41 protein-coding genes (2 of these 41 cut by a window edge) are annotated in these 57671 nt (G+C 38.9%); 21 read left to right on the top strand and 20 right to left on the bottom strand.

The features are described 5' to 3' along the window. Positions 1-2282, bottom strand: partial view of an FAD-binding and (Fe-S)-binding domain-containing protein gene (locus tag I6E69_RS09630; protein WP_197121146.1) — the 5' portion only. Its footprint begins 766 nt before the window's first position; the window shows 2282 of its 3048 coding nt (coding positions 1-2282); its start codon is at positions 2280-2282; its stop codon lies beyond the left edge, outside the window. Positions 2283-2427: 145 nt separating this feature from the next. On the opposite strand from I6E69_RS09630, the gene I6E69_RS09625 reads away from it, so the two are divergent. Continuing rightward, the gene (locus I6E69_RS09625) at positions 2428-2637 is read left to right on the top strand and encodes a PGPGW domain-containing protein (RefSeq protein WP_165723774.1); all 210 of its coding nucleotides are present in this window, start codon (positions 2428-2430) and stop codon (positions 2635-2637) included. 72 nt (positions 2638-2709) lie between these two features. Here the strand turns inward: I6E69_RS09625 and ppsA are convergent, their stop codons facing one another. Further along, positions 2710-5085 (bottom strand): phosphoenolpyruvate synthase, encoded by a 2376-nt coding sequence (gene ppsA, locus I6E69_RS09620; RefSeq protein WP_197121145.1) that lies wholly within the window; start codon positions 5083-5085, stop codon positions 2710-2712. A 157-nt stretch (positions 5086-5242) separates the two neighbouring features. Here ppsA and I6E69_RS09615 point away from each other — a divergent pair, with 157 nt between their 5' ends. Beyond that, the gene (locus I6E69_RS09615; RefSeq protein WP_007583184.1) at positions 5243-6052 is read left to right on the top strand and encodes a pyruvate, water dikinase regulatory protein; all 810 of its coding nucleotides are present in this window, start codon (positions 5243-5245) and stop codon (positions 6050-6052) included. Positions 6053-6115: 63 nt separating this feature from the next. Here the strand turns inward: I6E69_RS09615 and I6E69_RS09610 are convergent, their stop codons facing one another. Beyond that, the gene (locus tag I6E69_RS09610) at positions 6116-7465 is read right to left on the bottom strand and encodes a class II 3-deoxy-7-phosphoheptulonate synthase (RefSeq protein WP_182681927.1); all 1350 of its coding nucleotides are present in this window, start codon (positions 7463-7465) and stop codon (positions 6116-6118) included. 940 nt (positions 7466-8405) lie between these two features. Here I6E69_RS09610 and I6E69_RS09605 point away from each other — a divergent pair. Further along, the gene (locus I6E69_RS09605; protein WP_182672985.1) at positions 8406-9281 is read left to right on the top strand and encodes a DNA replication terminus site-binding protein; all 876 of its coding nucleotides are present in this window, start codon (positions 8406-8408) and stop codon (positions 9279-9281) included. A 70-nt stretch (positions 9282-9351) separates the two neighbouring features. Here the strand turns inward: I6E69_RS09605 and I6E69_RS09600 are convergent, their stop codons facing one another. Next, entirely contained in the window at positions 9352-10566 is a 1215-nt protein-coding gene (locus I6E69_RS09600; protein ID WP_024596523.1) for a hypothetical protein, read from the bottom strand. Between the two features lie 773 nt (positions 10567-11339). Here I6E69_RS09600 and I6E69_RS09595 point away from each other — a divergent pair. The 6 genes from I6E69_RS09595 to I6E69_RS09570 all read left to right on the top strand — a co-directional run bounded on the left by I6E69_RS09595 (position 11340) and on the right by I6E69_RS09570 (position 21746). After that, entirely contained in the window at positions 11340-12578 is a 1239-nt protein-coding gene (locus I6E69_RS09595) for an AAA family ATPase (protein WP_039488911.1), read from the top strand. A gap of 15 nt (positions 12579-12593) precedes the next feature. Continuing rightward, entirely contained in the window at positions 12594-13556 is a 963-nt protein-coding gene (locus I6E69_RS09590; protein ID WP_197121144.1) for a transcriptional regulator, read from the top strand. Between the two features lie 406 nt (positions 13557-13962). Then, complete coding sequence (locus I6E69_RS09585) at positions 13963-17109, top strand: DEAD/DEAH box helicase (RefSeq protein ID WP_197121143.1); 3147 nt, start codon at positions 13963-13965, stop codon at positions 17107-17109. Between the two features lie 879 nt (positions 17110-17988). Beyond that, complete coding sequence (rmuC, locus tag I6E69_RS09580) at positions 17989-19455, top strand: DNA recombination protein RmuC (RefSeq protein ID WP_197121142.1); 1467 nt, start codon at positions 17989-17991, stop codon at positions 19453-19455. Between the two features lie 316 nt (positions 19456-19771). After that, positions 19772-19963, top strand: coding sequence for a DUF3185 family protein (locus I6E69_RS09575; RefSeq protein ID WP_024596528.1), 192 nt, complete (start codon positions 19772-19774; stop codon positions 19961-19963). 616 nt (positions 19964-20579) lie between these two features. Beyond that, positions 20580-21746, top strand: a complete 1167-nt coding sequence (locus tag I6E69_RS09570) for an aldo/keto reductase (RefSeq protein WP_002959264.1) — start codon at positions 20580-20582, stop codon at positions 21744-21746. 573 nt (positions 21747-22319) lie between these two features. Here the strand turns inward: I6E69_RS09570 and I6E69_RS09565 are convergent. The 3 genes from I6E69_RS09565 to I6E69_RS09555 form a co-directional block, all read right to left on the bottom strand. Continuing rightward, a complete protein-coding gene (locus I6E69_RS09565) occupies positions 22320-23192 on the bottom strand; it encodes a hypothetical protein (RefSeq protein ID WP_039488903.1) in 873 nt (290 codons plus the stop codon). 118 nt (positions 23193-23310) lie between these two features. Beyond that, a complete protein-coding gene (locus tag I6E69_RS09560; RefSeq protein WP_039488901.1) occupies positions 23311-24189 on the bottom strand; it encodes a helix-turn-helix transcriptional regulator in 879 nt (292 codons plus the stop codon). Between the two features lie 53 nt (positions 24190-24242). Then, on the bottom strand, positions 24243-24671 hold the full coding sequence (locus tag I6E69_RS09555; RefSeq protein WP_033020790.1) for a PACE efflux transporter: 429 nt from the start codon (positions 24669-24671) through the stop codon (positions 24243-24245). A 90-nt stretch (positions 24672-24761) separates the two neighbouring features. Between I6E69_RS09555 and I6E69_RS09550 the strand changes: the two genes are divergently transcribed. Both I6E69_RS09550 and I6E69_RS09545 read left to right on the top strand, forming a co-directional pair. Then, positions 24762-25637: a LysR family transcriptional regulator gene (locus tag I6E69_RS09550; protein ID WP_193226982.1), complete on the top strand. Its 876-nt coding sequence runs from the start codon at positions 24762-24764 to the stop codon at positions 25635-25637. Positions 25638-25758: 121 nt separating this feature from the next. Beyond that, on the top strand, positions 25759-26766 hold the full coding sequence (locus I6E69_RS09545) for a zinc-binding alcohol dehydrogenase family protein (RefSeq protein ID WP_002959255.1): 1008 nt from the start codon (positions 25759-25761) through the stop codon (positions 26764-26766). A 65-nt stretch (positions 26767-26831) separates the two neighbouring features. Here I6E69_RS09545 and I6E69_RS09540 read toward each other — a convergent pair whose 3' ends face one another. Continuing rightward, positions 26832-27779 (bottom strand): LysR family transcriptional regulator, encoded by a 948-nt coding sequence (locus I6E69_RS09540; RefSeq protein ID WP_002959254.1) that lies wholly within the window; start codon positions 27777-27779, stop codon positions 26832-26834. Between the two features lies 1 nt (position 27780). Then, the gene (locus I6E69_RS09535) at positions 27781-28686 is read right to left on the bottom strand and encodes a LysR family transcriptional regulator (protein WP_197121141.1); all 906 of its coding nucleotides are present in this window, start codon (positions 28684-28686) and stop codon (positions 27781-27783) included. A 106-nt stretch (positions 28687-28792) separates the two neighbouring features. Here I6E69_RS09535 and I6E69_RS09530 point away from each other — a divergent pair, with 106 nt between their 5' ends. Then, entirely contained in the window at positions 28793-29569 is a 777-nt protein-coding gene (locus I6E69_RS09530) for a class III extradiol ring-cleavage dioxygenase (RefSeq protein ID WP_197121140.1), read from the top strand. Between the two features lie 80 nt (positions 29570-29649). Beyond that, on the top strand, positions 29650-30327 hold the full coding sequence (locus tag I6E69_RS09525) for a haloacid dehalogenase type II (protein ID WP_024591580.1): 678 nt from the start codon (positions 29650-29652) through the stop codon (positions 30325-30327). A gap of 61 nt (positions 30328-30388) precedes the next feature. Here the strand turns inward: I6E69_RS09525 and I6E69_RS09520 are convergent, their stop codons facing one another. Next, the gene (locus I6E69_RS09520) at positions 30389-31264 is read right to left on the bottom strand and encodes a LysR family transcriptional regulator (RefSeq protein ID WP_197121139.1); all 876 of its coding nucleotides are present in this window, start codon (positions 31262-31264) and stop codon (positions 30389-30391) included. Positions 31265-31378: 114 nt separating this feature from the next. Here I6E69_RS09520 and I6E69_RS09515 point away from each other — a divergent pair, with 114 nt between their 5' ends. Next, positions 31379-31879, top strand: coding sequence for a lactoylglutathione lyase family protein (locus tag I6E69_RS09515; RefSeq protein WP_007583656.1), 501 nt, complete (start codon positions 31379-31381; stop codon positions 31877-31879). Between the two features lie 226 nt (positions 31880-32105). Here I6E69_RS09515 and I6E69_RS09510 read toward each other — a convergent pair whose 3' ends face one another. Next, positions 32106-32486 carry a hypothetical protein gene (locus tag I6E69_RS09510; protein ID WP_197121138.1) on the bottom strand — a complete coding sequence of 127 codons (381 nt, stop codon included), beginning with the start codon at positions 32484-32486 and terminating at the stop codon, positions 32106-32108. A 724-nt stretch (positions 32487-33210) separates the two neighbouring features. Here I6E69_RS09510 and I6E69_RS09505 point away from each other — a divergent pair. Then, entirely contained in the window at positions 33211-34143 is a 933-nt protein-coding gene (locus I6E69_RS09505; RefSeq protein WP_197121137.1) for a ChaN family lipoprotein, read from the top strand. A gap of 66 nt (positions 34144-34209) precedes the next feature. On the opposite strand, the gene I6E69_RS09500 is transcribed toward I6E69_RS09505, so the two are convergent. The 4 genes from I6E69_RS09500 to I6E69_RS09485 are packed head-to-tail and all read right to left on the bottom strand — an operon-like array spanning position 34210 to position 37569. After that, positions 34210-34929: a HugZ family protein gene (locus tag I6E69_RS09500; RefSeq protein WP_149603742.1), complete on the bottom strand. Its 720-nt coding sequence runs from the start codon at positions 34927-34929 to the stop codon at positions 34210-34212. Next, positions 34926-35714 (bottom strand): heme ABC transporter ATP-binding protein, encoded by a 789-nt coding sequence (locus I6E69_RS09495; RefSeq protein ID WP_197121136.1) that lies wholly within the window; start codon positions 35712-35714, stop codon positions 34926-34928. The genes I6E69_RS09500 and I6E69_RS09495 overlap by 4 nt, the downstream gene beginning before the upstream one ends. After that, positions 35711-36763 (bottom strand): iron ABC transporter permease, encoded by a 1053-nt coding sequence (locus tag I6E69_RS09490; RefSeq protein ID WP_197121135.1) that lies wholly within the window; start codon positions 36761-36763, stop codon positions 35711-35713. The genes I6E69_RS09495 and I6E69_RS09490 overlap by 4 nt, the downstream gene beginning before the upstream one ends. Next, the gene (locus I6E69_RS09485; protein ID WP_197121134.1) at positions 36760-37569 is read right to left on the bottom strand and encodes a hemin ABC transporter substrate-binding protein; all 810 of its coding nucleotides are present in this window, start codon (positions 37567-37569) and stop codon (positions 36760-36762) included. Before I6E69_RS09485 ends, I6E69_RS09490 begins: the two co-directional genes overlap by 4 nt. Positions 37570-37708: 139 nt before the next feature. Between I6E69_RS09485 and I6E69_RS09480 the strand changes: the two genes are divergently transcribed. Continuing rightward, positions 37709-39790 (top strand): TonB-dependent hemoglobin/transferrin/lactoferrin family receptor, encoded by a 2082-nt coding sequence (locus I6E69_RS09480; RefSeq protein ID WP_197121133.1) that lies wholly within the window; start codon positions 37709-37711, stop codon positions 39788-39790. A 584-nt stretch (positions 39791-40374) separates the two neighbouring features. Here I6E69_RS09480 and I6E69_RS09470 read toward each other — a convergent pair. After that, positions 40375-44397 carry a rhombosortase-dependent M36 family metallopeptidase gene (locus I6E69_RS09470; protein WP_197121132.1) on the bottom strand — a complete coding sequence of 1341 codons (4023 nt, stop codon included), beginning with the start codon at positions 44395-44397 and terminating at the stop codon, positions 40375-40377. Positions 44398-44546: 149 nt separating this feature from the next. Between I6E69_RS09470 and I6E69_RS09465 the strand changes: the two genes are divergently transcribed. Continuing rightward, entirely contained in the window at positions 44547-45071 is a 525-nt protein-coding gene (locus I6E69_RS09465; protein ID WP_197121131.1) for a hypothetical protein, read from the top strand. Here I6E69_RS09465 and I6E69_RS09460 read toward each other — a convergent pair. Further along, on the bottom strand, positions 45068-46585 hold the full coding sequence (locus I6E69_RS09460) for a sensor domain-containing diguanylate cyclase (RefSeq protein WP_197121179.1): 1518 nt from the start codon (positions 46583-46585) through the stop codon (positions 45068-45070). The genes I6E69_RS09465 and I6E69_RS09460 overlap by 4 nt on opposite strands. Positions 46586-46955: 370 nt before the next feature. Here I6E69_RS09460 and I6E69_RS09455 point away from each other — a divergent pair, with 370 nt between their 5' ends. From I6E69_RS09455 to I6E69_RS09445, 3 genes are all read left to right on the top strand, one after another. Continuing rightward, complete coding sequence (locus tag I6E69_RS09455) at positions 46956-48767, top strand: glycoside hydrolase family 3 protein (RefSeq protein WP_197121130.1); 1812 nt, start codon at positions 46956-46958, stop codon at positions 48765-48767. A gap of 1 nt (position 48768) precedes the next feature. After that, positions 48769-49503, top strand: a complete 735-nt coding sequence (locus tag I6E69_RS09450) for a 5-oxoprolinase subunit PxpA (RefSeq protein ID WP_197121129.1) — start codon at positions 48769-48771, stop codon at positions 49501-49503. A gap of 155 nt (positions 49504-49658) precedes the next feature. Continuing rightward, on the top strand, positions 49659-51677 hold the full coding sequence (locus I6E69_RS09445; protein ID WP_197121128.1) for a S9 family peptidase: 2019 nt from the start codon (positions 49659-49661) through the stop codon (positions 51675-51677). A 725-nt stretch (positions 51678-52402) separates the two neighbouring features. On the opposite strand, the gene I6E69_RS09440 is transcribed toward I6E69_RS09445, so the two are convergent. Beyond that, entirely contained in the window at positions 52403-54004 is a 1602-nt protein-coding gene (locus I6E69_RS09440) for an isocitrate lyase (protein ID WP_002959200.1), read from the bottom strand. Positions 54005-54242: 238 nt separating this feature from the next. On the opposite strand from I6E69_RS09440, the gene I6E69_RS09435 reads away from it, so the two are divergent. Continuing rightward, on the top strand, positions 54243-56432 hold the full coding sequence (locus I6E69_RS09435) for a malate synthase G (protein WP_197121127.1): 2190 nt from the start codon (positions 54243-54245) through the stop codon (positions 56430-56432). A 210-nt stretch (positions 56433-56642) separates the two neighbouring features. On the opposite strand, the gene I6E69_RS09430 is transcribed toward I6E69_RS09435, so the two are convergent. Then, entirely contained in the window at positions 56643-57368 is a 726-nt protein-coding gene (locus tag I6E69_RS09430; RefSeq protein WP_002959197.1) for a YebC/PmpR family DNA-binding transcriptional regulator, read from the bottom strand. Between the two features lie 145 nt (positions 57369-57513). Next, positions 57514-57671, bottom strand: partial view of an HAD family hydrolase gene (locus I6E69_RS09425; protein ID WP_002959195.1) — the end only. 460 nt of this gene lie beyond the right edge of the window; 158 of the gene's 618 nt are visible here — the last part of the coding sequence; the start codon falls outside the window, past its right edge; it ends in the stop codon at positions 57514-57516.

Raw genomic sequence — 57671 nt, 5'->3', positions numbered from 1 at the left:
CGCTTTGAAAGTGCAGGAATACTTAACTGTGGTGTATCAACATAGCCAACTGTTTTTTTAATAACATTACTTACTAATGATGTTTTAACAATTGGGTTTATAACTTTTGCAAACTTTGCCATTAATGGCGCGCTGTTTTCTATGTTACCAACAAGGTAATCTTTTAGCGGACGCGCATAATAACTATGATAATAATTTAAAAAGCGCGACCGAAAAGTAGGAACATCTACTTTAATTGGGCAAGCAGTTGTACATGCTTTACATGCTAAACATTCATCCATTGACGCTTTTACTTCGTGAGAAAAGTCGTAAATACCTTTTCGTTTTTCGCGGCTATGAACAAAACGTTCCCACCAGGTAATGACTTCACCTTTATTAAGCTGCTTTTCTACTTCGAGTAAATCTACATTTTTTGACTCTTGTAATCGAAGCCATTCGCGCATTAAACTTGCGCGTCCTTTTGGTGAATTACGACGATCGCCAGTTACTTTATACGATGGACACATAGGTGAATTTTCATCGTAATTAAAGCATATGCCATTACCATTACAGGTCATTGCATTGTTAAAACTGGTTTTAACTTCTATTGATATTTGCTTATCGAAGTGTGATCTCTTTTGTCCATCAACACTAACTAGTGAGTCTTCACTATCGATAGGAGTACATATTTTACCGGGGTTGATGCGGTTGTTAGGATCGAAAGCTGTTTTTATTTTACGAAGTTGCGTATATAAATGCTCACCAAAAAATTCAGGGCTGTATTCACTTCGGTAACCTTTACCGTGTTCGCCCCACATTAAACCGCCGTACTTAGCGGTTAGTTTTACTACCTGATCTGAAATAGTTCTAAGTAGTTTTTCTTGTTCTGGGTCGCACATATCAAGTGCTGGGCGTACGTGTAAAACGCCTGCATCAACATGGCCAAACATACCATACTGTAAATTATGACTGTCGAGTAATGCTCTAAATTCGACAATATAATCAGCTAAATTTTCAGGGGGTACTGCAGTGTCTTCTGCAAAGGCGAGTGGTTTTTGACTGCCTTTTACATTACCTAATAAACCCACTGATTTTTTACGCATTGCGTAAATTTTTAGTATATCGCTTTTATCACTGGTTAACTGATAACCAATAACGCCATTAGTTTGATTTGCTACGCATTCGTCTAGAAGTTTACAAAGCGTGTCTACTTTGTCTTTTATATCATCGTTTGATACTGCATTAAACTCGACCATGTTAAGGCCTTGCATATCTTTATTTGGTACGTCGGTTATTAAGTCCGATACTAAATTCCAAATGATGTCTTCACGCGCTAAGTTTAAAACTTTGCTATCAACGGTTTCTACCGATGTTGCGCGTGCATCAACTAAAAACGGTGAATGACGAAGTGCTGAGTCAAAACTATCGTATTTGATATTTATAAGGGTTTTAAATTCGGCAATAGGCGTTAGGTTTAATTTAGCTTCAGTTACTATACCTAATGAGCCTTCTGAACCCGTTATTAAGCGGCTCATATCAAAAGTAAGTAAGTCATCACTTAGCACATGCTCTAGGTCGTAGCCGGTTAAAAACCTATTTAACCGTGGAAACTTAGCTAAAATAGCTGCGCGTTCATTAACTGAAATATCTAAAACTGTTTTATATAAACTACCAATTAGAGAGTCTTGCTCGGCTATAATTTTTGCTTTGTCGATGTCTATTGGTGAGGTGCACATAGGCGTACCATCGACTAAATAAGTTGTAAGCCCTAAAACATGATCGCTTGTTTTTCCGTAAACTAACGAACCTTGCCCAGAGGCGTCAGTACTTATCATGCCACCAATAGTTGCCCTGTTACTAGTAGATAAATCGGGTGAGAAGAAAAAACCATAAGGTTTTAAAAAGTCATTAAGTTGATCTTTTATTACGCCAGTTTGAACGCGTACCCAGCCTTCTTCTACATTTATTTCGAGGATTTCGCGCATATAGCGAGACAAATCTACAACAATACCAGGTGTTAACGATTGACCGTTAGTACCTGTTCCGCCACCACGAGGGCCAAAAGTTAATGATAAAAATGGGTCGCGAGATGCAGTTTGCAGTGCGAGTTGAATATCTTTTTCATTTTTTGGAAAAATAACACCTTGGGGTATTTCCTGATACACACTGTTATCGGTTGAAGCAGTAATACGCGTTGCATAACTGGCATCGGTATCTCCACTAAAACCTTGGCTTGCAATGGTATTTAGGTAATTTGCGACAAGTTCTGTCGCGGCATCTTGCTGTGTAATTGTTGCTATCATGACGGCGATATTTTAGGGCATTTGACTAATTATATCATGGTGATGGCGAATAGAAATTGAAGATTTTACAGTTTGTAACACTCTTTTAGTCGATTTTAATGCAGCTTAAATTATACTCAAGTTAACGAGTAATGAGGTGTGTTATATGAAAAAATTACTATTACAGATCAGTGGCGTGCTATTTATTTTGCTAGGATTATTTTTTGCGATCGTCCCTGGCCCATCGATTATATTTTTTATGGCGGGTTTATTGTGTTTTTCGTTTTACTACCCTAAAGCGCGACATTACTTATCACTTTGTCAAAAGGCATTAACTAAATCATGTGCTTATTTAGATAAAAAATTAGCCCGTTAATTTAACTTTTAATTGGTTATAAAAAAAATGCCAGCAATACATTGCTGGCATTTTTTATAGCTTACCTATTTATTACTTTGCTAATTTTTTAGCTAGGTATAACCATGTTTCTATTACTGTGTCTGGATTGAGTGAAACAGAGTCAATGCCCTGCTCTACTAACCATGCTGCAAAGTCTTCGTGATCTGAAGGACCTTGACCACAAATACCTACGTACTTGCCTTTTTCTTTAGCTGTTTTAATTGCCATAGAAAGTAGTTTTTTAATTGCTGGGTTACGCTCATCAAATAAATGTGCGATTAAACCAGAATCACGGTCAAGACCAAGCGTTAACTGTGTTAAATCGTTAGAGCCGATAGAAAAACCATCAAACATTTCTAAAAATTCATCAGCAAGTAATGCATTTGAAGGCAGCTCACACATCATGATTACTTTAAGACCATTTTCACCACGTTTAAGGCCATGCTCTTCTAGTAGTTCAATTACGCGTTTACCTTCTTCAAGGGTACGTACGAATGGGATCATGATTTCTATGTTTGCCATATCCATGTCGTTTCTTACGCGTTTTATAGCTTCACATTCTAATGCAAAACAATCGCGGAAATCTTCAGAGATATAACGTGCGGCGCCACGAAAACCAATCATTGGGTTTTCTTCTTCTGGCTCGTATTGCTGGCCACCAACTAGGTTTGCGTATTCGTTTGATTTAAAATCAGACATACGCACAATTACACGCTCCGGTGCAAAAGCACAACCAAGCATTGAAATACCTTCAACCAGTTTTGTTATGTAAAACTCTACTGGTGATTCGTAACCGGCAATCATGTCAGTAATTTCTGCTTTTAATGCATCTGTTTGCGCATCAAAATTTAATAACGCTTTAGGGTGAACGCCAATCATACGGTTGATAATAAATTCAACTCGCGCAAGGCCAACACCTGCATGCGGTAGGCGTGCAAAGTCAAAGGCGCGATCGGGGTTACCCACGTTCATCATTACTTTCATTGGTAGTTCTGGCATTTTATCAACGCGTGACGTTAGTATTTCAAAATCTAAAATACCTTCGTAAATAAAGCCGGTATCGCCTTCGGCGCACGATACTGTTACTTCTTGGCCCGCTTTAATTAAATCAGTTGCATTACCACAACCAACAACTGCCGGAATACCAAGTTCGCGTGCAATGATTGCAGCGTGACACGTACGGCCACCACGATTTGTAACAATCGCTGCTGCACGTTTCATGATTGGTTCCCAATCAGGGTCGGTCATATCGGTAACTAAAATATCGCCTACTTGTACCTGATCCATTTCTTTGATTGAATCAAGAACACGTACAACACCGCTACCAATTTTGTGACCAATTGCACGGCCTTCAACAAGTACATTACTTGTGCCATTTAATTGAAAACGTTCCATTACGTTTGAGTCTTCGTTTGAGCGGACAGTTTCTGGACGTGCTTGAACTATATATAGTTTGCCGTCGTTTCCGTCTTTTGCCCATTCGATGTCCATAGGACGACCGTAATGTTTTTCAATGATTACAGCTTGTTTGGCAAGATCTTGCACTTCTTCATCTGTAATCGAAAATTTATTAGAAAGCTCAGGGTCAACATCAACGATGTCTACTTGCTTACCATGTGCTTTATCTTCTGAGTAAATCATTTGTATGGCTTTAGAGCCAATATTACGACGTACTACTGAAGGTTTGTTTTTAAGGAGTGTTGGTTTATGAACATAAAATTCATCAGGGTTAACCGCGCCCTGTACAACCATTTCACCTAAGCCATAGCTTGATGTAATAAATACAACGTCTTCAAAACCAGACTCTGTATCAATACTAAACATTACGCCAGATGCTGACTTATCTGAACGTACCATGCGCTGTATACCTGCTGATAACGCTACACCACGGTGATCGTAACCTTGGTGAACACGATATGAGATTGCGCGGTCGTTAAATAATGAAGCAAATACGTGTTTAATAGCGACCATGACTGAATCGATACCGACAACGTTAAGGAAAGTTTCTTGTTGGCCTGCGAATGATGCATCTGGCATATCTTCAGCGGTAGCAGATGAACGTACTGCAAATGAAACATCTGCTGCAGTATCTCCATGGAGTTGGCTATATGCGTCGCGAATGGCTTGATCTAGGTTTGGTTGGAATGGTGTGTCGATTATCCATTGGCGGATATCGGCACCGACTTTAGCGAGTGTATTTACATCATCAACATCAAGTGTATCTAGGATGTCATGAATTTTGGCGGTGAGTCCTGATTGATCTAGAAACTCATTAAAAGCATCTGCGGTAGTTGCAAAACCACCCGGTACTTGTACACCAGCGTTTGCGAGGTTTGAAATCATTTCGCCAAGTGACGCGTTTTTACCGCCAACTCGAGGAACATCTTGCATACCAAGCTCTTGATACCAGAGAACGTATTCTTGCACGGATCTTTCTCCAAAAAAAACAAATTGTAGGTCTAACTGTGAGAGTTAAGAAAGAAAACCTTTTATAAAGGTCGTCATCATTCTACACTGGCAACAGTCCTCACGTAAACCGTGGGAAACCCATTTTAGGGATTTAAACGCAATAAAAAGGTTAATTATGAGAACTGCTTTTTATATATCAGATGGAACAGCAATTACTTCAGAGGTATTTGGGCATGCGACTTTGTCGTTGTTTCCTATCGATTTTAATCATAAAACAATTCCATTTGTAGAAACTGAAGAAAAAGCGCACGAAATTAAAGCTTTAATTAATGCAACCGCTGCAAAAACAGGTGAAAAGCCTTTCGTGTTTTTTACCTTTGTGAATCACAATTTAAGTGAAATTATAAAATCGGCTGATGCAGTCACGTATGATTTTTTAACTACGTATAGCGAAAAAATAGAAAAAGAACTCAATGTAGCCCCTGTTCCAAAAATGCATCGTACGCATTCTATCCACGAAAAAAGTTATGATTTTAGAATTGATGCGGTTAACTATGCTCTTATGAATGATGATGGCGGAAATATTAAAAACTTTTCCGAAGCAGACATCATTTTAATTGGCGTTAGCAGAAGTGGTAAAACACCGACAAGCTTATACTTAGCACTTCAGTACGGCATTAAAGCAGCTAACTATCCTATTACAGAAGAAGATTTAGATAATGAAGGTTTGCCTAAGTGTTTAGTCCCTTATAAACATAAGTTATTTGGACTGACGATTGACCCTGAGAGGCTTGCGGCTATAAGGCATCGACGTATGGCTAACTCTAAGTATGCTTCAATTAAACAGTGCCGTATTGAGGTGCGCGAAGTGGAAATGTTGTATAAGCGGCACAAAATAGCTTACTTTAATTCTACGCATCATTCTGTTGAAGAAATTTCTGCAAAAATACTGATAGAAACAGACTTGGAGCGACGTAAGTACTAACTTATTCATCAAATTTGAAATAAAAAAACCGCAATTAAGCGGTTTTTTTAGTATCAACAAATATTATTTACGTGCGTCTTTTAGTAAATCAGCGACTAAAAAGCCTAACTCTAATACTTGGTCGGCGTTAAGGCGTGGATCACACTGCGTTTTGTAACGCTGCGCTAGGTCATCGTCAGATAAACCGTAAGCACCGCCTGTACACTCTGTAACGTGCTGACCTGTCATTTCTAGGTGAACACCACCTGCGTATGAACCTTCAGCTTTGTGTACAGCGAAGAATTGACTGATCTCGCGCATGATATTATCGAAGTTACGCGTTTTGTAACCCGATGTCGCTTTTTCAGTATTACCGTGCATTGGATCTGAGCTCCAAATTACTTTACGGCCTTCTTGTTGAACTCTTCTTACTAGTGCTGGGAGTTTTTCTGGCAGTACGTCTGCACCCATACGCGTAATTAGCGTTAAACGACCAGGAATGTTATCTGGGTTTAATGCGTCAATTAAACGAATTAAATCGTCTGGGTCCATACCTGGGCCAACCTTAACACCAATTGGGTTTTTAATGCCTTTAAAAAACTCAATATGTGCGTGGTCTAGTTGGCGTGTACGTTCACCAATCCAAACAAAGTGAGCAGAACAATCGTACCAATCACCCGATAAATGGTCGCGACGTGTTAGTGCCTCTTCGTAACCAAGTAGTAAAGCTTCGTGAGAAGTGTATAAATCGGTTTCTTTTAAGCTTGGCGCAATTGTAGAGTTAATTCCGCACACTTCCATAAACTCTAGTGCGTCTTGAATTTTATCTGCAAGTTGTTGGTATTTTTCTTTAAGTGGATTTGCAGCAACAAAGCCCATGTTCCAGCGGTTAACCTGATGAAGATCGGCTAGGCCACCTTGTGCAAATGCACGTAATAAGTTTAACGTAGCGGCACTATGATGGTATGCAGTCATTAAACGTTGTGGGTCTGGAATGCGCGCTTCTTCTGTAAACTCAATATTATTAATGATGTCGCCACGGTAAGATGGTAAAGACACGCCATTAATTGTTTCTAAGTCTGCTGAACGAGGTTTAGCGTATTGACCAGCCATACGCGCTATTTTAACTACAGGGCATTTACCGCCATAAGTTAATACAACAGCCATCTGTAAAATTGTTTTGAATGTATCGCGAATATTAGCGGCATTAAAATCGCTAAACGACTCGGCACAGTCACCACCTTGAAGTAAAAATGCACGACCTTCGCACACGTCTTCAAGTTGTTTAAATAGGCTTCTTGTTTCTTCTGCAAAAACTAGAGGCGGAGCCGTTTTTAATTGGCTTTCTACTGATTTAAGTATTTCTTGATCTGGGTACTGTGGCTGCTGCAGTATTGGCAGCTCTCTCCAGCTATTTGGGTTCCACGATGACATAATTTTTCCTCATTCCTACATTACCTGATAAGAAGAAATTAACGTATGCAGACCCCTATGTTCAAGGACTAAATTCACTATTTTCCAATTATTTAGTTATGAGTTAAGTATAAAAGTAATTTTACTTAACTCAGGTGGTTATATAACAATCACTTTAGTTTTATTTCAAATAAACTAAAGTGATTTAAAACATACAATTAGAGTTAATTAGTTTCAATTTTAACACATTGAGAATAAATAAGGCACAAGGGTATATTATATGTATTTTACCTAAGAACACATCATACTTAAATTGCATTAAATGTAATCTTAACTTTACGCGCTAAATTAATTATTAACTAACAGGGGCTATGTGCAGGTCTAAATATATGATATAGCATTTTGTGTTGCTCATTTATATGCACTTTAAACCTAGTAGAATAACGCTGTTGATTATTCTGATGCCAGAATATACTTACAACTGACACAGGGTTAATCTGCTGATTCACCACTCATCTTCCCACCCTGCCGTCAGCGTTATTTAGCAAAACTTAACTGCCAGGCATGCCTTAAATAGCTCTCATGTAAAAAGCATGTACGACATGCTGAGCTTTTGGATGATATACCCATAGTTAAAACACGTTATAATATTAATCACTAATTAGAGAAACAACCAAAACCAACACTATTATTTAGAACTTAACCGCACCAAGTCCATTTTACATCCCTCATTTATTACACTACATGGGCAATTAAGCCCTAAGCGGGCTAGCTCTTTAATCAATAAAACAGTACTAAATTACAGGAATAAGCATAACCATTTACTTCAGCAAAGAACACATCATACTTATATTGTTTTAAATATTGCCTGGACACCGAGCGTAACTTTATTAAATATTTACTCAATGCAAAGTGCATGCAATAATATAGCATTGGTAAGATGTGTTCTTTGAGGTGTGCCGTGGTTACTAAAGTTCAAATTAGGAGTCAGTTTGATTTAATGAACGAATTAACTTTAAGGTTAATTGAGGAATTAAACGAATGTGAGTTTTCCAGAGCAGAGTACTATCAGTTACCTGATGTAAGTAATTTAGATGAAAATAAGGTTCCTGAGTCCATACCTGTCTCTAAAATAACTGGAGCGCCGGCTCAAAAGGCAATTTTAAACTCCTTTTCTGACATTTATAAAAAATCGGGCTTAAGCAGTCGCGTGTTAAAAAGGCACCCTGGTTTACTTGTTATTAAAAATGCAGATAAACAAGCTTTAAATAATCGTATAGCACAAGTTAACAAAGCTAAAGCTAGTTTCAAAGAGTGTATATTGGCAATTGATAATAACGATGCCCGATTTGAGGCTGTTCATAATGCAATACCAAATTTAATAACACTTGCTGCTTATCGTAAGATTCACAGTGAGAGCGAATCACCATTTTCCGTTAGGTTTACTTGGATGCACAAGCACGCAACTAAAACGTTGACTAAAAAAATGGCCCTCGAAATGCTCGACAAATCGGCCAGTTATCGAAATCCAAGAATGATAGATCAACAAAAATGGCAATCACTTGTAGCACAAGAACAATTACGGGTTGCTAGTTTAGGTGAAAAGGAAAAATTAAGAATTCGTCGCCCTACTCGCGTAAGCCCTCAAGTTAATGTGAGATACACAGCACAAAACCGCTATCATGTGAGCGCCGCATTACCATTTATTCTGATTAATCCAGAACCAGACGTTAAACTAGGTATCTTACCTGATTATAAAAAACCCGAAGCTCATCCTCGAAAACGTGAGTATGATTTTTTAGTTGATAGGCTATATTTAGAACAAGTTGACCGATAGCTATTATGTTAAAAAGGCCACAATATGTGGCCTTTTTAGTAAATATGTACAGTATTTAAAATAACGTTTATTATTTTTCTACTATCTCTTCTATTTTATCTTCATCAATTAACACTGCATTTTCAACGATACGTTTACCGCCTTGAATCTCAATGCGTTTGTTGTGTTTGTTCAATGTAAGTATTTCATCGCAAAACTGATCAGAGGGGTGCATTTCGTATGTGTAATCAATAATGTTACCAGTTTTGTCATCTTTGACGTTTGTAATGCTGTATTCTGATATAGCACCTTTTTCAATCAAATCTTTCATTGTGGTGGTCATATCACGACGAAGCGCTTTTAATTTATTTTCCGTAATATCATCAGTTGAATAAATAGATCCATATTTTTCCATAATAGAAAGTAATCTAAAATGATACGTTTTACCTGGAGCTGCATAACGCCAAAGGTGGTACAAACGAAGCATCATCCAACGCGACAATCCCCGTTTTAATTCTTGTGCACTGTTAAAGTAATATCCTTTGTATTCAAGGTTATCAATCATGTTATGAACAAACGCATTTAAACAGGCCACACACTTTACATTGCCACCTTGACCCTTTTTACCACTAAAGTGAAGTGACGATAAAAAGTTCATATTTGACTCGTAAAACGAATCATCTATATCGGAGTTTTTAGTATCGGTTGCTGAATATTTAAATGAAAGTTTAGAACCTTGCAATGCTTCAAGTGACTCTTTAATTGCAGGATATGGCATTGACTGCCCTACCGCTTTGAGCTCTTGCGCTAATTCGTTCATAGAAAAAACAACTGCGTATTGAATACCGGACTTAAAATTAATTTTAACTATTTTGCCTTTAGAAGCTAAACGAATAAGTGCTCGTTCTACTTTTTCTTCTCTGTCTGATGGCCAAACAAGATACTCAATATCTTCACCATCTTTACGAGTACTGACAACAGCAGGGGTAATTTTTATCTCACCATCGTATAAAATACCATCTACTTTCTCTGATATTTTACGCGTAATGATTGTTTTTTTAGGCGCTTCTTCAAGTGGCAATTTTTTATAGCCCGAGCGTACAAAGCGTCCCCACAAATCATAATGATTAAACGTGTTTGAATATGCACGTAAACCATGAGCTGCATTTTCAATAGAAATTCGCACGTCTTTGTTGTCTGTAAATAGTGCTAAACTTTCGTTATCAATTGCACTTTCCACCCCGTGGATTTGGCCCCTGAGTGTATCGGGCAAATTATCTACCGAGATGTTGACCTTTCGGCTCATTGTTCTTATTTCCATTTTTATTGCGACATCTAATAACAACACATTAAACAACAAAAGTTAAATGTTTAAGTTAGTATAAAAGTGATCTGACTTTAAATAAAACGTTTAGATCACTATTATACTAAGTAATGTATATAACTTGCGATTTCAGATCATATTTTTACTAACTGGGTCATCACAAATCTGTTTTTTACTAACTCAGCTGTTATTTTGTCCATCACAATGGCTTTATTTTAAAATTTAGCACGACAAATTCATAATAAAATTAATATCCCTGTGGATAAAGGCTTATCGAGTTAGCATAGATCTGATCTGTACCAAGTACAGATCAGATCTATACTAATTAAACGAACCTATTGGCGCTAAGGTTAGTGCATAACTTTATAATTTACTTAGTAAAAAATTGATCTCAAGGGCTCTTTTTGTTCATAACCTTATGCGCAACCTGTGCATAACTTGATTTAAAAAAGAAGGCTTAGTAAAAAGGTGATCTGCAGGTAGATAAAGATCTGATCTTAACCAAGTATAACGCTGATCTGCTTTTTTTTATATTGTTTATATTAATCATAATGTTATGTGTTAATTTAAGGCCCTTAACCTTTACTACCTTATATATTTAACCACCTTTAAACTTCTTTATTTATACTAAGCAATATTAAAGGTGTAAAAGTATTTTTAAATGTCTTCTTTTTAAAATGCATGTCGTCTTAAATAGTTGTTTACAGCAATTTGAATGGACATTATACTAACTGCCTAACTTTGAGGAAGAAAGTATGTCTATCAATAATAACGCGTTAAGTACCTACCGGCTTTTAAAAGCAACTGCCGAAGTAGCTGAAAAATCATTAGAAGGTCGTATTCAGCACTATCGTGCTCATCTTAAATCAGAAGAAAAAGAATTAAGAACTTATACGCAAAAAGCAGCTGCCGATTTATTAGGTTGTAATAATCGTACTTTAAAAAGACGTCATGACAACGGTGACTTTGATGATTTAAACATAAAACGCGGCGCCAATGGTCATTATGCTTACACATTAGTAAACATTTTTGCTATGGCTGATATTATGGATATTAAACCAGATCATCGTACTGGTGATGACAAACTGCAAGTTATTGTCATTAATTCACTCAAAGGTGGCTGTGGCAAAACAACTAGCATGGTTAATATTGCAGCAGCGCTGGCAACTACAAATATTAAGCGCTATCGCATTGGTATAATTGATTTAGATCCTCAAGGTTCTTCTTCAAGCTTTTTTCCTTCAAGCGAGCATGACCCAATTACTGTTGGTGATTTAATGCGTGATTGTATAGATTTAGATGAGGGCGAAACATGGCCTGAATTTGTTTCAAACTCATTTTTATCAACGCACATCCCAAATATTCGTGTACTACCATCAGGTATGGACGATTTTTATTTTGAGCACGAAACTGCAACATTACTCAAAGACACCTCAAATTATGAGCAAACTCGTCATTACCATAAGTTACTTGAAAAAGTAATTGAGCCTGTTAAAGACGAGTTTGATATTATATTAATAGATACAGCTCCAACTCTTAACTTTATGTTTTATAATGCATTAATGGCTTCTACTGCGATGCTTATCCCTGTTCATCCAGAAGCTGTAGACTTTGATGCTAATAATAAATATTTAAAACGATTAGGTGAGATTTACCATACCGTTGCGGCACTTGGCCATGAGGGATGGGACTTTATGCAGTTTTTAGTTACCAATTATGTAAAAGGTAATCACTCACAGCGCGATATTGTTAAAGATGTTCGTAGTGCATTTGGTCGCCAAGTTATGAGTTACCCAATCAACCACAGCTCGGCGATTACTGCTAGCTCTTCGTCTTTCAATACTATTTTTGATCAAAAAGCGTCAGACAGCTTAGCAAGCCGTGAATCACTAATGCGCGCTCAAGAAAATATTAAAGATGTGGTCGATGAGCTAGAAATGCTTATTCGTTCAAATTGGCAGTCAACTCAATCAACACTCAATACCCCTAAGTAAGGATGTTAAATAAAAATGGCTAAAAAACGTAAAAATGACACCCGCTTAGATCCATTTGCAACAGCTGTAGGAAGTAGTAGCCTTGACGCATTACTTGAACAAGCAAATGCTGGTGATGTAATTCGCATGCCTGCACCGAGCGATCCTGAGCGCCAAATTACACTTGTTTGCAAAGTGATCGCACACGCTGACATTGAATCTACAACAGGTGTGTACGGTAAAAATCGCCGTGTACAAGCACTTCTTAACGAAAAGTCAGTATCGGATATTCTACCTGCCATTGCAGAGGATGGCCGTAATCAGCACCCTGCGTTACTTTGGGATCAGGGTGATAAAAGCTTAGTTTTAGCGGGTTCTCGCCGTCGTATGGCCTGTATTTTAGGTAACGCCGATTATTTAGTACTTAGTTCAAGTGACTTTACTGAGCAAGACGCTAAAATTTTAGCTGTATCTTCAGATCAATATATCGCTCCAAGTTTATGGGAGCTAGGACAAGCTTACCAGCAAACTAAAAATGAGCTTATTGAACAAGGTAAAAAAGGATCTTACAGAGAGATTGCTGCAATTGAAGGTGTATCACACACCGCCATTGCTGATGCTGTTAAAGCGTATGAACAAATACCTCCTGAAGTTATTGCACTCTACCCTACTGCGAATCACGTGGGTCGCGAAGTGGCTAAAAAGCTCATGAGCGCAAAAGAGAGAGACCAAGAGGCGTTTAATCAGCTTGTTAGTGACCTAGCTAGCGATGAAGAGCTAAACGCCATTACAAGTGACGACAAGCGTGCAATGGCAATCACCAAATGCCTAACTGCTGAGCCTCAAGTTGCTGTTAAGCGTGAAGCTGTACTTGAAAATAAGTTTGTATCAGTACAACGCAATTTAAAAAGTGGTGATGTGTCTATCAAAATTGACAATAAAGTGATGACAGACAAACGCTTAGAACAATTAACTAAGCTATTAAGTGCCTTTAATTAGTTAGTTAAATAATGATCTGTCAGACATGTCTACTTAGTTAAATACTGATCTGACAGATTGTTTTGTTAGTAAAAATCTGATCTTTACTAGCCTAATCCTACCTTAAATAATCATATTTCCTCTTCAAGATCACTTTTTTACTAACTAATCGCCCCCTTTTAGCTATTTGCTCTTGGTTTATTATTATTGTTAGTAAAATTGTGATCTATAACGTGTCGTTTAATCTTTATATTTGTATGTAGTGCCTAATATTTTGCGAAATTTTATACTCATTTTTACCTATAAACCGATTTTTTACTAAGCTATCAGCTCCAACCAGTTTATATCTTGTTAATAGTGCTTTAGCTCAGAGCACATAAGGCATATACTGGCAGAATTATTTTTAAAATTTAATGCTTAGAGTGACATGTCTGCTAACTTATCAAAAAATGATTTAATGGCTATTTTTGAAGAAATTAAAAATGAGCAGGCTACCCAGTTTCCTCTTTCTGAACGCTTTATTAAAAAACTTTTCCGCGAAAATGTCTTAGATAAAGGCAAAGAGTACTACAAGAAAGGTCAAATCACCTGGCTAGAGCATACCCCTAATTTTTCTGTTGTAGACTCTACCGTGCAAGTGGATAACGGATCATCATTTAACCAACGTATTGAGATCAGTAAAGTACCAACTGGTTATTCTGTTGATACACACTGTACGTGTAATGCAAAAACCAAATGCCGACATTTAGCTGCTATTTTGTTTAAGCTTAAAATAGAGCACTCTGGTGAATACGGTGAAGATTACTTCATTAATGATTGGTTTAGTGAATTAAGCGCTCTTAAAAGTGGTGATCAACATACACCGTCGCAAGTATTATTATTTGTATTAGATATTGAAAATAACAAAGTATTTTTAACACCTAAAATAGCTAATTTTGAGACTAAAAAGAATTACACGTTAGGCCGAAACCTCACAGAGCAACAGTTAAATAGTTTCGTAACGCCAAATGATTTACTCGAAAGTGATTTTAGATTATTTAGCTGGATACGTTCACAAAATGCAGTAGGAAGTATTGAGCTAAAAGGCCAATGGGGCTTTAGTGCCCTACAACAATTGATAGCTACTGAACGCTTGTTTTTTCAGCGCTCTCGCGTGCCAATTAAAGCGCAATCTGGCCAAGCATTGAGTTTTAGTTGGGAGCAAGATAAAGATCTATCACAATTAGTTATTAAGCTCGAGCAAACCCAAAACTGGGCTTTATTAAAAACAACACCGCCTACTTACCTCGATTTAGATCATTTAAAAGCGGGTCGTCTTCGTACACCATTGAGTGCAGACGAAATAGCGCATTTACAAACTATGCCTGCTTTGCATGACGCTAATTTTGACAGAATATATAAACAACTTGCAGATAACTTTGGCGCTGGTGTTATACCGCACCCTACAAACTTGCAGCCAACGTTACCTAAGCTATCTAGTAATGCTGTTTTAAAAGTAACAATGGGCGAGCAAGGTTTATCACTTTCGCTGTTATTTAAGTATAAAAATAAAAACTATTTAGCTGGTTCTGCCCCAGCAAGTACTATAAATAGCGCATTTGAAAACACCGTAACTAACGAGCTAATCAATCTAGGGTTTGAATTTTGTAAAGGGGGTTTACAAAGTGAGCTTGTATTTACAAAGCAATCTCCTATCCATTTGCATTGGCTAATATACGAAGTATTCCCTGGCTTTAAGCAGCGTGGTTGGCAAGTCAGTGTAAGTAAAGTAACAAGCCCTAATCCACAGTGTGAAGTGAGTTTACATGTACACCGTGCTGCAGGGCATCAAATGCACTGCAAAGTATTGTTGTGTGACGCAAAAGCAGCGCTGTTGTTTACTAATGCTGATTCGCTTTATCAGTCATTGAATCGCCAAAGTGAACTGTTTTATTACTACCCGCTTGGTCGTCAGTTTGGGGTTATTAATAAGTCTGCTATTAACTTATTAAACGAATTTAAAGAACGTTTTGAATTTGTAAAAACACGTGACGAATTTAATATTCCGCTTTCGTATTTACCTGAACTAGTAAAGCACACAGCTATTAACGTAGAGCTTCACGACGATTCACTTGAGCTATATTTACAAGAGTTAAATAATACCGATAAGGCAATGCCTAAGGTTTCATTACATGGCTTAAATGACTCAGTAACACTTCGTGAGTATCAACAGCAAGGCGTTGATTGGCTTAGCTTTTTAAAACGTCATCAATTAGGTGGTATTTTAGCTGACGACATGGGGTTGGGTAAAACACTCCAAGTTATTGCATTTTTAGCGAGTACATTTAATCGCCCACAAGCAGGCCCTACACTTATAGTGTGCCCAACTAGCTTGGTGAGTAATTGGAAAAACGAAATTACTAAGTTTGCTAAAAGTTTAAAAGTAACCACTATTTTTGGATCAAACCGTAACGATCCTTTACAACACTTAGCACAAGCGCAATGCATTCTTACTACATACCCGCTTTTAAAGCGTGATATTGCATATTATTCGCCATTATATTTTGAAAATATTATCCTCGATGAAGCACAATACATTAAAAACGATACCGCACAGGTCTCACGATTAGTTAAACGCTTAAATGCCGACTTTAAACTTTGTTTAAGTGGTACTCCAATCGAGAATAATTTACTTGAGCTTAAATCGTTACTCGATTTTGCTATGCCATCGTTACTTGGCTCTCAAGCCCACTTTAAGCAGCACTTTCAAACGCCTATTGAGCGTGAAGCTGATATGCAGAGGGCTGAGCAGTTAAAAGCGTTAATTATGCCCTTTATAATGCGCCGCACTAAAGCACAAGTAGCGCAAGAGTTACCTGAAAAAACAGAGCTTACAAAAGAGTTTGAGTTTGAGCCTAAGCAAAAAGAAATGTACCAAGGCATTACACGTTCATTAGAAGAGAAGCTAATAGACTTATTTGCCGAACAAGGCGCACAAAAAAGTAAGCTTGCATTTTTAGAGGCGCTTTTAAAGTTAAGGCAAATTTGTTGCCACCCTAAATTAATAGAACCAGATACTCAAGCAGGCTCTGCTAAGCTTGAATGGTTAACAACACACTTACCGCTTATGCTAAGCCTGGGTCGTAAGATTATTATATTTAGTCAGTTTACATCGGCACTCGATTTAATAGCTCAACGCCTTGAAGAAATAAACATTAACTTTAGTATGCTTACAGGGCAAACGCGTCAACGAGATAAAGTAATCGACGAGTTTACCAGTGGTAAAACATCCGTGTTTTTAATTAGCTTAAAAGCCGGTGGAACAGGCCTTAACTTAACACAAGCAGATACTGTTATTCATTTTGATCCATGGTGGAATCCCGCAGTAGAAAAGCAAGCGACTGATAGAGCCTACCGTATTGGTCAAACTAATCCTGTATTTGTTTATAAGCTCATAATGAGTAACTCAATAGAGCAAAAAGTATTTAAAATGCAGCAAGACAAGCAAGCTCTTGTTGATGCATTATTTACTGATAAATCAATGAGCTTTACAAAGTTTGATGAGCAGCAAATGTTGTCTTTAATTAAAAACTAAAAAAGATCTAAAAAGTTTTGATCTTTTTATGAACTTAATTAAAAAGCGGACGTCTATCATTATGCTTGTTGATTAATTGCAGTTAACACAAGCATCATGTTGATTTCCCATTTAGTTACTAATTTTAGTAATGATTGAGCCAGCCCATTTTGAGTTGGCTTTTTTTATGTCTAAAATTTAGTGCGCAGCACTTATTTTAAAAGTTTTTTATTTTTTTATGAACTTAATTCAAAAAGACGCGTCTACTATTATGCTTGTTGATTAATTGCAGTTAATACAAGTTTTCATGTTGATTCCCTATTTAGTTACTAATTTTAGTAATGATTGAGCCAGCCCATTTTGAGTTGGCTTTTTTTATGTCTAAAACTTAGCGTTCAGCACTTATTTTAAAATTTTTTATTTTTTTTTGAACTTAATTAAAAAAGACGCGTCTACTATTATGCTTGTTGATTAATTGCAGTTAATACAAGTTTTCATGTTGATTCCCCCCTATTTAGTTACTAATTTTAGTAATGATTGAGCCAGTTCATTTTGAACTGGCTTTTTTTATGCCCATAATTTGATTTGTTTAAATCAACCCGAATAAAAATAAATGATCTTCCGCAAATTAATTTGAATTAATTATTTTGTTATCCGGTCTACTCTAATGCCTGTTGTTATATAGCCTCACCTAATAATATTAGTTATTTTGGTGATTATGTATTTAAGTTGCAGCTTGCTCAGGCAGATGTTGATTATCCCTTTGATTACTTAAATTAGTAATATTTGACCAGCTTATTTTAAGCTGGTTTTTTTATGTCTGTAATTTCTTAACTCCCCTACTTCTGTTGTTGGTTATTGGTTATGATGGCATGTCTCTAAATTTTATAAGTTTATTTTATGCTCACTCAAGTACTCACTAATATTGATTGGCTAAGCGCTGGTGCTGGTGTTGCTTTAGGCGCCCTATTTTACGGCGCTGTATCAACACGGCTTCGCAAAAAGCTACATCTACAAATAAGCGAACAGCAGCAACAGCTTTCCCTGTTACAAAACCAATTTGATAATAAAGAGCTGCAATACAGCGCCTTACTAGAAGATCATGAACTGCTAGAACATACTCACCAAGAGCAGCGCGATGAAGCCCAGCATTTTAAAACGCGTTTTAGCGAACAAGAAAAACAAAGCATTCAATACAATCATTTTTGGCGTAAAGCCGAAGGCGAGCTGGCAGCGCTTCGTGAACAATATAATCAGCGCGATGTTGAATATAATAATATGCGCACTACCCTTGAGCAAAAACAGCAAAACTTTAGCGAGCAACTCGCGCAAATTGAGCAAAGTAAAAATACGCTCAAAAAAGAGTTTGAAAACCTAGCCAATAAAATTCTAGAAGAAAAATCACAAAGCTTTAAAACCTTAAATCAAGAAAGCATTGAGCAATTATTAAAACCAGTTCAAGGCGAGCTAAAAGGCTTTAGAGAAAAAATGGAATCAATGCACGTTGAAGACATAAAACAACGGACTGCGCTTAAAACCGAGCTACTGCATTTGCAAGCTAAAAGCCAAGCTATAACAGATCAAGCCGACAAGCTCAGTAACGCCCTACAAGGGCAAAAGAAAACCCAAGGTAATTGGGGCGAGCTTATGCTCGAAAACGTATTAGATAGTGCTGGCTTACGTGCAGGCGTTGATTATAAGCGCGAAGTGTCGTTTAACACTGAAGATGGCCGCTTGCGCCCTGATGTAGTTGTGTACTTACCACAAGGTCGCCACTTAGTTATTGATGCTAAAACTTCATTAAATGCCTATACACGCTATGTGAACGCTGAAAATGAGCTAGATGCTAATCAAGCAATTAAAGAGCATGTAAACGCCGTTACAGCGCGTATTAACGAACTTGCGAGTAAATCGTACGACCGTTTGCCTGGTATTAACTCGCCAGAAGTAGTGGTTATGTTTGTACCAATAGAATCAGCTTTCGTAGAAGCACTCAAATATCAAAGCGATATTTACCAACAAGCAATCGAAAAAAATATACTGGTAGCTACACCCACCACCCTGCTTACTAGTTTAAATATTGTTAAACAGCTTTGGCGTTTTGAAGAGCAAACCAAATATTCAAAAGAGCTGGCAAGTCGAGCGGAGCGTTTTTATAACAAGCTCAATGGTTTTTTATTGAGTATGGAAGGCGTAGGTAAGCAGCTTGATAAAGCGAAAGAAAGTTATGATAAAGCATTTTCGCAGCTATACCGTGGTAAAGGTAATTTAATTAAACAAGCATCAGAGTTTAAAGAGCTAGGTGTGTCGGTACAAAAAGAGCTACCTAGTGAGAGCGTAGAACGTGCTCAATTAGAATTAGATTAGGGTCTGTTGATCTTTCAAGGTTAAATTTGCAGCAGTCTGTTTGGTATTTAGGCAAGGCAGAGCCTATGTAGTGTGGTTATTCCCCATAAATGGGCGATAACGTAGCATTAATGCCAAACAGGCGCAGCCCAAAGGGTTCTTTCTAGGGGCTATTTACTCTTTGTTGCTCGGTTTTTACTTAGCCCACTAGGTTACAAACCTCGCGCCGCGATTAAATAGCCCCTAGTTTGAACAAATTTTAATCCGCAAAGATCAACAGACCCTAACCCTGATTTATTTTTATTTAGTTTATGTAAGTTAAACCTTAAGGATATTTATGAATAACAAGATTGTAGGAATTGTTTTAATCGTTATAGGTATCGCTTTAATTATGTGGGGATACGACGTGTATGATGCGGCGGCTTCGCAGCTTAGCCGTGCATTTAGTGGCGACACACCAATAGAAGCATGGGCGGGTATTATTGGCGGTGCTATCTGTGTGTTAATTGGTATTAAAAAGCTCAAGTAACCTGAACTTGAATAATAGATCTATTTAAGCAGCTATTTTCAGCGCTAACTACGTTGAATTTAGTTGCAATTTGCTGCACTGCACAGTGTTACTTGGCAAGATAAAACTCTTACAGGGCTTGCCAGTAATTGCATTGTGAAAGAGACAAATAGGCCGTGTATTGCAAGACAAACCTTCAATAATAAACGCTTCAGTAATATTTACCCCAATTATTTCAACTACGCTCGGTTAAATTAGCTAAGTGTTGCCGCAATCGCTTTGCTAGTGAGATTATTTGTGCATCTTTAATTTATTACGATTTTGTCTACTAATTTGTACACATCTAATAAATGTAACCATTTTATGTTGTATAAATGAGTATTAAAGCGTGCACCAATTTGGAAGTATGCTTTTTTATCAAGCTATTAAAGTGCACTGTTTTGTGCATTTAAAAGGACTATACGAGTAAAGAAAATAATCAGTTTTAAATGTTAATTCAAACGTCTGTTCAGTGTTTGTTAATTTAACTATCTTATTGATAGTATTGGTGTTTATTGTCTTCTTCCTGCTTGAATTTGGTTGTTATTTATACTAGCTTATAACGTAGATATTTAACCTACTCAAGGAGAATAGTCACATGGTATCTCGCAGAAATTTTATTAAAGCAGGGGCTGCTTTAAGTTTAGGCTCTATTTTTAGTGCTTCAGCTTTGGCTGAGCAATTAAAGGTAAAAATGTCTAACGGCAGTGTTATGCAAACTAAAGGATCAATAGATAAAAGCGCTGCTCTACCCACAAACGATGTTACTAACGCTAAGCATTACCGGCCGGAATCAAGAATGGGCTTGGGTGGCCTTGCCGCCGGGAATGGCTTTAATACTATATCAAGCGATACAGAAATTTTAACAATGCTAAATGCAGCATGGGATTCTGGTATTCGTCATTTTGATACGTCACCTTTTTACGGTTTGAGTTTAAGCGAAAGGCGCTTCGGTGATTTACTTCGAAACAAAAAGCGTGAAGATTATGTTTTATCCTCAAAAGTAGGCCGCCTTCTTACCCCTTCAGCAGAGCCTTTAGAAAATAGTTGGCATTGGGCTGATCACTCACCGTTTCATTATAAGTATGATTATTCAGCATCAGGCACGCGCCGTTCAATAGAAGATACTTTGCATCGTATTGGAGTAGCTTCACTCGATATTGTCTATATTCACGATTTATCACCACAAAATAGTGACATGGGGGATGACTGGCTTAAGTATTTTGATCAAGCGGCTAAAGGTGCTATTCCAGAGCTGACTAAAATGCGTGATGAAGGAATAATTAAAGGCTGGGGTTTTGGAGTAAATACACCTCATGCTGTTTATAAAGCGCTTGATATGTCAGACCCAGATATTTGCTTACTAGCGCTGCAGTATTCAATTTTAGATCACAAGCAGGCACTTGATAAAACCTTTCCTATGCTAGATAAACGAGGTATTTCAGCAGTCATTGGTGCGCCGCTTAATGGTGGTTTTTTAGCCGGTCGTAACCGCTTTAATTATTCTCCTAAAATTCCAGGGCCTATGCAGCAAAAGTTTAATGCAATAAGCGACATTGCATCTAAACATGGGATTGATATTAAAACAGCTGCACTGCAGTTTGCAGAAGCGCCTTCAACTGTATCCTCAATTATTCCTGGGGCACGCACGGAGGAGCAAATTAAAGCTAATGTAGCCTCAATGAAAGTTACCATACCAAGCGAATTTTGGAGTGAGTTGAAATCTAAACAGCTTATTGCCCAAAACGCCCCCATACCTGCATAACAAAATAGGTGTGCCATTTGCTTGGCACACCTCGTTATAGCTAGTGAGGTTGATTTTTAAGCAGCGCTTAGTAGTAAGTGCATTGATTGTTGGGCATTTGTATAAGCGCAGCTTGTTGGCGTTTAAAAACGTAGTTTTTAAAATTAGTGATTAGGCAGTCAAAAGCTCGGTTTCTCGCGTGAGCAAGCTCTACATGCTGTGTCTCGATAAATTATAGACACAGCATGTAGAGCTAATAGGTAGGAAAAATCTACCGATTACACTACCTCAAGCAGTAAAATATTTTATATAACAGCTCGTAACCTTATAAACCAAATGAACATCTCAGTGAGTATGTTAAAAGAGGATTGTTTAGTTGTGGTTGGCCAAAAGCATTATTACGTGCCTATTACATATTACGCATATCGGTATCATGCTGCGTTTCACCCTGGCGGCCAGAGCGTCTGGAATAAATTAAAAGAGCTAAATGTATAACGCAAAAAGTTACTGTAAACCCCCATTACAGTTAGCCGGTAAATTGTAAAAGAGTAAATTAGCCCTACTTAATAAATTAAGTAGGGCTAATTGGTTTAATTAAAAACCAAATTTACCGTTGCTGTTCTGCCATTGTGCTTTTGCAGGAATAGTTTCAATAGTGTCCCAGTGTTCTACAATTTTGCCATTTTCTACACGGAATAAATCATAAAACGATACATGCTTATTCATAAATGTACCTTCGTTTACTGCTAAAACAAAGTTACCTTGGCCTAAAATAATATGGTTTTTGCTTACTATCATTGGCATGTTTAACTTAGCGAGTTCACCAAGCGCTTTACCTAAGCCGCTTAAATCGTCTGCAATTGCAGAGTTGTGCTGAATATACGCGCCTTTTTCACTGCTAATAAAGTCATTGATTTTAGCCATGTTGCCGTTAATTAAAATGGTATTTACAAAGCCTTTAACTAGCGCTTTATTCGCTTTTGTTTTACTCAAATCGGTAATCGCTGTTGCGCCATCTAACTGCGTACGGCCACTTGGATTTACAGGTGTAATGGCTTGTAAGTTATCCCAGTGTTCTATAATTTTACCGTTTTCAAACTTAAAAATATCAAAGCCAACTTTCGGACCAAAAAAGTTATATTCAGTATGTGTAACTGTGTAGTTACCATCAGAAAAAGCGCGTTTCACTTGCGCTTTTGCGCTGCCTTTAGGTAATTGCTGGAGTACTTCACCAAAACCTGCAAGGCCATCTTTAACGGCTAAATTATGCTGTGTGTATTGAGTTGGGTTTATATGGCTAATGGCTTTGGCATCGCCTGTTTCTATGCTTGAAATAACTGCAACCGCTTTATCGGTATTACTAAGTGTAGTTTGTTCAGATGTGGTTTTTTGTACACTTGCACATGCAGTTAAGCTAATAACTGCAGTCGCTAACACACTGCGAGTAAGTAGTGATAATGGTTTCATTGTAATGCCCTTAATTATTGGTATGCAGGCATTTTATGTAATATTTATAATGTGCAGTAGAGTGTAAGTTGGCGCTAAAATGGTAAAAATCGAACCCCGCCAATCTAAGCTAAGTCGGCTATAAAATAGTGGCACTATGGCGTACTTGAAACTGACTCGGTGTAGCTCCAGTTTGTTTTTTAAAATATTTTACAAAGTTGCTAGCATCTTCAAAACCAAAATCGTAAGCGAGTTTTTGTGTTGTTACATTGCTTATTATTAAGCGGCGTTTTATTTCTATTAAGGTAAACGCGTCAATCATTTGCTTTGCTGTAAGGCCGGTACTTAATTTACAAATACTATTAAGGGTTTTGTAGGTTGTATGCAGCTTGTTTGCATACCAGTTAGCATCGCGAATAGTTAGAAAATGGCTCTGTAGCAACTTATAAAAAGTACCCAGTTTAATGCTTTGCTCTGGGTTGATATTATCATGACGCAGTTCTGGGCGTAGCCTATGCAATCCTAAAGCCAGCGCGCTAAATAAATACATAACAATGAGTGGGTCTGATTGCGGGTGTGCAATTTCTATTTCCATTTCGTTTATGGCATTTATTACCCGGGCTTGGCTATGTTTATTTAGCTTAAGTAATGGCGTATGTTGTTGGTTTAAATGGGTTGGTGTGTAATTTGGTAAGCGCATATTGGTATGCACGCGGTCTAAAAATGTTTGCGTAAACAATACAACATACCCTGTTGGTTGCTTACTAAAGTCGAATGCGTGCACTTGGTCGGGTTGCAAAAAAATAAGTGTGTTTGGCTCAAATGAATATTGTGTAAAATCAACCATGTGCTTTCCATTGCCCTGTTCTATATAAATAATCATATAAAACGAGACTCGATGCGGCATTTGCGGGTCGTGAGAAATTATATCTCGCTCGTACAAATTACTAAGAGGCAATATTTCAAGCTCAGCTTGCGCTGACTTATCATGGTTAAAACCAATGTTAGGAATATCCATTCGGGCTTATTTTTATGTGTTTTATAAAGTGTATGTGAGTTAGCTTTAGCTTATCAAGCACATTGCGATTTATTAACCCACTTTTTGTATGGCTGATGCTTATCGTACAGTACATTAAAGATATACGTGTAAATGAGTATAAATACTAAAAAGCCTGCTTCTAATGCAGCAGCAGCCAGCCATGTAATATTTAAATACCAAGCGAGCACTGGCAGCGTTATTACCACCATACCCAGCTCAAAGCCACATGCATGAGTAACACGAGTTAGTAAGCTGCGATCTTTTCGGTTATGTCCTGCTATTTTATCAAACACTATGTTGTAAATGTAGTTCCACAACATGGCAAAAATTGATAAACCAATGCCTACTATTGCCATTTTTCCTGTTGCAAACCCACCAAAATAAACTGATGCAGGTACAACAAAAAATAATGCAATCATCTCAAATATTAGGGCCTGAAAAATACGTTCTGCTGTGTTCATATACAAATAACTTCTTAAGTTGATGACGATGGCTGTATTTTCATTCATTATAAAGATATGTGTTAGTTACTTAGTATCGGGAAAAGCGATATGTTTAGTATTGAACAACTTCAGGCATTTGTGGCTACCGTTGAAGCTGGATCGTTTTCAGCTGCTGCACGCGGTTTAAGTAAAGCGCAGTCGGTAATAAGCCAGCATATTATTAATTTAGAAATAGACTGTAATGCGACATTATTTGAGCGCACAGGGCGCTATCCACAATTAACCGAAGCCGGTAAACAGTTACTACCCCAGGCTAAGGCCGTGCTTAATCAACACCAGCGATTAACAAACTCTGCATTAACACTAAACGAAAAAACACCAACCGAAATCACTATCGCACTTGACGAAGGGATCCCGTTTAAAACTATCGCGAGTATTATTAGCAAGCTGCAAAGTAAGTATCCTTACGTATCGCTTGAGTTTTTAAGTGCATCCAGCCATGACATAATTGACATGCTAAACAGCGAAAAGCTTATAACGGGTATTATTTTTAGTGAATTAAATATACCGAGTTACTTAGACTATGAATGTATTGGAACGGTAAAATTTGATTTATATGTTGCTAAGTCGCACCCTTTAGCGGGGATCAGATGTGAGAATATGGATGGTCTTCGGCTACATAGACAACTTCTTCTTCGTTCGCGCAATACACAAACAAGCAGCTTTCAGCTAAAAATTAGCCCAGAGATTTGGTATGCCGATAATTACTTTGTATTACTCGAGCTAGCAATACAAGGTAACGGGTGGTGCTTATTACCAAACCATGTAGCTCTAGATGCAGTACAAAGTGGTGAGCTGGTTAAACTTCCTCTTGAGTTTGAAGAAATGGGTTGGTTGGCTAATGTTGATGTATTACAGCATCAGCGGCATAGTAATCAAAAAGTGTTTAAAGCGCTTCGAAGTGTATTACGAGGGCTGTTATAAAATTTCTATTGTGGAATATTATTTCCATAATGATTGGGTTTTTTACCTCTTTTTTAACTGTGTCAATAAAGCCAAAATAGCGTCATTAACACAGCGTATTAAACGACGAGAGGCAAAACACATGAAAGCAATTGGATATCAACAAAACTTACCTGTTTCAAACGAGCTATCACTTCAAGACATTGAACTTGAAATGCCAACAGCACACGGCCACGATATTTTAGTGGAAGTAAAAGCAGTATCTGTTAATCCGGCTGATTTTAAAATTCGTGAATCAATGCCAGCGCCAGAAGGCGAATACAAAGTACTTGGCTTTGATGCTACAGGCGTTGTTAAATCTGTTGGCGAAAATGTGTCTTTATTTAAACCTGGCGACAAAGTTTGGTATGCCGGCGATGTAACGCGTTCAGGTAGTAATACACAGTTTCAATTAGTTGATGAGCGTATTGTAGGTAAAATGCCAACGACGTTATCTAACTTTGAAGCCGCAGCGCTTCCTCTTACTAGCCTTACCGCATGGGAGTTGTTGTTTGATAGATTAAACGTAGCTGAAAATGATGATTCTAAAAGTATTTTAGTGATTGGTGCTGCCGGCGGTGTAGGCTCAATTATGGTGCAATTGTTAAAGCAGCGCACTAAGCTTAAAATTATTGCTACAGCGTCTCGCGCCGAAACCACGTCGTGGTTAGAGGATTTAGGTGCCGATACTATTATTAATCACCGTAATTTATTAAGTGAAGAGTTTGCAGCTAAAAATTTAGGTGAAGTAGATTATGTCGTTAGTTTAAATAACACTGCTCAACACTTGCCTGAAATAGTTAAAGTGATTAAGCCACAAGGTAAGTTTGCACTGATTGACGACCCTGAAACACTTGATATTGTGCCATTCAAAACCAAATGTGTGTCGGTACATTGGGAGCTTATGTTTACTCGTTCATTATTTAAAACAGACGATATGCAAGAGCAACACGTTATTTTAAATAACGTAGCGACGATGATTGACGAAGGCCTGATTAAAACAACATTTGGTGAGCATTTAGGCACTATTAACGCCGTTAATTTACGTAAAGCGCATCAGCATCTTGAAACGCAAACGGCTAAAGGTAAAGTTGTTTTAGAGGGCTTTTAAATAACCACTTTATAAGTATATTTTGAGTACACAAAAAAGCCCCTAACGGGGCTTTTTTATATCTGCTATTTGTATAACTGTTTGTAATTAGGCATATGTTCAACCCAAAATGGCGGTGTACCAATATACTCTTGCACGGTTTTAATAAACTCACTTACCAATGGGGTTTGTTTACGATGAGGGTAAAGCGCGTAAATACCTGTGCCCATAGTTGATAGTTTATAATTAGTTAAAAGCGGCACAAGGCCCATTTTATCAATAGGTTCTTCTAGATTAAATAAATCGAGCATTACATACCCAAGCCCTGCTTTTACTGCATCGACCATAGCGCGTACATCACTCACTTTGTAATTGCCTTTCATTTTATGTATTTTTTGCTCATCACCATGAGGCTCAGTGCTTAACTTAATTTGGTCGAGACTTACATCGCCATTGCCATAAATAATAGCGGGTAAAGCTAATAAATCTTCTGGCGTGCTTGGCATTCCGTGCTTTTTTATAAAATCATGTGATGCAACAAGCGCAAAGTGCATATTAGCAATTTTTCTAGCCATTAAATTAGAGTCGTTTAGTTTGCCTATTCTAAAGGCTAAATCGTAATGATCGGCAATAATATCGTTACGCTTATCGTCAAGCATCAAGGTTATTTTTACCTCAGGATACTTTTGCATAAATATATTAATAGCGGGCTGAATATACTGCTGACCAAAAAACATACCGGAGGTAATGCGCAAAATACCTTTTGGCTTTGCCTGATACGAGTCGGCTATGCTATGGATATCAGAAAGTGTATCGATAAGAATATGCGCTTGCGTTAAAATTTCCTCTCCTGCTGAGGTGAGCGAAAACGAGCGCGTAGAACGATTTAACAATTGCACACCTAAACTGGTTTCGAGTTTTTTAATTTGTTTAGACAGCGACGAATTATCCATATCATGCAGTGCTGCGGCTTTGGCAAATGAGCCTTTTTGCACTACATCTACAAATAACGTTAATTGATTAGTTATCGACATATCACTCTCCTAAATCCCAGTAAGGTGTATCGCCATAATAGCCACTTGCAAAATCAACAAACGCACGTACTTTACTGGGTAAAAACTGTCTGTTTGCATACACCATGTAAAGCCCCATTGGCTCGGGTTCATGGTCTTTTAAAATGCGCACTACTTTACCTTGAGCCAGTGCTTCCCCTGCTATAAATGTTGGCTGCATAGCAATACCACCACCCGCAATGGCTGTATTTAGTAGCAAATCACCATTGTTAGCCACAAAGTTACTTTCAAGCTTTAGCTCGCTTTTTAACTCATTAACCCCAAATAATCGCTTTGTGGGTTCGCTGTGGGAATAACGTAAATAATTATGTGACTGTAAATCTAGCAGTGTTTGTGGCGTGCCATGGCGTTCTAAATAGTCGGGTGATGCAAAAACCGCTAGGTGTATAGGTGCAATTTTTTTAGCTATCAACGTTGAGTTTTTTAATACGCCAATGCGCAGAGCAATATCAATACCCTGCTCTACTATATCTACATATTGGTCGGTGAGCCGTAAATCTAACTTTAAATTTGGATACTGCTTTTGAAAATCAACCAACAAACCTGCTAAATGCTTAGTACCAAACGACATAGGCGCACTAATACTAAGCACACCCGAGACATTCTCGCTTAAGTTATTTAGTGAGTTTTCCATGTCTTCAATATCAATAATCACTTGCTGACAACGCTGATAATATTGATTTCCAGCTTCTGTAACACTTACTTTTCGCGTTGTACGGTGTAATAAACGCGTGCGTAGATTATCTTCCAGCGCAGAAATATATTTGCTGACTAACTGCGGCGAAATATCGAGTTTATCGGCCGCTTTTGAAAACGATCCTTCTTGCACAACGGCTAAAAAGGTCTTCATGGTGGTGAGTTTATCCATTTTTAACAATACTTTGTTGATAATGTATAAATAAATACCATATTTATCGTCAAAATAAAAACTAATATAGTGCTTAATAACACATCTATTTGTTTAAGGTTTTAGCATGACTCAGCCCGCTTTATTTATATCTCACGGTTCGCCAATGATGGCTGTTCAGCAATCGGCTACGTCAGATTTTCTTGCATCATTAGGTCAAACGCTTAGTAAACCACGTGCTATTGTGGTTTTTTCTGCCCACTTTGATGAAGCGCACGATATAGTTATTACATCAGGAGATGCGCCGCATACTATTCACGACTTTTATAACTTCCCCAAGCCCCTGTATGAAATTCAATACCCAGCACCAGGAGACCCTAAGCTTGCTAATACTATTAGTGAGTACTTTTACAAAGCGGGTATTAAAACGGTGCAAAGTGCAGATCAAGGATGGGATCATGGTGTGTGGATCCCGCTGCGCTTAATGTACCCCGCAGCTAATATTCCCATTGTTCAGGTGTCTATTAATACCCGTTTAGGCGCAAAGGCAATGTACAGATACGGGCAGTTACTTGCACCGCTTCGCGATCAAAACATATTAATTATTGGCTCGGGTGGCATTAGCCATAACCTACCCGAAATATTTAAAAAACCACCTACGCCTAATCGCATTCTAATGGTTAATGAGTTTACTCAATGGGTTGAACAAACGCTTTTAGCGCAAAATACACCCGCGCTGTTAGATTATTTAAACCAAGCGCCCCACGTATTATTTAACCACCCTACCCAAGAGCACTTTTTACCATTATTTGCGGCTCTGGGAGCAGGTACAAATGAAGCCGAAAAAATACATGAAGACATCGAAATGGATATTTTAGCGCTTGATGCATACAAGTTTTATTAGTTTGAGCGTTCGTTCAAATTGAGTTAAGCTGCAGGCACGTAGGCTTTAGCCAACTTAACTTAATTTTTTGCGGAGCAAACATGGCAACTACACTTGCATTTGACGTATACGGTACGCTAATAAACACTCACGGCGTACTGTCCTTACTCGACGACATGATTGGCGATAACGCCCAAGCATTTTCAAATACATGGCGCGAAAAGCAATTAGAGTATTCATTTAGACGTGGATTAATGCAAAATTATATTCCTTTCTCGCTATGTACAAAACACGCACTCGATTACGCCTGCTTAGCGCACAAAACCGAGCTAAGTGAAGATCAAAAGGGGCAACTGCTAGAGCTATATAAAACGCTTCCTGCGTTCGATGATGTAAAAGCAGGCCTTGAGCAATTAAAAGCGAAGGATTACCGTTTGTTTGCATTTTCAAACGGCGCAGCCGACGCAGTTCATACCTTATTAGAAACCGCTGGCATTAGTGAGCTTTTTGAAGGGGTAGTAAGTGCTGACGACGTTAAAACCTTTAAACCAAACCCAGGGGTTTATAGCCACTTTTTACGCGAAACCAATTCAACAGGCGCAAACACGTGGCTTGTATCAAGTAACCCGTTTGATGTAACCGGTGCCATATCGCACGGTATGCGAGCGGCGTGGATTCAACGATCTAAAGATTCAATTTTCGATCCGTGGGAAATACAGCCAAATACTATTGCAACCGATTTACTCGATTTAAAAGCAAAATTAGAAAGCGTTAACTAATTTTCTATCCCCTCTTTTGCTTATGGTATTAAGTGCCGTGGGTGTAAAGGGGGTTTACGTTTTAACTATTTACTCCCGCCTTTATTAGCTCAATCACTGTATTCATACGTTTTGCCAACGGCCTATTTCGGTGATGGCACACATAAATAGATTCACTAACCGGACATTCTAAATGATGCGTTTTAATAAGCGCGGGCTTATTGAATGCGCCAACAGCATGAGCAGGTAATACCGTAAAGCCCAACCCTAAACTTACTGGTTCTAGTATTAAACTAATTTGGTTAGAAAATCCCGTACGTCTTATTTGGTCAATATGCTCAAACTCACTGTAGTTTTCGCTTAGTAGTAGCTGCGCATGATGGCTTGCATCGGGATGAGCAATAAACCCTAGCTCACACAGGGTTTGCCAATTAGGCATGTTTATACCTGCAGGCGTTACAAGTAGTAGTGGCTCTTGGCTTATTTTATGGCTGGTTAGTTCGCTAAATGTTGGAGCTTGAGTTAAAAACCCGATGTCGGCACTATGGTTTGCTACTGCTTGTTCAACACTTACATTGGGCGCAAAGCGGTAATCAATAATTAGTTCTTTATGCTCAGATTGCAGTGCTAATAATTGATTATAAAACTTTAAACCACAACTGCCCGGAGATTGAATCTTTACCGCTCCGCTGTACGGCGAATCATCTTTTAATTGTTGTTCTAAAAACTGCCAATCTTTAAGAAGTAGGCTGCCCTGCTTATATAAGTTTTGGCCCTGAGGAGTAAGAGAAAACTGCTTACCATGGCGCTCAAGCAAAGCGCAGTTAACTTGTTGCTCTAGCTTTTTAATGTGCTGACTTACACCAGATTGGGTCATATAAAGGCGCTCAGCTGTTTTGGTAAAATGATTTACCTCAACCAAAGTACAAAACGTATTTAACCATGTTGGATTTATCATTACAAAACGTACTCAAAATGATGATTAATGATAATTTTACTTAATGTTGGTCGGTTCGTAAACTAACTCCATCGACTAGTCACAAGATAAGTCACAAGTTAAAGAGGAAGCATTATGAGTCATACATATCCACGTAGTTTTTCGCACATTGGTATTTCGGTTCCCGACGTTGAAAAAGCAGTCGAGTTTTACACTAAGGTTATGGGTTGGTACACAATAATGGAACCCACTTTAATTACCGAAGACAAAAGCCCAATTGGCGAAATGTGTACAGAAGTATTTGGCGAAAAGTGGGAAAAATTCAAAATAGCGCACCTATCTACAGGGGATCGTATTGGTGTCGAAATTTTCGAATTTAAAAACCAAGAAAACCCAAAAGACAATTTTGAATATTGGAAAACAGGCATCTTCCATTTTTGTGTTCAAGACCCTGATGTAGAAGGTTTAGCTGAGCGTATTGTAGAAGCTGGCGGTAAAAAACGTATGCAAGCCCCTCGTTATTACTACCCGGGTGAAAAGCCGTACCGCATGATCTACATGGAAGACCCGTTTGGTAACATCCTTGAAATTTACAGCCACAGCTACGAGCTTATTTACAGCGCAGGCGCTTACTAAATAGCACTTAGCTAAAAACAAAGACCGCAGTATTTATTACTGCGGCCTTTTTGTTTCAGTTATAGAGTTTTTAAATACACTTCACCGTCTTCTTATTCTCTATAACTTGTTTTTGCTTAGCTTGTGCAGCATGTTTTGCCCTGAGTTGAAAATATTATCAACCTCCAGAAAAACACTACCAATCGAACTGTGTCCTAGTGAATTTATGAACGACATAATGTATTTGTCAGGAACTTTTGCTCTTATCCACAAACAGGCTACATGTCAGTACCGCTGAGATTAAAAAACAAAATATTACGCTTAATGTAAATAATATAAAGTTTTCATTTTTTGATATAGCTGCTCCTTTAAGGAATATTTCACCGCTATTAAGTGCATCTACTCCTACATAGATCATCAACGGAATTACAAAAAATGCATTGCTGAGCTTAATAAGTAAGTCCTTTGATGAAAGACTTACTAATTGAGAAGCATTATGCTCTTCCTCGTCTCTATTTAATAGTTCGGCTTTTAATAGCTCAAAGCGTTCAGGGTACAAAGCCCTATCAATAGACGTGATAGCTTCTTGCAATTCAGTAATAGAATATTCTGAATAATTTGGTTCCATCTATTAAACCTTCTCCACTGCCTAACGCTTACATAAGCGGAAAAATATAGTTGACCAAAATGGTTTTAGGAACAAAAAACAGCCAGCTATAATTTTTTCATTTGATATTTACGTTAGGTTTTTTAGTTAACTGTATATAAAACAAGTATATATAGCTAATGGGCCAAAGTAAGAATATGGAAGCTACTAGTTTAAAGTGTCCATTTTTATATGAATGTGCTTGTGCTGAAAACCAACTTAATAAAGCTCCAATTACACACAAAATCTTAAGAATGTTACCAAACCAGTGTTCATTAAGGAAACTCATAAAACTGGTGTTTTGACTTGCAAATATAAATAACAAAAGAGCTGAGGTACCAAATAAGAGACAGCTTCTTGATTCTGAAAATTTTAGTAAGAATAGGCTAAAACCATCTTCCATGTTTTCACTAAAAAGTGGATGCTTCATAGAACTCCATTTAACATCTAACAATTTTACAGGCCGCGAATCGAGCATACTTCTACCGATGTCACGCTCATTTTCTACTTTACACAGTTTTAACAAATTACCTAAGATATTGCTATCAAAAGCTATTTAATATTTACAAGCAAAGTTAAGGCATATAAATGCGCGTTTCGCTCATTTCCTTGATTATGTAAGTAAGCAGCAGTTTGGCTGGCTTAATAGGTATTATAAGTATATGATATTGATAATTATTTGCATTAAAGGGTTTTGAAGGTGTGTATGAAAAAGTCTATGTTAACTCTGGCGTTAGTTACGGGTTTGAGTGGTTGTAGCACAACAGCCACGGTGCCTGATAAAAGCTCATCATTATATTACTCAGCGCTTTATAATGCACAAGCAAAGCCTGTTAGCTCTGTATTATTAGAGCCCAAGCTATTAAATGCCGATGTGGTTTTAGTAGGTGAATGGCATACGCACCCGGGTGTGCATTTATTTCAGGCTGAGTTATTTGAGCAATTAAGCAAAAGTAATAAACACACTGCCCTTTCGCTTGAACAATTTAGCCGCGCCGATCAGCTTACTTTAAACCAGTATGTTAAAGGTGAAATTGGTGAGCAATACTTAATTGACAACACCCAAGCGTGGCCAAATTACAAAAGTGATTACCGTGCGCTGGTAGAGCTGGCAAAAATGAACAATAGCGATGTAATCGCTGCAAATGCGCCTAAAAATATTGTTACCTGTATTGGCAGGCAAGGCATAAGTTACCTAAATAAACTTGATGATGAACAACGCCGCTACATTGCAGCCACTATTGATACCTCCCCCAGTGATTACAAGCAACGCTTTATGGCATCAATGCACCATGGTTCGGTGAGTCAAAACGAAAACTATTATGCTGCGCAAGTTACCTGGGATGAAACCATGGCAGAGTCTATTGTTAACTATTTAAATAATCATAAAGATGCGCAGGTAATGCATATAGCGGGCGATTTTCATGTGAAAAATGGCGAAGGTATAGCGCGCGTTATTAAGCGTTTAGCGCCAGAGCTAAATGTTGTGTGGATATCGCCGGTAACAAGTGTGCAAGCTAATCAAAATGGATATCAGTTGCAGGTTAACCCTTTGCCAACCCGTTATGTACAAAAAGAACATCAGCAAGCCGCTTTTAAAGCTTTAGTTAAACGAGGCGAGCAAACAGCTTGCTTATAAAATAACGACATAGTTAGTGAATCTCTTAACCAGGGCTCAGATTAACTATGTCGTCATGTATTTAGTTTAGTTATTTCGGGCTTGGTTGGTTAGCTCAACCAGCGCTTTACGTACCTCTAACGGGCTGTTGCACTGGGTTTTAAAGTTAATAAAGTAGTTACGCTTTTGGCTTTGTATATAAAAGCCAGTGGGTAATAAGCCGCTCATTATTGGGGTGTTATCAGCAACGCTGTAGTGCTGCATTAATATGAGCGACATAGCATCTTGGTGATCTTCATTCATATGGTTAATCATGCTTTGCTGTTGGCTTTCGTCCCAGTTTTTTGCCTCATCCTGCCATTCGTTTTGTTCAAGCCAAAATATTTTGCCAAAGCCGCCAATGTAACGCACACGCACTACGTCTAATTGCCATAACTGAAAGTCGTGCGCATTGCGATAGCTAGCGGCTTCGGGGTATAGGGCAATATAATTATCAAGTAAAGTGTGTGCTTGCTCACTTGGCACAATAGAGCCATCGCCTACGAGCGTTACGCGGCCGTGCTCGTTTTGATCGCCACTGTCGGCGGCGTCAAATACGGTAAGGCTCATACGAGAGTCGTGCTTTAGATTTTTAGTGTGCTGGGCTATATCGCTAATAAAAAAGTAAACACGGCCTTGTTCGTCGCACATATAGGGGGTTACTGAGCCAAACGGGTAGCCGCGTAAATTATTAGAAATGGTCGACATAACACCGGCATTGGTTTTGTAAACCAAGGTGCGTGCATCGTTTAATGCTTGCTCTCTCATAAAAACTCCTGACGTTGAGAAAAAACCATGGGTGCATCGTTATAAGGATGAGGATTTACGTGCAGTTTCATGGCGTACATTTGTTGTAAATTTTGTTCAGTTAATACGGTGTTTATAGGCCCACTTTGCAGCACTTTTTTGTTGTGCAGTAAAATAGCGTCGGTTGCATAAAGGCTTGCCAAATTTAGATCGTGTATTGCAATAATAGCGCTGTTACCTTGCTCTACAAACGCTTTAACACAGCTGAGCAAAGCATGCTGATGGCGCATATCAAGTGCGGATGTAGGCTCGTCGAGCAGCATGAGTTTAGGCTCAGCCGATTGTGTAAAGGCGTTTAGCTGCGCTAAAGTACGCGCCATATGAGCACGCTGTTGCTCGCCGCCCGAAAGCGCACTGACGCGGCGAGTTAAGTAATTACTTAAATCCATAATAGCGGCGTATTTATGTACTTTTTCGCTTTGCATTTTTAATGACTCTACATACGGGTAGCGGCCCATGGCAATAAGCTCAAATACTGTAAAATCAAACCCGACGTGGTTAGCTTGCATCATTACTGCGCGCTGTGTGGCTAGGCTTTTTTTAGCGTGAGCGGTCAGCGGCTTATTATTAAAAAGCACACTACCTTTAAAGGCATGCATACCAGCTAAGGTATGCAGTAAAGTAGACTTACCCGCGCCATTTTCACCAAGTAGTGCAACAAGTTGGCCTTGTTTAGCACTGCCATTAATGGTGTTTAAAACGTTATGGTTACCAAAGCCAACGCTGAGATTGTTAAACGCGATCATGACCAACCTCGCTTACTTTTAACAATTAAATAAATAAACAATGGCGCTCCCAACAGTGCGGTAATAATACCAATGGGTAGCTCTGCTGGCATAATTAAAATGCGTGCTAACCAGTCTGAAAGTAGCAATACCACTACGCCAATTAGCATACAAAGCGGCAGCATATTACGTAAATGCGGCCCCACCATTAAGCGGGCAATATGCGGGACTACCAAGCCAACAAACCCTATTAAACCGGTAAGCGCCACAACCGCCCCAACACCCAATGCAACAAGTATAATTACATATAATTTAAGCTTATTGGTGTCTACTCCTAGGTACTGAGCTTGGGATTCGCCAATAAGGAGCAAGTTCATGGGCTCTTTTAATCGCCACAGGCCAGCTAGGCTAATAAGCAGTAACGGTGCAGCTTGAATAATAGTGCTCCAGCTTGCCCCGCCTAATGAGCCCATGGTCCAGTAATTTATTAATCGCAATGCACTGTCGTCAGCAAAAAAGCTCAGTAGCCCAATAACCGCAAATGCTAACGCGTTAATAGCCACCCCCACTAATATAAGTGTGGTGATATTAATTTGCCCTTGCTGCTTGGCAATAAAATATACCAGCGAGGTAACACCAAGCGCCCCTAAAAACGACGCATAAGGTAAATACAACTGCGCGTTAAAATTAAACTGCGCGCTAAGTGCTATAAACGCCACAGCAACCATGGCCGCACCCGCACTAATGCCAATAATAGATGGGTCGGCCAATGGGTTGCGGCACAGCGCTTGCGTTGACGCGCCTGTTTGGGCAAGCACCAACCCTACAAGCACTGCAAGCACAAAGCGCGGCAAACGAATTTGCATTACTACATTAATTTGCAGTGCATCAAACTGATTAAAGCACTCGGGCGCAAGCCAAGCAATAGCTAAACGCCAATCCCACCCGGCAGGCCCGTAACCTATGCTAAGTAATGCCAAAACAAAAATGCACATAGAGGCTAATAGCATCCATTTATGGGTTGGGCTAAGGGTTATAGGCCTAAAACGGCTCAATGTTAGGGTGTTCATAAGCGGGCTTTATACTCGCTTAGCTCATTAATTGCTGTGGCAATACGAGGCGACATGCCAAGCGAAAGTAGGCTATCCATTACAAGTAAGTTACAGCTTTGCGCCGCTTTTAATAAGCGTAATGTAGGTTGTTCACAAAAAGCCTGCTTACCGCCAAGGCTGTGTACAACATGGGCTGGGGCGACTAAAAAATCGGGCTGATTTACAGCCAGCACCTCAGTGTTAATTGCTTTAAAGCCTGAATGCGTAGCGCCTATATTAGTAATACCTGCATAGCTAAATAATAAATTAGGCACGGTTTCTTGCCCTGCGGCAACAAGCCCGCGCTCATTAGCTGAGAGTAAAAATAGCGCACTGTGCGTTTGCGCTTTGGCTTTTTCAGGCAGCGATTTAGTAATTTGAGTAATAAGTGATTGTGCTTTTTTCTGGGCGTTTAAATCGTCACCAAGGCGTTTAATTAGCGCAAGTAGCTCGTTAACTGAGGTCGGCTTTTTATAATGAATTAGCTTAACCCCTGTTGCCTCAATTTGCTTAAGTGCTTGGCTTCGCCCTGCGCCTTCAAGCGCTAACAAGGTGGTTGGACGCATTGAAAGTACGCCTTCTGCAGCTAAATCGCGATAATAGCCCACTTGCGGTAATTGCGTGGCTTGGTGCGGGTACATGCTCGATTGATCAACAGCTACAAGGGTATTTTGTTTGCCTAGCGCATAAATTATTTCAGTAAGGGTGCCGCCAGCGCTAATAACGCGCTCTTGTGCAAGTGCAGATTGGGCCATTAAAGCAAACAATATAAATAGGTATTTCATTACACACTCCGGTTTTATTTTTTGGCTATTATAACTAGTTAAACCTAAATGAAAATGATTATCATAATTAATTGATCTTATTTTGACTTAGTTGTAACATCTCCGCCATAAATAATAACTATTATCATTTGGAGTTGAAATGAATCCCTCTGCGTTTAGATTTACTGCTATAGCAACCTTACTACTCGGCTCGGGCACTGCCATTGCCGAAAACATAATTGACGATCATATTGTTGTAAGTGGCTCGCGCTTTGAGCAAAAGCTTAAAGATGTAACAGGCTCAGTCACTGTTATTACCGAGCAAGACATAGAGCGTCAGCTAGCTGTAGATTTACAAACCATGTTTAAGTACGACCCAAGCATTGCAACGACAGGCAGTGGCGCAGGCGCGCAAACACTTACAGTACGTGGTGTTGGTGGTAACCGGGTTGTATTTATAAAAGATGGCCGACGCACCAACGATGGTTATGCAGGTGGAGGGGGCTATTTAGTTGGCCGTAATTATTTTGACGTAGCAGGTGTAAAACAAGTAGAAGTAGCCAAAGGTGCTGCATCGTCATTATATGGCTCTGATGCACTGGGTGGCATTGTGGTTATAACCACTAAAGATCCAAGTGATTATTTAAAAAATAACAGCAGCTTTGTAAAAATGGCGCTGGGGTATCAAGGTCAAAGTAACCAAGTTGCCGCCGATATTACTGCTGCAAAAGACTTAGGCGACTTTGCAGTAAGCGCCGTGTATAGCCACCGCGATAGCGAAGAAGTACAAAACTATGACGAAAACTTACCCGGTTATGATGCTAAGTCGGACGCTTTATTAGTTAAATTTGAGCAACAGCTTGATGAAAAACGCACAGTTAAATACACCCTTGATTACTTTAACCAAACAACTGAGCAAGTAATAACCCCCGCGGTTCAAGAAACCGAAGAAGATGACACGAGTTGGTCACTGGCGCTAGATTACCATTCAGAAGTAACTACAGCTGCGTTTGATAAATGGTACGGGCAAGTGTCTTATAGTAGTTACGAGCAACAAAGCGATCAAATTAGTGGCGCAAGCACCTACACCGATTATAACGACTATCGTTTTGAGCAAAATATTTTAGGTTTTAAAGCGGTATTTAATAAAGGGTTTAACGCAGAGAGTGCCGATCATGAAGTGGTATACGGGATTGATATAGACTTATACGACACCACCCGCCCACGTTTTAAAACCCGTATTTTAGCCGATGGCACTGTTGATTTTACAGACCAAAAACAAAAAGCATTCCCGGGGGCTGATACCTCTTTAATTGGCGCTTATGTACAAGACAGTATTTCGTTTAATAATAGCGCGTGGTCGGTTATTGCGGGTGTGCGATATGATTACTACACCCTAGAGGCTAAAAATGATGAGCTGTACGCTGACGCGCAGCTTGGTGATATTACCGAATCTGCTTTTTCCCCTAAGCTAGGTGCTATATACCAAGTGGATGATAACTTGTCGTTGTACGGGCAATACGTACGAGGCTTTAAAATACCACCACACGACCAAGCCTATCAAAGCCACGGCGTTGAACCGTTTTATCAAATATTACCAAACGCCGATTTAGACCCTGAAAGCAGTGATTCGTTTGAGCTTGGGCTAAGATACGCCAGCAGCGATATTAGCGTAAATTTAAGCACTTTTTATGCAGCATACGATGACTTTATAGAAACCGCCGTAGTGGGTGTTGAGCCAACGTACATTCCTGGCGTAAACAAAACGCTGTATCAGTACCAAAACATTAGCGAAACACAAATAAGCGGTGTTGAAGCAGGAATTGCCATGTATGTAGCTGAAAATATACTACTAGAGGCAAACGTGGCTTACGTTGATGGTGAAAATAAAGAAACCGATCAGCCACTTACCAGCATTAGCCCGTTAAATGGCTCAGTATTGTTAAGTACAGAACAGGGTAATATTAACTGGACCGCCGCGTTGCGTTTGGCTAAATCGCAATCGGATGTAGTACTTGATACAAACGGTAATAAAACTACGCAAGGGCATGGCTACGGCATAGTTGATTTATACGCAAACTACGAATGGCAAGCATGGCAGCTAAATGTAGGTGTACTTAACTTGCTCGATAAAGAATATGTACCCTTTGAGTTGATTGCAGGTCAATCGCAAAGTGCTGATTTTAGCCAATACACCCAACCTGGGCGTAACTTTTCAGCCAAAATAAGCTATGTGTTTTAATTAGCTCCTAGAAAATTAAATAGCAACAAACGCTGCATGAAGCTGCAGCGTTTGTTGAGTTTATTTTTTGATATTTATAAATGACACCCATATTAATTTTTTAGTAAAGCGAGTTGCCTAGATTCTAATTGGAAGTGCATTAATAGAGGTTGTACAAAGTGGCTTGGCGTTGGCATATTTACCAAATTTCGTGATTGATGATTTAGGGCTTAAAAAATTAACTGTAAAGGGGGTTAACAGTCACTACAGTGAAGACATAGTAATGGTTTACAAACCATCAAAAGCTGATGGCTGGCTTAATAAACTCATGCACTCTTTGTAGAGGATTTATCAATTTAAGTTCAATGTAAAGTATGACTTAGCTAAGCAGTGGTTAGCTAATATCAGAAACAATGCACTGATTACGGCCATGTTCTTTTGCATGGTAAAGTGCTTTGTCAGCACATTTGTAAACTTGGTCTATGTCGTTACTGTGCTCAGGACTAAAAAAATCAAACTAAGTGCATAAAAAAGGCCAGATGCAAACGCTACTGGCCTTTCATTAAAACCGTCATGTGCTTAGAGTTGACGGATGTTATTTAAACTTATTTACTAACGTTTTTGCGACGTCTATTAAACCATACTAATGGAGTAAGTAATAAAGCTATAAAGCCAAAACTACCACCACCGCTAGATTTTGATTCTGTTACAGGCACAGTTGCTACCGCTTCATTTTTTACCATTACAGTACTTTGTTGAGTCACAGTTGTTACACCATCACTTACGGCAACTTCAAAAACAAGCTCTTCATCTGCAGTAATAGCTGCAGGTGTAAAGCTCAAAGTTGCAGTGTCAGTACCTGTGAGCGTAGCAGCACTACCGCTAACCTGAGTCCAAGCATAAGTTAGTGTTTGACCATTGCGATCTGACGCTGTTGCTGTAATTGTTCCTGTAGCAGATTCAGTAATTTCCGCTGATGAACTTTCGACTAAAACAAGTGGGGCTGCGTTATCACATGCTAGCGAATCACCCGCTACAAGCTCAGAAAATACAGGAGATAAAACGTTAGACATAGTTAGGTTATCAATCCACCAACCTAAATCACTTACTGCGCCATCTGATGAAATTCTAAAGCGTACTTTTACTAAGTTGCCGTTTAGGGCATCACCAAAGTTTATAGTTTCATAATTACCATACGCGCCACTATCTTGTACGTTATTACCAGTAAAAGTTTCACGTTCTTGAAGTTCTTGCGAATCGTTTTCGATTAGAACAGCGTCGTAGCCAACATCAAATGTGCCGCCAATTTCAGTAGCATCAACCCAGTCACCGCCATTAACACTAACTTCTACAACACCACCATCCCAGTTTTGCTCAATACTATAGAAATGCCAAAACGAGATTTCAAAGTCGCCTGAGTAACCAACTTCGAATGGCTTACTCTCTATTGCTACATCTGATTGGAAGCCATTATTTACAAGGCGCATTGCCTGTGTGCCTAGCTCAAACCCACCTTGTTCAAAGAAGGCAATATTACCACTATTATCCATAACCTGAGTGCCAACAGCTAAATCACCGCCAAACATTACGTTTTCTTTTAAATCTAATAGTGATGAACTTGCTACTTCCATATCATCTGAAACTACAGCTCCAACAGGCATTTCTGATTTAAAGCCCATATTTACTTCAAACGTGAGTGTTTGATCAAGTGCTTCAACGATATCATCGTCCGTTTCAATTTCAGGGAATGTGACTTCAATTTCTAGTGTTTCAGCTGTACCCGCTTCGTTCAAAGTAACTTTAATATCGTTACTAGTTATTGCTTCGTACGGTTGAACTTCACCAAAAGTAAGTAAACCATCATTTTCAAATGTTACATCATGATCGCTTATAACAGTCAGTTGTGCTGTTGTACCACTAAGTACTTCACTACCACGGTTAGTAATTGTTACGCTAACCGTACTCGTTTCGCCTTTATCTAAAATATTGTCGTTAGTACAAAAACCAAGCTCTGTACCATTGTACATGTTGTTTAAGTCAGCACTTGCAAATGCATAGCTAGAAAGCTGTGTTTTATCCGATTCAACTACACCAGTAAGGTCTTCACTGAAACGATCTGGCGATACTGCGCCAAGACCCATACCACGTTTAGCAAATGCACCTACCATTAATTTGTAATCAGCAGGGTCTACTGCATAGGCAGCAGCTAAAATAGCATCACGTGCTTCAGTGTAGGTTGGTGCTATAGGTGTTAATTTGTAACCTGCAACTAAGTAATCTGCCATTCGAGTTTGTGCTTCATTAAAGCCATGCTCGTTGATAAGCGCTACGTAGTTTTCCCATAATACAGTTGCCCAAATTTCGCCGGCAGCATGAGGAGAAGCCACGCTTGTTGGTGATATACCAATATCAGCACCAGCATTTTCAGTAATATGGCGGAACGACAATGCATTTACATCTGTATCAGTTGAATAAGGAAGACGACGAATACCGAAGTAGAAGTCTTCTACAAATGTGCCGCTACCATATGCTTTTTGGAACTTATCGTTACCTGTAATATTTATATCGCTTTCTTTAGCGATAAACATTAATGAGTGGAAATCGCCCCAGCCTTCGCCCATTGCGCGGCCTTGGAAGTTAATAAGGCCTGATGAATTACCGACTAAGCGGTTACTAATGTAGTGACCCCATTCATGAGCAATAATACCATTATCAAACGTACCATCTTTTAATGTTGCTTTGGTAAACATGTCTACAGTAACAACTTCACCAGCATCAATTAGGTCATACATTGCATGACCATCAGCGTAATTTAAACCCATATTTGGAATGGTTACAGTATCGTCTTCACCGCCCATTGGTGCCGGTTCTGCCGTATCTGGGTCATTATTAACAACGATAGTTGCTATTGCACCTGCATCTTGTGCATTTTTTACTTTAATCGTAAAAGCACATGAGCCACGGTCTACAATTGCAATTTTCCCTGCTAGTTCAGCAGCATTTATAGCAGGCTCACAACCATCATTAATACTTGTTGAATCTACTGTATTTCCATCATCTAAACGAACAACTTCTGCTGCCACATCACTGAATTGGTATTTACCAAAGCCAGATTCTTTTGTTGAAGCTAAAAGGCCTAAAGAGTCATGTGAAGTTACAGTAATACCAAAATCTACACCAACAGTGGCATCTTTACTGTTGTACAAGTACATTTGCATACGTGGGCTAGCACCATCAGCTGGTGTAGACATATTTGCATTATTACGACCTGAGTTATCTTGAGCCTGTGCTTCAATCGGGTCGCCTTCTATGCCGCCACGACCAAAGTTAGATACCTGCGCTACATTTGATGTTTCATCAAAACCATGATCATAGAAAAAATCATGTAAAAAGTTATTCATATAAAACAAGTTAACAATAGCTGCTTTACGGTTTGCGTAGCTATTTGCAACTTCATCTACTTGATAAGGGTAGTCAAATGTGAAGTCTGCAGTTGTTTCAGCGGTAAAGTCACCTTCACTAAAGTCTTGAGGTGCAACCACATCTGCGTAAGCGAATACGTTATTACCCGATGTTGTCGTTGCATCATCAGCTAACCATGGGTCCATTGTGCTTAGTTTGCTGTAGTAAGATAGAGATACCATTGGCGCGTCTAAAATCTCAGTCTCGTCTACTTGTCCTGGGCCATCTGCAGGAATTACGTCACCGTGCGGGCTTTCCATTGGGTAGCCATCTTGGTTAGCGTAAACACGGTAATTAAAGTCAGCTGCATGAGATTTCAAATCTTTCGCAAAATATACTTTGCTATTATTCGAATCTACTACGTAACTAAAGTAGTCACTTTCTAAAGAGCCAACTTCTGCTACTTCTACTTCAATGTAATAAGCAGATTTAAGCTCGCCTGCAACTTCAAAAAACACTTCTTTTGCACGTGGCGTACCTAAAACAACTTTAGAATCATCTAGTGATTTAGCCTCATATTTTACATACCCACCTTCGTTACCAATTTTACGAAGTGAGACATCAATATTTGCTAATTCACTAAATGCTTTTTTTATGCTTTGCTCAGAGCTTACAAAACCAGTTAATGCTGCAAGTTTATTTTTAGATGACGACGCATCAGCAAAATACCCCGAGCTTGCTACTAGGTTGTACTCTTTATCCATTAACAAGTTGTATTCGCGGTTAAAAACTTCAACACCGTTTACTTGTTGTTTATATTTAGCGCTAATAGAACCACGTTTTTGCTCTGATAAATCAACCATAACAGCAGAAGATGCTGTTGCTTTACGGTTACTAATACCTGTTAAAGTTTCAATATAAAAGTCAGCAGCATATTGATTACGGTTATCAGCAGCGATTAAAGCCATGTCAGGCTTACGCTGACCTATTGCTTGCCATAAAAACGTTGCTTTACCCATTTGTGCATCGTAAATAGATTTTTGGCCCGATACAGTGGCGCGTTCGGCTAAGGTTTTCTGCTGAACAGCAGCTAAAGAAGTACCCTGAGTAACTGCATTTGTTGCACTTACATCATAAAATCGAGTTTGTTCAGCGGCCGTTAGCTCACCTGCTGCTAATGTTGATGCTACAACCATGGCAATAGTTGTTAACTTAAATTGAGACATGTATCCACCTGTTTGTATTTGTTATGTTTAAACACTTAATGTTTTTAAATTGATTGTTTTGTGTAAACGACTGGTTAAATTGGTAATATACAGGCTTGAATAAAGCTGAATAGCTTTAAATTTAGAGAAAAGTAAACAAAGGTAAACGAATGCAAAAAACAATTCTTACAAGCGCAGTGCCAATAATCGCAGCTTTATTACTATCTGCATGTAATAACAGTGAAAAAACAGAGGTTAATAACTCTCAGGCGCTACCTAAAACAGCAGAAATCATTATAAAAGAACCATCTAAGAACCAGAAAACTGACACTATTTTTCCTAAAAAAGAAAGTAGCCAAGGTGTTATTAAAAATGCATCTAAAAGCATAAATTCATCGGGTGATAAACTTATCTTTAACTCTGAGCAGTTATTTAAAGGCGACGTTATTTATAATCAGAACTTAAAACAAAAAGGTGTAGTAACAGGTACTCTTACCATTACATTAAATACCGATTCTGTGCCTGATGAGTTAAAAAATAATTATGAATTAATCAAGTCAACAGCTCACAATTACACATTACTTGTTGAAAAAGATGTTGATATTGCAGGATTGTCTAGTGCTCTAAACAGCTATAAATCAGTGACCAATGTAGAAATTGCAATTAACTATTCACCTATCGAAACACACTTTTAATCTGCAACAATGCACTGATTACGGCCATGTTCTTTTGCATGGTAAAGTGCTTTGTCAGCACATTTGTAAACTTGGTCTATGTCGTTACTGTGCTCAGGCCAAGTTGCAATCCCAATTGAAATTGTTATAAAGCCGATAGTTTCCATATTTGTAGACTCAACAGTTTTACGTAGTCGCTCTGCTATTTTGAGCGCACTTTGGCTGTTTTCATTAGGCAAGACAAGTACAAATTCTTCACCACCTATACGTGCTACGATATCGTCTTTTCGAGATAATTTTTTGATAATATCAGTAAGCGATTTAAGAGCTTCATCTCCTTTATCATGGCCAAAGGTATCGTTAACTCGCTTAAAGAAATCGATGTCTATCTCTAAAATAGCAAATGGAGTTTGCTTAAACATCAACTGGGTTAATAAACCGTTTAAACTCCTACGGTTGTGAGTATCAGTTAGGGGATCTGTTTGCGCATCATGGCGAAGCTGACCTATCTGCATTTGCAAAGTATTAACTCCATTGAGCATTGCAATTTTTAGTCTTTGGCTTTCAAAGTACCAAGATTTAACACTTTTTAGCTCTTCAATACTTGTTGGATCGTCAAGTGTGTTTGCTTTGTCTGCTAGTTGTTTTAAAGGCCTGGAAATAAAGTGAGCAAAAAAACCGATTAAAAGAAACGTAATAACAGCCATCGGTAATGTACGTTTTATTACTTCAGTTATGAGTAAATCAAGTGACGAAAGCGTTGCTCTTACAGGGCGCTGAGCGACAATTACCCATTTTGCTTTAGGCACAGAGGAAAAGCCTGCTAGCATTTCTATCTCTTGGCTATTTTTAACAATAGAAGTACCGCTTTGGCCTGTAATCATATTATTAGTGATGGAATTATTTGTGACGACTGTCCCTATTAGTGCCTGATCTGGGTGATAGAGAATTCGCCTACTAGCGTCGACCACATAAATATATGTTCCACCCTCATAATAATGCTGCTCTAATAAGCTATTTAAAATATTACGCTCCTTTAGATAAAGGGAGCCACCAATATAACCAAGGTAATCTCCACTTTGATCAAACAAAGGATGAGAAATAAAAACAATAAAGTTCCCAGCAGCCGACATATAAGGCGCGCTGATTAATGGTCTTTTTTCTTGTAGCGCTTGTACAGCGCCAGGTGAGTGGATTGATTCACCAATAAGTTGCGGAAATTTAGGAGAGGTTGCGACAACAACACTATGCTTATTAATTACAACCGAGTTAAAGCTATTCGTTTGTAAGTGTAAGCGGGTCGCTTCTTGGTTTAATAAATCTTCATCATCAACTCTTCGCTCTATTTTTTTAGCTGAATAGGCCAGTTGTTGCATTGCGGATTCTAAAAAATTATCTGTTGCTGATGCCAGTTTATTGGCATAAGCATAGTTACTTTTTAGCGTGTAAGCTGTTAACTGCTCTTTTTGTACTTGGTAGGTAGAATAAAAGCTACTTACTAAAGTACTAATAGAAGCCGTAATCGCTAAAAGCAAAATAAGAAATCGAAGATTTAAGGCCGTTAATAATTTTTTTCGCAAACGTATGCCATCCTAAGTACAGGTATTCAGTACCCGAACCTATAATTGTATATAAAGCCCGCAATTATACCCTCTTGAAAATTTATTATCTAATATTAACAAAGCCACAAAAAATATAACTAAATATAACTTTTCGCTAATAGCAAGATTATGAATTTTCTTTAACTTTTACAATACGTTATTGGTTCCTCTGCAAAAAATCCTTCTTTTGCAGTTACCTCAAAAAGTAGTTAAGCTGCTTATACTTATCTACTTTTTAGCTTTGGAGTGTGTTTTGCTAAATAAGTGTATTGTATCGTCTATCGTTTTTTTATCTGGGTGCTTAATGCCATTACAATCCTCGCTTGCTAAACCCGTGCTTTCTCTTGAACAACAACTTGGGCAAAAGCTAATACTCGACTTTCGTTACTTCTGCCAGCAAGGAGTAAGTAATAAATGCCGAACTCCAATGACCGAGTTACCTAATGAGCTCGCTACCGCAATTGCAAAATACGATATTGGTGGGGTAATTTTATTTTCTGAAAACACTCAATCGATAGAGCAAACAATTACGCTTAATAGCCAATTGCAGTCGGCAGCAAGTAAGTCAAGTAGTAAGCTGCCGCTATTTATATCAATAGATCAAGAAGGCGGACGTGTAGCGCGTTTACCACGCGATGTTGCCACCTCCTTTACCGGTAATATGTCGATTGGTGCAACCTACAAAAAACACGGTACAAGCTTTGCAACAAAAACAGCAACAGTAATAGCTAAAGAACTAAACTCGCTGGGTATAAATGTAAACTACGCGCCCACGGTTGATGTAAACATGAATCCTGACAACCCAGTTATTAACGTACGCTCGTTTGGTGAAAACCCAGCATTAGTGAGTAAATTGGGCGCCGCACAGGTTGCAGGATTTGAAAGCAATGGCGTGATTACCTCGTTAAAGCACTTTCCGGGTCACGGCGATACAAACGTAGATAGCCATACGGGTTTGCCTAAAGTAAACCACGCAAAAGAAGTTATTTACGATCAAGACCTAGCACCGTTTAAACACATTATCGCCAAGCAAAACCCAGGCATGATAATGACGGCGCATATTCAATATCCCGCGCTTGATAGCACAACGTTTATAAGTGTTAATGGCAAAACGATGGTAAAACCGGCAACAATGTCGCGCGCAATCATTACTGATATTTTACGTGGCGAGCTTAATTACCAAGGAGTTGTAGTAACCGATGCGCTTGATATGGCTGGTATTAGTAACTTCTTTACACCAACTCAAGCGGTAATAAATACATTTGCCGCTGGAGCTGATATTGCTCTAATGCCTATTGAAATTAGAACACCAGATGATTTAAATAAGCTCGATGGCCTTATTAAAGATCTTGTTGCAGCGGTTAAATCAAATCAACTTGATGAGCAAGAAATAGCACAATCGGCACAGCGTATAATTACGCTTAAAAATAAATTTAGGTTAAGCACTAATTTTGACCCTATTACCGCGCTCATAAATGCAAAGCAAATAATTGGCAGTGCAGCACATCGTGAAATAGAAGCGCAGCTTGCTGTAGAGGCAATAACGCAGGTTAAAAATAATAACAGTACTTTGCCGCTTAATTTAAAAGCAGGAAGTAATGTTCATATTATTATGCCCGACACGCGTAAATGTATGGCAATGCAGCAAGCGATTGAAGCTACCAGCCAGCAAAAACTTAACTATAGTTGTAGTAGTTTACAAGGGTTCGACCCAGCACTCGCAAAAGCACAAATACACGCTGCTGATGTAGTTATCGCCGGTAATGCAACACCTAATCAAAGTGCGGTCGAAATTGGCGGTATGGATGATTTAAAAGATGATTCAAATTTTGCACTTAATAATGCGGAGCAGCCAAAAGCACTTGAGTCATTATTAAAAGTGGCAAAAGAAGAAAACAAAAGCACTGTATTTATAAGCCTAAGAGCACCTTACGACATTGCTAAATTTGGCGATTATGCAAATGCTGTACTTGCATCGTATGCATATAATATTGATGTAGATAAAAATGACATTGTGTCTGGTCCTGCTTTTACCGCACTTGCAAAAGTGTTACTAGGAGAAGCACCGGCTAACGGTGTATTACCTGTCACAATAAAACCGCAAAAGGCGCACTAATATGAAGCTCAATTGTGATTTAGGCGAAAGCTTTGGCGCATGGAAAATGGGGCTAGACGATGACGTTATGCCACATATTGATATGGCGAATATTGCGTGTGGGTTTCATGCAGGTGATGCCGACGTAATGGCAAACACTCTTGTACTTGCCAAGCAACATAACGTACAAATTGGTGCTCACCCAAGCTACCCAGACAAGCAGGGCTTTGGTAGGCGCTCAATGACACTTAGCGAAAAAGAGCTTACGAATTGCCTGCATTATCAAATAGCCACTATCGAGGGTATGGCAAAAGTACAAGGTTTAACACTTTGCTATGTAAAACCCCATGGCGCACTTTATAACGACATGATGGCAAATGATAAAATATTACAAACCGTTATAAATGCAATTGCCAGCTACCCAATAGATTTAAAGCTAATGGTTTTAGCGACTAAAAATGCCAATAAGCACATTCAAATAGCTAAAGATTCAGGAGTTGATCTAATACTTGAGGCATTCGCTGATAGGCAGTACACCGACGACGGGCATTTAGTGTCACGAACACTTGAGGGTAGCGTTCACAACAAAGCTGCATTACTAAAACAAGTAACTCAGCTTTTATCCGATGGCAGCGTGACAACACGAACTGGAAAAAAACTAACGCTCAACGCCGATAGCTTATGCGTACATGGCGACAACGCTGATGGCATAGCGCTTATAAAAGACATAAAAGCCCTGTGTAACTCAGCTAACTAAATACTTTTACACAACCACAAATAGAAGCTGTAAACCCCCTTTACAGCTTTAACTCATAGATTTAAATAAGAGCTTCATCGCATCCTACTGTTAATTTAATAATCCCTAACATATAACTACTTAGCAAATTAAAAAAAGTAACAACAGGGATAAAAATGAAAAAGCTTTTAACACTTAGCCTCATTTTAGGCTGTAGCAATTTAGCCTACGCTGAAACAAATACACTACAACTGCAAGACGTGTTTAATTTAGAATATGCTAATCAAATAGATATAACCGAAGACGGTAAAACTGTTTATTTTGTGCGTAACCGAATGGATATAAAAACAGATCGCAAAGTTGGTAATATTTGGTCTGTTGATTACAAAACCAAACAAATGCAGCCGCTAACCTCTGGCGTACATATGGATTATTCGCCAGTACTCTCTCCTGATGGTCAACGCCTTGCGTTTATATCAACCCGCGATGGCAGCAGCCAAATATATATTAAATGGCTTAAAACAGGTGCTATGGCAAAAATTAGTAACTTAACGAGTAGTCCACGTTCGATTACATGGAGCCCTGATTCTAACCAGTTAATATTTAGCATGTTTGTCCCAAGCGCTAATTCAGCGCCAGTGAGCTTACCAGGTAAACCAAAAGGCGCGACCTGGGCAGAGCCCGCCAAATTTATTGATGATGTGTATTACCGTTCAGATGGTGGCGGTTACACACAAAAAGGTTTTAGCCAATTATTTTCCATAGATGCTAACGGAGGTAATGCTAAACAACTCACTGATGATGAATTTGATAACGCGGGCGATGTAAGTTTTAGTAAAGACGGTAAATCACTTTATTTTTCTGCGAACAGGCACACAAACAACCAGCTAAAACCCACAAATAGTGAAATTTATAAACTCGATTTGGCCTCGCAAAATATAACTGAAATTACTGATCGAAATGGTCCTGATGAGCAGCCTAAAGTATCGCCCGATGGTCGTTACTTAGCGTACACAGGTTACGATGATAAACGCACTAACTACGAAAATGCTCAACTTTACATTCGTGATTTAAAAACAGGTAACACAACTAGCTTAACGCCAAATTTTGATAGAAGCGTAGGGCAAATAAAATGGAGTGCCAATTCAAAAGGTGTGTACTTTAGTTACGCCGATAAAGGTCAAACCGCCCTCGCCTATCAACCACGCAGTGGCAAGCGTAAAATAATAACAACCCAAATTGGCAGCGTTGCCTTTGGACGCCCTTATTCTGGTGGCGACTTTGATGTAAGCGAAGATGGCGAAGTCGCCTTTACCCTTGCCGATACTCAGCGCCCTGCTGATATAGCAACAATTAAACGCGGTAAAGCGCAGCGTTTAACTACCCTTAATGCAGATGCATTGGGTGACAAAGCTTTGGCTAAAGTGGAAGAAATTTGGATTAAATCAAGTCACGATAAGCTACCAATCCAAGGTTGGGTTGCTTACCCACCTGAATTTGATAGCAGTAAAAAATATCCGCTAATACTAGAAATTCACGGCGGCCCTGTCGCTAATTATGGCCCGCACTTTAGCGCTGAAATTCAGCTGTTTGCAGCCAAAGGTAATGTCGTTTTATACATGAACCCACGTGGTAGTGATTCATACGGTAAAGAGTTTGCACAAACTATTCATCATAATTATCCAAGTAACGATTTTGATGATTTAATGACTGGCGTTGATGCGCTAATAGCGAAAGGCTTTATCGACGAGTCTAAATTGTTTGTAACCGGTGGTTCTGGCGGTGGTGTATTAACAGCTTGGATTGTAGGTCATACCGATCGCTTTGCTGCGGCTGTAGTTGCTAAGCCTGTTATTAATTGGATCAGCTTTGTACTAACTGCCGATTTTTACCCGTTTTTTGCTGATTACTGGTTTCCGGGTAAACCGTGGGATCACATCGAGCATTACATGAAGCGCTCGCCTATTAGTTATGTTGGAAACGTTAAAACTCCTACTATGTTGCTCACTGGGGAATCTGACTACCGTACACCAATTTCAGAAACTGAACAGTTTTATCAGGCATTAAAACTACAAGGCGTTGATACTGCAATGGTGCGAATTCCTGATGCATCGCATGGTATTACAGCTCGCCCATCAAACTTAATGACCAAAGTTGCTTATATTCAATGGTGGTTTGATAAACACACTAAATAACCTAAAATTAGTATAACATTTATAGCTCAAATAAAAGCCACTTTAAATAAGTGGCTTTTGTATTTATCGCCGTAGTATTCAAACTGTAAACCCCCTTTACACTTCTGTGACAGTTAAATATCGGACTTAGCTAAACTTCAGTTAGTAAAATTTCGGTTTATAGCATTTTTTGTAACTTGAGTTGGTAAAAAATCGGTTTGAGTCACTGTTTATAGCCTCTCAGTTAGTAAAATTTTGTTTTATCGCACGGAGAAGTTAGTAAAAAATCGGTTTATAAATTCGCTAAGTTTGTCTATTAAAGCAAAAATCAGTCACTTACCTGCCTTTTAAAGTTGTTGTAAACGCTTTTTACAGCAAAATCACCCCAAATATGCCCTTTTATGAAAGGTTAGTTAAACTCTGATCTGTAAATTCACTCAGGTAGTTAAATAGTGATCCAACATGATTTGGTTAACCTGAACTCTGGATAATAAATCTATCTCGAGCAGCTATTTTCAGCCCTAACTGCGTTGAATTTACTTGCAATAGGCTAGCTATTGACGCGTAAATTCGCCTTGTTTTGACTGAAAATCTCTGGCTAGAGAAAAAATTCAAATATCACCATGATTCAATACGTTAGTAAATCTCTTAACCAGAGCTCAGGTTAGTTAAAATCTGATCTAAATAAAAATTAAAACAATAAAAAAGGGCCTATTGGCCCTTGAGTAACACTATCTAGTTAGGAATTAAAACTGGTTCATGGTGTTGTCTTCACCACCGGCTTTTAGCGCGTTATCACCAGAGAAGTATTCTTTGTGCGTATCGCCCATATTAGACCCTGCTAGGTCTTGGTGTTTAACAGAAGCTTGCTCACGGCGAATTTCTTGGCGTTGTACATCACGCACGTAAGCCAGCATACCCATATCGCCAAAGTAACCTTCTGATAAAATATCAGTGCTTAGCGCAGCTGTATGGTACGTAGGCAGAGTAATTAAGTGATGGAAAATACCTGCTTCACGTGCGCCATCGCGCTGGAAGTTTTGCACTAGTAAATCGGCTGCTTGTGCAAGCTCTGTTGCATCCATTTCTGGTGCCATAAGGCCTTTATTATCGCCAAGGCTTGGGTAAGCACTAAGGTCACGGCCTGCTTCTTCCCACTCTTGATACACTTGCTCACGAAACTTAAGCGTCCAGTTAAACGAAGGCGAGTTGTTGTATACCAGTTTTGCATTTGGCACGTGTTCTTTTACACGATTCACCAGTTCTGCAATTTGTTTAACATGTGGTTTTTCTGTTTCAATCCACAGTAAATCAGCGCCCGACTGCAAGCTAGTAATACAATCTAATACTACGCGGTCTTTTTCAGTGCCTTCGCGGAACTGGTATAAACCGTTATCTAGGCGAGTTGGTTTACATAACTGGCCATTAATTTTCATTGCCGTATCGCCTTCATTTAAATCATCAACACCGTTAATTGGCGTAGTTTCTAAAAATGCATTGTATTGGCTTGCTAAGTCACCAGGTGTTTGCGACACAGGTACTTTTTGAGTAAGGCTGGCGCCTAATGAATCTGTACGTGCCACAATAATGCCGTTATCAATACCTAGCTCTAAAAAGGCGTAACGTACTGCGTTAATTTTTGCTAAAAAGTCTTCGTGTGGAACGGTCACTTTACCCGCTTGGTGACCACATTGTTTGGCGTCAGATACTTGGTTTTCTATTTGAATGGCACATGCACCGGCTTCAATCATTTTTTTAGCCAGTAAGTAAGTTGCTTCTTCGTTACCAAAACCGGCATCAATATCAGCAATAATTGGCACAACATGGGTTTCAAAGTTGTCTATTTTATCAATAACAGCTTGAACATCGCCGCCGTTCGCTTTTGCTTCATCTAGGTCGTTAAACAAGTGGTCTAGTTCACGTGCATCTGCTTGCTTTAAAAACGTGTAAATTTCTTCAATTAGCGCAGGTACAGATGTTTTTTCATGCATGCTTTGATCTGGCAGCGGACCAAATGCAGAGCGAAGCGCTGCAACCATCCAGCCACTTAAGTATACATAGCTGCGTTTAGTTGTTTTTTGATGGCGCTTAATAGCCATCATCATTTGTTGGGCAGTAAAGCCATGCCAACACCCTAAAGATTGCGTGTATTGGCTTGTGTCGGCGTCATATGCAGCCATATCTTCACGCATTACGTCTGCTGTGTATTGCGCAATTTCAATCCCTGTGCGAAAACGGTTTTGTAAACGCATGCGGCTTGCGTATTCAGGGTTAATAGCTTTCCATGCGCTGCCTTGTGTTTGGCAAAGAGTAGAGAGTGTGTCTGTTTCGCGTTGATATGTTGTCATAATAAAATCCTTCGAACGAGTGTGTAAATTATTTTAATGTTGTGAGAGTGGCTAGGAGTGTGTTCCGTAGCGCTTAATTCAACATTAGGCTCCTTTTCTAGATTTAGTAAATTTATAGTTGTTATTATGGCTATATATTTTGTGAATGGCTAAAAAGCACTCAACATTGCCTTTTTGAGTTATTGTTGCCTTACGCACAAGCACACAACAACATCGCGACCGTTTAAGGAAGGCAACTATGTCCCACACTCTCACACATTCAGGACTCAGCGTAGACACACAACTCGCTGATTTCGTTAAAAATCAATTACTCCCTGGCACTCACCTAAGTGAGTCACAATTTTGGCAAAGTTTTGCACATATCGTTCAAACACTTACCCCTATTAATAAGGCACTGCTTGAAAAGCGAGAGCTGCTTCAACAGCAAATAGACGACTACCATCTTGCTAATAAAACGTGGGATAGCGCTAAATACCAAGCCTTTTTGCAAGATATTGGCTATTTAGTTAAAGAGCCTGCCAACTTTGAAATTGAAACCCAAAATGTAGAGCCCGAAGTGGCCCTTACAGCAGGCCCTCAGTTGGTTGTGCCTGTAAGTAATGCACGCTTTGCACTTAATGCCGCTAACGCTCGCTGGGGCTCGTTATACGACGCCTTATATGGTACTGATGTGTTAAGCGAAGATGACGGGGCTGAAAAAGGTAATACCTACAACCCTGTTCGTGGTTTTAAGGTAATGGCCTACGCTCGCCAGTTTTTAGATAAAGCATTGCCGCTGACCAATGGCTCCCATATAGAAAGCACGAATTACTCAGTAGTAGATGGCGCACTTTTAATTACCTTGCGTGACAGCTCTCAAACCACATTAGCTAACCCATCTCAGCTTATTGGCTATCAAGGTGAAGCACAAAACCCAACCGTAGTGTTATTAAAAAACAATGACTTACATATAGAGCTACATATCGATCACCACCACATTATTGGCCAAGCAGATAAAGCAGGCTTAAAAGATGTAGTGTTAGAGGCCGCGCTTACCACCATTATGGATTGTGAAGATTCAGTAGCTGCGGTAGATGCAGAAGACAAAGTACAAGTTTATAAAAATTGGCTTGGGTTGATGCAAGGTAACTTAGTTGAATCGTTTAAAAAAGGCGATAAAACTGTTGAGCGTACCCTGCAAAGTGATAAAACATACACCGCACTTGACGGCGGCACCGTTACTTTAAAAGGCCGTAGCTTGATGTTTGTAAGAAACGTTGGCCATTTAATGACGAACCCTGCTATTACCGATGTGTTTAATCAACCGGTGTTTGAAGGCATTATGGATGCGATGTTTACAGTCACTGCTGCCCTGCACGACCTAAATAAAAAAACAGGTATCAAAAATTCAAGCGCGCAAAGTATTAATATAGTAAAACCAAAAATGCATGGCCCTGAAGAGGTAGCGTTTACTAACACTTTATTTAACTTAGTAGAGGAAGCGCTAAGCTTACCTAAAAACACGCTTAAAATGGGGATTATGGATGAAGAACGCCGTACTTCTGTAAATCTAAAAGCGTGTATTCATGCAGCTAAAGAGCGTGTTGTATTTATTAATACCGGATTTTTAGACCGCACAGGCGATGAAATTCATACCTCTATGCAAGCGGGCGTTGTGCTTCCAAAAGCACAAATTAAGCAGCAACCATGGATACAAGCTTATGAGGATCGCAACGTTGATATTGGCCTTGCTTGTGGCTTAAGTCATAAAGCACAAATAGGTAAAGGCATGTGGCCAATGCCAGATAAAATGGCATTAATGATGGAGCAAAAACAAGCTCACCCTGAATCAGGCGCTAATACAGCATGGGTGCCCTCCCCTACAGCCGCTACCCTGCATGCAATGCATTATCACGATATAAACGTATTTACTGAGCAGCAAAGTATAGCTAAACGCACTATTGCGAGCCTTAATGACCTGCTTACACCGCCGCTAATGGCAGACCCTAAAACGCTTTCAAAAGAAGATATTCAAAGTGAGCTAGAAAATAACGCACAAGGCATTTTAGGTTACGTTGTACGTTGGATTGATCAAGGCGTAGGTTGCTCAAAAGTACCTGACATTAACCATATCGGTTTAATGGAAGACAGAGCCACACTGCGTATTTCAAGTCAGCATATGGCTAATTGGTTGCTAAATGGCGTTTGCACTGAGGCGCAAATAAAATCAACCATGGCTAAAATGGCCAAAGTGGTTGATGGACAAAACGAGCATGACACTGCGTATACACCTATGGCAACAAGCGAAGAAACCCTTAATAACAGCATTGCGTTTCAAGCCGCTACTGCACTGGTTTTAGAGGGCGTAACGCAACCTAGTGGTTACACTGAACCACTACTACATAGCTACCGTATAAAATATAAAGCACAAAAGTCGAATACGCTTTAACTGCTTAATCAAAGTTAAAATTAATTACTAAACCAGCTTTTAAGCTGGTTTTTTATCGCCTAAAATTAGAATAACAGCATTTTTAAGGCATTTTAAAAATATATATTCAAATAAGCATAATACACATGAATATCTAACATTTATTCAAACGTAAAAAAGCGTGTTTTGCATACACAAAACACGCTTTTTAAAGCTTTTAACCGTTTACGTTTAATTTTTTACAATGGCATTGTGATAAATATTTTGTACATCGTCACAATCTTCAAGCATATTTATAAACTTATCAAAGTTAGCAATAACTTCTTCGTCTTCAATTTCAATATTAACTTGAGGAATAAACGTAATTTCGTCTACTTCAAAGTTAATGCCTTCAAATGCGTCTTCAAGGGCTGTTTTAGCTTTGAAGTATTCTGTTGGCGGTGCAAATACTGATATTTTACCGTCCTCGGCTTCAACATCGCTTACATCAACATCAGCCATCATTAATGCTTCTAATACGACTTCATCGTCATCGCCTGCAAAGCCAAGTACTGCATAATGATCAAACATATGCGCTACACAGCCAGGAGTACCAATTTTTGAGTCTGTTTTAGTAAATGGTAAACGTACATCTTTGATAGTACGGTTTGGATTATCAGTTAAACAGTCAACAATAACCATGCAGTTACCAGGGCCATAGCCTTCATAACGGGCAACAGAGTAATCTTCTCCTGCGCCACCGGCTGCTTTTTCAATTGCTTTTTCGATAACGTGTGCGGGTACTTGGTCTTTTTTAGCTTTTTCGATTAGACGGCGAAGTGTTTGGTTTACTTCGGGATCGGGATCACCACTTTTTGCTGCAACGTAAATCTCTTTTCCGTACTTTGAGTTTACTTTTGTTTTTGCATTGGCTGTTTTGATCATAGAACTTTGACGAACTACAAATGCTCTGCCCATTTTGTGCCCCTAATGAATACGTTACGTTTTGCGGTATTTTACCAATTCAAAACGTATTGGGCTAGCTCCGCAATGGGCAAAACTTGATTAATAAAAACTTTTATAACTACATACTCATTTCAGAATAAATTAAATGACATGCTATTTAACATAATTCTATTTTTTCAGAATAACTCTCAACTAATGTCACTAAGTCAGCAAAGTCATGTAAAACGTAATCGGCCTGATCGGCGTAAGCTGGCGTTAACTCTGGAGCGTATAAACATGCACGCATATTTGCATTATGCGCAGCTTGAATATCGT

Origin of the sequence: Pseudoalteromonas sp. NZS100 (assembly GCF_015864815.1) — a bacterium.
Lineage (GTDB): Bacteria > Pseudomonadota > Gammaproteobacteria > Enterobacterales > Alteromonadaceae > Pseudoalteromonas > Pseudoalteromonas distincta.
Note: the sequence above shows the minus strand (reverse complement) of the source record. Positions and strands in the feature narration are given on the sequence as shown.

Excerpts from the sequence above, each read along its gene's own strand:
- I6E69_RS09515 (WP_007583656.1), top strand. The coding sequence starts at position 31,379 with ATGAGTCATACATATCCACGTAGTTTTTCGCACATTGGTATTTCGGTT.
- I6E69_RS09505 (WP_197121137.1), top strand. The coding sequence starts at position 33,211 with ATGAAAAAGTCTATGTTAACTCTGGCGTTAGTTACGGGTTTGAGTGGT.
- I6E69_RS09555 (WP_033020790.1), bottom strand. The coding sequence starts at position 24,671 with ATGAACACAGCAGAACGTATTTTTCAGGCCCTAATATTTGAGATGATT.
- I6E69_RS09615 (WP_007583184.1), top strand. The coding sequence starts at position 5,243 with ATGAGAACTGCTTTTTATATATCAGATGGAACAGCAATTACTTCAGAG.
- I6E69_RS09490 (WP_197121135.1), bottom strand. The coding sequence starts at position 36,763 with ATGAACACCCTAACATTGAGCCGTTTTAGGCCTATAACCCTTAGCCCA.
- I6E69_RS09550 (WP_193226982.1), top strand. The coding sequence starts at position 24,762 with ATGTTTAGTATTGAACAACTTCAGGCATTTGTGGCTACCGTTGAAGCT.
- I6E69_RS09565 (WP_039488903.1), bottom strand. The coding sequence starts at position 23,192 with ATGAAACCATTATCACTACTTACTCGCAGTGTGTTAGCGACTGCAGTT.
- I6E69_RS09440 (WP_002959200.1), bottom strand. The coding sequence starts at position 54,004 with ATGACAACATATCAACGCGAAACAGACACACTCTCTACTCTTTGCCAA.
- I6E69_RS09430 (WP_002959197.1), bottom strand. The coding sequence starts at position 57,368 with ATGGGCAGAGCATTTGTAGTTCGTCAAAGTTCTATGATCAAAACAGCC.
- I6E69_RS09445 (WP_197121128.1), top strand. The coding sequence starts at position 49,659 with ATGAAAAAGCTTTTAACACTTAGCCTCATTTTAGGCTGTAGCAATTTA.
- I6E69_RS09435 (WP_197121127.1), top strand. The coding sequence starts at position 54,243 with ATGTCCCACACTCTCACACATTCAGGACTCAGCGTAGACACACAACTC.
- I6E69_RS09470 (WP_197121132.1), bottom strand. The coding sequence starts at position 44,397 with ATGTCTCAATTTAAGTTAACAACTATTGCCATGGTTGTAGCATCAACA.
- rmuC (WP_197121142.1), top strand. The coding sequence starts at position 17,989 with ATGCTCACTCAAGTACTCACTAATATTGATTGGCTAAGCGCTGGTGCT.
- I6E69_RS09585 (WP_197121143.1), top strand. The coding sequence starts at position 13,963 with ATGTCTGCTAACTTATCAAAAAATGATTTAATGGCTATTTTTGAAGAA.
- I6E69_RS09455 (WP_197121130.1), top strand. The coding sequence starts at position 46,956 with ATGCCATTACAATCCTCGCTTGCTAAACCCGTGCTTTCTCTTGAACAA.
- I6E69_RS09590 (WP_197121144.1), top strand. The coding sequence starts at position 12,594 with ATGGCTAAAAAACGTAAAAATGACACCCGCTTAGATCCATTTGCAACA.
- I6E69_RS09570 (WP_002959264.1), top strand. The coding sequence starts at position 20,580 with ATGGTATCTCGCAGAAATTTTATTAAAGCAGGGGCTGCTTTAAGTTTA.
- I6E69_RS09500 (WP_149603742.1), bottom strand. The coding sequence starts at position 34,929 with ATGAGAGAGCAAGCATTAAACGATGCACGCACCTTGGTTTACAAAACC.
- I6E69_RS09535 (WP_197121141.1), bottom strand. The coding sequence starts at position 28,686 with ATGGATAAACTCACCACCATGAAGACCTTTTTAGCCGTTGTGCAAGAA.
- I6E69_RS09575 (WP_024596528.1), top strand. The coding sequence starts at position 19,772 with ATGAATAACAAGATTGTAGGAATTGTTTTAATCGTTATAGGTATCGCT.
- I6E69_RS09600 (WP_024596523.1), bottom strand. The coding sequence starts at position 10,566 with ATGAGCCGAAAGGTCAACATCTCGGTAGATAATTTGCCCGATACACTC.
- I6E69_RS09560 (WP_039488901.1), bottom strand. The coding sequence starts at position 24,189 with ATGGATATTCCTAACATTGGTTTTAACCATGATAAGTCAGCGCAAGCT.
- I6E69_RS09530 (WP_197121140.1), top strand. The coding sequence starts at position 28,793 with ATGACTCAGCCCGCTTTATTTATATCTCACGGTTCGCCAATGATGGCT.
- I6E69_RS09595 (WP_039488911.1), top strand. The coding sequence starts at position 11,340 with ATGTCTATCAATAATAACGCGTTAAGTACCTACCGGCTTTTAAAAGCA.
- I6E69_RS09450 (WP_197121129.1), top strand. The coding sequence starts at position 48,769 with ATGAAGCTCAATTGTGATTTAGGCGAAAGCTTTGGCGCATGGAAAATG.
- I6E69_RS09485 (WP_197121134.1), bottom strand. The coding sequence starts at position 37,569 with ATGAAATACCTATTTATATTGTTTGCTTTAATGGCCCAATCTGCACTT.
- I6E69_RS09540 (WP_002959254.1), bottom strand. The coding sequence starts at position 27,779 with ATGTCGATAACTAATCAATTAACGTTATTTGTAGATGTAGTGCAAAAA.
- I6E69_RS09545 (WP_002959255.1), top strand. The coding sequence starts at position 25,759 with ATGAAAGCAATTGGATATCAACAAAACTTACCTGTTTCAAACGAGCTA.
- I6E69_RS09510 (WP_197121138.1), bottom strand. The coding sequence starts at position 32,486 with ATGGAACCAAATTATTCAGAATATTCTATTACTGAATTGCAAGAAGCT.
- I6E69_RS09495 (WP_197121136.1), bottom strand. The coding sequence starts at position 35,714 with ATGATCGCGTTTAACAATCTCAGCGTTGGCTTTGGTAACCATAACGTT.
- I6E69_RS09465 (WP_197121131.1), top strand. The coding sequence starts at position 44,547 with ATGCAAAAAACAATTCTTACAAGCGCAGTGCCAATAATCGCAGCTTTA.
- I6E69_RS09610 (WP_182681927.1), bottom strand. The coding sequence starts at position 7,465 with ATGTCATCGTGGAACCCAAATAGCTGGAGAGAGCTGCCAATACTGCAG.
- I6E69_RS09520 (WP_197121139.1), bottom strand. The coding sequence starts at position 31,264 with ATGATAAATCCAACATGGTTAAATACGTTTTGTACTTTGGTTGAGGTA.
- I6E69_RS09625 (WP_165723774.1), top strand. The coding sequence starts at position 2,428 with ATGAAAAAATTACTATTACAGATCAGTGGCGTGCTATTTATTTTGCTA.
- I6E69_RS09480 (WP_197121133.1), top strand. The coding sequence starts at position 37,709 with ATGAATCCCTCTGCGTTTAGATTTACTGCTATAGCAACCTTACTACTC.
- I6E69_RS09525 (WP_024591580.1), top strand. The coding sequence starts at position 29,650 with ATGGCAACTACACTTGCATTTGACGTATACGGTACGCTAATAAACACT.